Origin of the sequence: Anaerotruncus sp. DFI.9.16, assembly GCF_024461615.1 — a bacterium.
Lineage (GTDB): Bacteria > Bacillota > Clostridia > Oscillospirales > Ruminococcaceae > Anaerotruncus > Anaerotruncus massiliensis.
The window spans coordinates 57,672-107,094 of record NZ_JANFZX010000006.1 but is presented as its reverse complement, the minus strand read 5'-3'; the positions used below and the strand labels follow the sequence as shown (position 1 = coordinate 107,094).

The following is a 49,423-nucleotide window of genomic DNA, read 5'->3' as shown; positions in this document are numbered from 1 at the left end:
GGCCGCCCGATTGGGCGGCCGCTTTGTTGCGTGGTTGGAAGCTTTCAATAGGGGGACGAATGGGCGGGGAGGCTAATAGGCGAGGGCGGGGTCGAGCTTTTCCGCCCACAGCTCGCCGAGCGCGGCGAGGTCGGCGCGGAACTCCTCGGGCGTCTGGGTCTCCTTCTGGGTGAGCTCGTCGAGCACCTCGAACACGAAGGCGTCCCTGCCGCACGCCTTCCAGTCGGCGGAGAGCTTGTGCCAGTTGCAGCAGTCGGTCATTTGGGAAAACTCGAACTTGCCCTTCGAGCCGGAGAGGTTCGTTTCGGCGGCCAGCAGGTAGCGGCCGTTCCGGGTGTTGCGGATGACGTAGACGCCGCCCGAAAGGGGACGGCTCTTGTAGGCGTTCAGCAGCTCCTTTTTATGCGCGTCCATCAGTATCCCATCTCCTTTAAGAGCCGCGCGAGGACGGAAAACCGTTCGCCGAGGCGTTCCCCCTCGTCGGAGAGGGCCTGGCTGAAGAGCTTGATGTCCTCCCCGATCATCGGGTTTTCGGTGCAGACCGAGACGGTCATCGCGTCCCCCTCGAGCCCCACCCGGTCGATGACCGGGTGCTCCGGGTCGTAGAATTCCGGGTGGCGGTAGCTCTCCTCGCGGAAGAACTGGCAGGCGCGGGCGGTGAGGATGGCCAGGTCGAGCACCCGGTGCAGGGGCAGCTCCTCCGACTGGCGGGACCATTTGCCGCCCGTGTGGCGCCACACCTTGGCGGAGATGTCGAGCTTCCCGCGGTCGTTCCACTGGGCAAGCCCGAGGGAGAGGCCCTTGGCGTCGGTTCCGGGGAAGCGGTGCTCATCGATCGCCTCGTAGTCCTCGACCGCGATGACGGGTTTATGTTTTAACGTTGTCGGGATGTTCATGGGGAATCCTCCATTTACTAAATTAGTCATTTACTAATTTAGATTATAGCAGAGGCGCCCTCGCCTGTCAAGCGGCAGGTTGTGGATTGCAACAGACGGGTGGACGTGGTATAATAGTCTATGTATGAGTGGGCCGGCCCCGCTTGGGAAACCGACAACATCGTTACAAACGAGGTTTTGAAGTGAAGAAAAGTAATCATCCGTTCCAATCCTTTTTGCTGATCGCAATCGGGTGCTGCGCGGCCGTCACGGTGGCCACGCTGTTCTTCAATATCCGGCTGTTTTATATCTGCGCGTTCGTCACGGTGGCGTGCGCGGTGCTGCTCGTGTGGCAGGTCCAGCTTGCGAAGCGGCAGATCAGCCGCTTCCTGGTCACGATGGGGCAGACGCTGACCACCGTGCAGCAGGACGCGCTGACGGGGTTCCCCATCCCGGTGTTCGTGTGCAGCGGGGAGGGGGAGATCGTCTGGTGCAACCGACTCGGGCAGAAGGAGATCCTCGGGGAGGAGAACTGCTACGGCAAGAGCATCTACACCATCCTGACCGGCGTGGACATCACCCGGACCTGTCCCGAGGGCGGCTACGACACCGAATACAAGGGGCGGTTTTACGCCGCCTATGTGGCGCGCGCGGTCAGCGAAGAGGAAGAGCTCTATATGGTGTACTTCTTCGAGAACACCGAGCTCAAGCGCTACGCGCGCGAATACTTTGAGACCCGCCCGTCGGTCATGCTGATCCTGGTGGACAACTACGAGGAGCTCCAGCAGAACATGAAGGACAACGAGCGCGCGCGGGTGATGGGCCAGATCGAATACGCGGTGAGCAAGTTCGTCAACGACAGCGGCGGGCTGCTGCTCAAGACCGAGCGCGACCGGTTCACCGCGGTGATGGAGGAGCGAAGCCTGCGCGGCGTCATTTCGGCGCGGTTCACCCTGCTCGAGCAGGTGCGCGCGATCGAGACGGAGACCAAGATGGTCCCGACTCTGTCGGTCGGCGTCGGCCGCGACGCGGCCACCCTGGAGGAGAGCGAACGGTTCGCGCGCCAGGCGCTCGATATGGCGCTCGGGCGCGGCGGAGACCAGGCCGCGGTGCGGAGCGCGTCGGGCTACGAATTCTTCGGCGGCGTCTCGAGCGGCATGGAGAAGCGCACCAAGGTCAAGACGCGCATCGTCGCGACCGCGCTCGCCGAGCTGATCTCCGGCAGCGACAACGTGCTCGTCATGGGCCACCGCGCCGCCGACCTCGACTGCTTCGGCGCGTCGGTGGGCATCATGAAAGCCGCCCGCCTCATGGGCAAGGAGGCCTACGTCGTCATCCGCAGGAACACCAACCTTGTGACGCTCGAATATGAGCGGCTGCTCCAGAACGGGTTCGAGGGGATGTTCCTCGAGCCGGAGGACGCGCTGCCCAGGATCACCCGCAAGACGCTGCTCGTCATCTGTGACACCCACGTCAAGCACATCCTCGAGTCGGAGGCGGTCTTCGACGCCTGTAAGAACGTCGTCGTCGTCGACCACCACCGCAAGATGGTCGGCCACATCGATAAAGCCGTCATCTTCTACCACGAGCCCTACGCGTCGAGCGCGTCGGAGATGGTCACCGAGCTGGTGCAGTATTTCGGCGACAAGCTGCGGCTCGGCCGCCCCGAGGCCGAAGCGCTGCTGGCGGGCATCATGCTCGACACCAAGAACTTCATCATCAAGACGGGGGTGCGCACCTTCGAGGCCGCGGCCTACCTGCGCAAGATCGGCGCGGATACGGTCGAGGTGCGGCGGATGTTCGCCCTGTCGATGGAGAGCTACCAGCGCCGCGCCAAGCTGGTCGCCAACGCGGAGGTCTACCGCGGCTGCGCGATCGCCGTGTCGCCCGACCGTGAAGCGCCCGACATCCAGGTGACGGCGGCGCAGGCCGCGGACGAGCTGCTCGGCATCATCGGCGTGCAGGCGTCCTTCCTCGTCTTTGAGATGAACGGCGGCGTGTCGATCTCGGCGCGCAGCATGGGGCAGCTCAACGTCCAGATCATCATGGAAAAGCTGGGCGGCGGCGGGCACCTCACGATGGCGGGGGCGCAGCTTTCCGGTATGCCGCTCGACGAGGCGTACCGCAGGCTGGTCGCGGCGATCGACCAGTACTTTGAGGAAAACAGCAGAAATTAGTCCCGGAAGGCGCACGCGCCAGACGGAGATCGCATTTGGCAGGCCCCCGGAAGGGGACCGGAAGGGAGACGGAACAATGAAAGTGATTCTGACACAGGACGTCAAGGGAAGCGGCAAGAAGGGGGAGCTCGTCAAGGTTTCCGACGGGTACGCCCGCAATTTCCTGCTGCCCAAGGGGCTGGCGATCGAGGCGAGCGCCCAGGCGCTCGGCGAGATGAAGGCGCGGCAGGCGTCGGTCGAGCACAAGGCCGCGGTGGAAAAGCAGGCAGCTCAGGAGATGGCCGGGAAGATCGGCGGCAAGACGGTGAAGATCGCGGCCAAGGCGGGCGCGAACGGCAAGCTGTTCGGCTCGGTCACGAGCAAGGAGATCTCCGAGGAGCTCTCCCGCCAGTTCGGCGCGCAGATCGACAAGCGCAAGATCGTCATGGACTCCGACATCAAGGCGTTCGGCAGCTACACCGTGCAGGTGAAGCTGCACCCGGGCATCGTGGCGGACGTCTACGTGGTTGTCGGCGAAGCGGAATAACCGGATGCTGTGAGGGAAGGAGGGGCTGCGTTGGCGGAATTTAATCTGGACACGGGGGAATACGGCCGGCAGATGCCCTACAGCCTCGAGGCGGAGCAGAGCGTGCTCGGCGCGGTGCTGATCGATCCCTCCTGCTTCGCGCTGGTGATGGAGAACCTGCGGTCGGCGGCGTTCTACCGCCCCCAGCACCAGCAGATCTTCGACGTGATGACCAACATGTTCAATATGAACCGGACGATGGACTTCATCACGATCCTTGACGCGGTCAAGGGGGAGCAGATCTTCGAGACTGACGAGGACGCCAAAATCTACCTGACCAATCTCGCGCAGGTGGTGCCCTCGTCGGCGAACGTCGAGGCGTATTGCAGGATCGTGCGCGAAAAATATTACGTGCGCCGGCTGATCACCGCCTCGCGGGAGATCATCGACATGGCGCAGGAGTCCCAGGCGGAGTCCGACGTGCTGCTCGACTCGGCCGAGCAGAGCATCTTCGACATCCGCCAGGGGCGCAACACGAGCTCCTTCAAGCATATCCGCACGGCGATCACCGAGACCTACGAGCTGCTCCAGCACCTCTCGGGCGAGGACCGGGACAAGTATAAGGGCATCTCGACCGGCTATCCGGCGCTCGACCGGGTGATCACCGGGCTCAACAAGACCGACCTCATCCTTATCGCGGCCCGCCCCGGTATGGGCAAGACCTCCCTCGCGCTCAACATCGCGGAGAACGTCGCCACCAAGGGGGGGCGCACGGTCGCCGTTTTCTCGCTCGAGATGAGCAGCGAGCAGCTCGCGCAGCGCCTGCTTTCGTCGCAGGCATCGGTCGAGGGGCAGCTGCTGCGCACGGGCGAGCTCACGGGCGACGACTGGGTGCGCATCGCGATGGCGTCGCAGGTGCTCTCCAAGGCGGACGTCTACCTCGACGACACGCCGGGCATCACGGTGGGGGAGATGAAGGCGAAGCTGCGCCGGCTCAAAAAGGTCGACCTCGTCATCATCGACTACCTCCAGCTGATGTCCACCGGGCGGCGCAGCGAAAACCGCGTGCAGGAGGTCTCGGAGATCACCCGAAACCTCAAGATCATGGCCAAGGAGCTAAACGTCCCGGTCATCACCCTTTCCCAGCTCTCCCGCGGACCGGAGAGCCGCACCACCCACAAGCCGATGCTCTCCGACCTGCGCGAATCGGGCTCGATCGAGCAGGACGCCGACATCGTCCTGCTGCTCTACCGCGAGGACTACTACGCGCGCGAGGAGGCGGAGGAGCGCAACATCGCCGAGTGCGACGTGGCCAAGAACCGCCATGGCGAGGTGGGGGTCGTCAAGCTCGGCTGGGACAACCGTTACACGAGATTTACGAATTTGGAGCTGGGGCGCGATGAACCGTAAGGCGAGGGCGACAATTGAAGAGTTTTCCATGCTCCGGCAGGGTGACACGGTCACGGCGGCGGTTTCGGGCGGCGCCGACTCGGTCGCCCTGCTTGATTTTTTGTGCTCGCTCACCGACCTTCGCCTGACGGTGCGCGCCTGCCACCTCAACCACTGCCTGCGCGGGGAGGAGAGCGACCGGGACGAACAGCTCGTGCGCACGATGTGCGAACAGTATGGAATCCCGCTCGACCTGCGCCGGGTCGAGGTCAAGGCGCTCGCGCGGGAGCGGGGCGTGTCGATCGAGGTCGCGGCGAGGGAGGCGCGCTACGCCTTCTTCGACGAGCTCGCGGAAAAATACCGCTGCAGGATCGCGACGGCGCACACCCTCTCGGACGCCGCCGAGACGGTGCTTTTGAATCTCGCGCGCGGCACCGGAATCGCCGGGCTCTGCGGCATCCCGCCGGTGCGCGGGGCGGTCGTGCGGCCGCTCATCGGCTGCACCCGGCGGGAGACGGAGGACTACTGCGCGGCCCACGGTCTCTGCTACGTCACCGACAGCACCAACCTGACCGACCGCTACACCCGCAACCACATCCGCCACAACGTCCTGCCGCAGCTTTTCCGGGTGAATCCCGAGGCGCTCGCGGCCGTCGGGCGGATGACCGACTCTCTGCGGCGGGACGCCGACTGCCTCGCACGGCTCGCGGGGGAGGCGGGGGAGAAGCTCCGCCGGGAGGGCGGCTACGACGCGGCGGGGCTCGCGGCGCTGCATCCGGCGCTCCGCTCCCGCATCATCGCCTCGCTGCTCGAGGCGGGCGGCGTCGAACGCTCGGCCGAGCGGATCGGCGCGGTCGCCGGGATGCTGGTGAACAGCCGCAGGCACACGATGCAGGTCGGGCCGCGCCTCTACGTCACCGTGCGGGGAGGGGTGCTGCGGCTGGAACGTCGCGGGGAGCGCCCCGCGCCGATCGCGCCGCGGCAGCTCGAGAAGGCGCGGCTTGACGGCGCGCGGATTCCGCTGGACGATGGAAAAGCAATAGAATTTTCGGTCATAAACTGTGCAGATTATGAAATTTTTGAGAACATTCCGGATAAGGGATTAAAAAACGCGGCCGACTATGATAAAATAAATGTTGATATTTTTTTACGTTCACGGCAGGCGGGCGACCGGATGAAGCCCGCCGGGCGCGGATGTACGAAAACGCTCAAAAAGCTCTTTTCCGAGCTTGGGCTCGATGGACGCGAGCGGCTGTGCGTGCTGGCCGACAGCGAGGGGGTCTTCTTTGCGGAGGGCGCCGGCGTGGACGAGCGGGTGCGGGTGGGCCGCGGGACGAAAAACATCATGATGATCACCCTCGCGCCGGAGCCCGGGGCGGGGGACAAACGAGCGGAGGATGAATAGGCATGGCGAAAGGGAATATGACGGACGACATCCTGAAGGTACTGATCGAGGAAGATGCGATCGCGGAAAAGGTAAAGGAACTCGGCGCGAAAATCTCCGCGGATTACGCGGGCAAAAAACTGCTGGTGCTCGGCGTGCTCAAGGGATCGTTCGTCTTTATGGCCGATCTCATCCGCGCGATCACCGTCCCCTGCGAGATCGAATTCATGGCTGTTTCGAGCTACCGCTCCGGCGTAAAATCCTCGGGAGTGGTTAAGATAATCAAGGATATCGACATCAACCCCCAGGACTACAACATCCTCATCGTCGAGGACATCCTCGACAGCGGCCTGACCCTCAAATACCTCAAGGAGCTGCTCATGCAGCGGCACGCGTCGGACATCCGCATTGCGACGCTGCTGGATAAGCCCGCCCGCCGCGCCGCGGACATCCAGGCGGACTACACCTGCTTCGAGGTGCCCGACGAGTTCGTGGTCGGCTACGGGCTCGACTTTGCGGAGAAATACCGCAACCTCCCCTATGTGGGCGTGCTCAAGCCGGAGGTCTACGAAAAGTAGTCCCGCGCCGCCGTGCGGCGCGCTTTGGGCGCGCAATGATTTGACAGGAGTGAATCTGATTTGAACAAAAAGTCAAGAGGCATCGGCATCTGGCTTTCGACCTTTCTGCTGCTGATGCTCATGGCCGTGCTGATGTTCTCGTCGATGCGGCAGACCCCCGTCACCGAGAAGTATTCCGACGTGCTCGGGTATTTCCAGCGGCAGGAGGTCAAGGAATACACCCTCGACCTGGGCACCGGCGAACTGAAGATGACCTTCCAGGACGACACGACCAAGGACTACAAGGTCCCCAACGTCGTGCTCTTCCTCGACGATATCAGTTCCGACAAGCCGGACGGCACCAAGAGCTTCGTCCGGCAGTACAACGAGGCGCACCCCGACGCCCCGATGGTCTACGACCACTTCCCGATCAAGCAGACCCCCTGGTGGGTGAGCCTGCTGCCGACCCTCGTGCTCGTGGGCCTGCTCGTCTTCTTCTACTACATGATGATGAAGCAGGCGCGCGGCGGCGGCACGGGCGGCGTGATGAGCTTCGGCAAGGCGAAGCCCCGCGCCCCCGAGGAGGGCCCGAAGGTGACCTTCCAGGACGTCGCGGGCGCGGACGAGGAGAAGGAGGAGCTCGTCGAGATCGTCGAGTTCCTCAAGAACCCCTCCAAATTCAACTCCCTCGGCGCGCGCATCCCCAAGGGCGTGCTGCTTATGGGCCCTCCCGGAACCGGTAAGACGCTGCTTGCCAAGGCGGTCGCCGGAGAGGCGGGCGTGCCCTTCTTCTCGATCTCCGGCTCCGACTTCGTCGAGATGTTCGTCGGCGTCGGCGCGTCGCGTGTGCGCGACCTCTTTGAGCAGGCCAAAAAGAACGCCCCGTCCATCGTCTTCATCGACGAGATCGATGCGGTCGGCCGCCACCGCGGCGCGGGACTCGGCGGCGGGCACGATGAGCGCGAGCAGACCCTCAACCAGCTGCTCGTCGAGATGGACGGCTTCGGCACCAACACGGGCGTCATCATCATCGCGGCGACCAACCGCCGCGACATCCTCGACCCGGCGCTGCTGCGTCCCGGCCGCTTCGACCGCCAGATCGCGGTCGGCTATCCCGACATCAAGGGGCGCGAGGCGATCTTGCGCGTCCACACCAAGAATAAACCGATCGCGCCCGACGTGAACCTGCATACGATCGCCGCGTCGACCGTCGGCTTCACCGGCGCGGACCTCGAAAACCTCGCGAACGAGGCGGCGCTGCTCGCCGCCAAAAAGAACCTCCGGGCGATCACAATGACCGAGATCGAGGAGGCGACCATCAAGGTGATCGCCGGCCCCGAGAAGAAGAGCCGGGTGGTCACCGAGAAGGACAAAAAGCTCACCGCCTACCACGAGGCGGGGCACGCGGTCTGCACCTACTATCTGCCCACGCAGGACCCGGTGCACCAGATATCGATCATCCCGCGCGGCATGGCGGGCGGCTACACCCTTTCGCTGCCGGGCGAGGACAAATCCTACATGACCAAGCGGGAGATGAACGAGGAGATCGTCACCCTGCTCGGCGGGCGCGTGGCGGAGAAGCTCGTGCTCGAGGACATCTCGACTGGCGCCTCCAACGACATCGAGCGCGCCACCAAGGTCGCGCGCAACATGATCATGCGTTACGGCTTCTCGGAGAAGCTGGGGCCCATCGTCTACGGGCACGACGAAAACGAGATCTTCCTCGGCCGCGACTTCTCGAGCACTCCGAGCTACTCGGAAAACGTCGCCGCCGAGATCGACGCGGAGATCCGCGAGATCATCGACACCGCCTTCGAGCGCGCGGTCGAAATCCTCACCGAGCACATGGATCAGCTGCACCAGGTGGCGCAGTACCTCTTCGAGCACGAGAAGATGGAGGAGGACCAGTTCGCCGCGATGATGGAGGGCAGGCCGGTCCCGGAGACCTCCGGGTCCTCCTTCTACCACGCCGCGCCCGGCCGGCAGCCTGAGCCGCCCAAGGACACCGCCCCCAAAGAGGAACCCGCCCCGGGAGGGCAGGCTCCCCCCGCGGAGCACCCGGACAATTCGCCGTTCGGGGAGGAATGGAATCACTTTTAGCGGGAGGTAAGGAAGATGCTCTTCGACAAGATCATCACGCTGTCGCTCAACCCCGTGGCGGACATCACCCTCTATGTGGACGGGTTCATCATGGGCAGCGAGAACAACGTCACCAGCGAACTGTACGATTCGGCGGGCAAGGCGGTCGACGTTTCGCGCGTGCTGCAAAGCTATGAGCTCGCGAACACCGCGCTCATCGTGGCCGGACAGGAGAACAGCAAGCGCTATTTCGAGCGCCTCAACGACGAGCATGTCCGGACGCGGGTCATCCTCGCGCCCGGGCGGATGCGCGAAAACATCAGCATCGTCACCCCGGACGGCACCTTCACCCGGCTGATCCGCAAGAGCCCCAAGATCCGCCAGCGCACGATCGACGAGCTGGAGACGGCGCTGTCGGAGGAGATCCGCCCGGCGACGCTGGTCGTGGTGGCGGGCGCGATGCCCGAAGGGGTCACCGACGACATCTTCTGCGAAATCTGCATGTTCATCAAGGATTGCGGCGGTACGGTCGCGCTGGACACCCGCTCCGCCACGCTGGAAAACGTCGCCAAGATCCAGCCGTGGGTGATCAAGCCCAACTTCGAGGAGTTGTGCATGCTCGTCGGCCGCCCGCTCGAATCGCTCGAGCAGATCAAGGCCGCCGTCAAGCAGCTTGCCGATCTCGGCGTGCGCCACGTGCTCGCGAGCATGGGCGCGGAGGGGATGGTCTACGGGGACGGCAAGGTTACATACAAGGCCGACGTCCCCGAGCTTTCGGAGATCAAATCCACCATCGGCGCAGGCGACGCGGCCCTCGCGGGCTTCATCATCGCCCACGATTACAAGTACGACCCCAAGCGCTCGCTGCAGTTCGCGGCGGCCTTCGGGACGGCCTCCTGCCTCGTGGAGGGCACAAACCCGCCCCGGCGCATCTCGGTCGCGATGGTCAATAACCAGGTATCCGTATACGAAATCTGAAAAAGAGGGCCGGAGGAATCCGGCCCTTTTCAAAGGGGAGGACAAGCAAGTGAGCAAGCTGTTGGTTGTGGTCGACTACCAGAACGATTTTGTAAACGGGAGCCTTGGGTTCCCGGGCGCGGAGGCGCTCGAGGAGCCGATCTGCCGCAAGATTGAGGAGTACAAGGCCCGCGGGGACGACGTGGCGTTCACCTTCGACACCCACGGGGAGGACTACCTGGAGACGCAGGAGGGCAAAAACCTGCCCGTCACCCACTGTGTGCGGGGGATGCCGGGCTGGGAGCTCTACGGGAGGGTGGCCGATTACTGCGACGCGCTGACCCCCTGCTTCCACAAGCCCGCCTTCGGATCGATGGCGCTGGCCTACTACGCCAAGACGCAGGGCTATGAGGAGGTTGAGCTGTGCGGGCTGGTGTCCAACATCTGCGTGATCTCCAACGCGGTGCTCGTTAAGGCCGCGCTGCCCGAGGCGCGGGTGTCGGTCGACGCGCGGTGCACCGCCTGCGCCGACCCGGCGATGAACGATAAGGCGCTCGACGTGATGGAGGGCCTCCAGGTCGCCGTTACCAACCGGTAATCCAGGATAAAAGGGGCGGGCAGCCAGGGGCTGCCCGCCCCTTTGCTTCATTTGAAAGAAAAACGGGTTGATTTCGTTATCGCGTTGTGCTAAGATGGAACAACAAATGAGGTGACGGCAGTGAAACAGCGGGAATACCGGATTTTGGAGCTTTTGACCGAGCGCAAGCGGATCGAAGTGGCCGCGCTGGCGCGGGAGATCGGCGTTTCGCAGGTGACGGTCCGCAAGGACCTCGACGCGCTGGAGGAGAAGGGGGTCATCCACCGGGAGCACGGCTGGGCCGTGCTTTGCAGTCCGGACGACCTCAACGGGCGCATCGCCTACCACTATGAGGCGAAACGCCGCATCGCGGCGCGCGCGGCGGAGCTGGTGCGGGACGGCGAGACGGTCATGATCGAGAGCGGAAGCTGCTGCGCGCTGCTGGCGGACACACTGGCGGGCGCGGGCCGGGATGTGACGATCATCACCAACAGCGCGTTCATCGCCGGGTACGTGCGGGGGAAGCCGGGCGCGAAGGTGATCTTGCTGGGCGGCGTCTACCAGAACGACGCCCAAGTGATGGTGGGGCCGCTAGTGCGGCAGTGCGCGGAAAACTTCTGCGTCGACCGGCTGTTTATCGGCACTGACGGCTACGCGAGCCGCAGCGGCTTCACCAACAGCGACCACCTGCGGGCGCAGGCGGTGCGGGATATGGCCGCACAGGCGGAGGAGGTGGTCGTGCTGATGGAGAGCAGCAAGTTCGGGCGCCACGGCGTGGTGCCGCTCCAGCTCGCGGAGAAGGCGCGGACGGTGATCACCGACGACGGCATCCCGCCCGAAGCGCGCCATGAACTGGAGGCGCGCGCGGTCACGGTGCACACGGTGCCGGCAAACGAATAAGAAAACGCCCCGGACGGCCGCTGGCCGCCCGGGGCGTTTGCGCGTTAGAAGAAGGCGTCGATCCCGCCGTCGAGGAACCGCCGCCGGTAGTCCTCCAAATCCTCCTCGTGCAGCGCGTCCGCACCGGAATAGGCGTAGGCGCGCCCGAGCAGGGCGTATTTTTTCTCGCCGAACTGGTGGAAGGGGAGCAGCTGCACCCGCGAAAGGCCGGCCTCCCGGAGAAGGCGGCGGAAGCCGTCCGCGTCCGCGGGCGCGTCGTTATAGCCGGGGATGACCGGAATCCGGGGGAGCACCTCCCTTCCGGAGACGGCGGCCCGCCGCAGGTTGTCGAGGATCGCGCGGTTGGAGACGCCCGTCCCCGCGACGTGCCGCGCCTCGTCCCAGTGCTTCACGTCGAAGAGCAGCAGGTCCGCGAGCGCCGCCGCCCGGTCGAAGTCGGCGGCGGGCGCGTACCCGGTCGTCTCGATTGCGGTGTGGACCTTCCGTTCCCGCAGCGCCCCGAGCAGCGCGGCGCAGAAATCGGGGTGCATAAGCGGTTCGCCGCCCGAGAGCGTCACCCCGCCGCCGCTCTCCTCGTAGAAGGGCTGGTCCTGCATGCAGACGCGCAGCACCTCCTCCGCGGATTTCCACGTCCCCTCACAGGAGAGCGCCCGCGCCGGGCACTGCCGCACGCAGACCCCGCATCCCACGCAGGCCGCGGGGTCGATCCGCACCCCTTCGGCGCCGAGCGCGGCCGCCCCCCGCGGACAGGCGCGCGCGCATCCACCGCAGCGCAGGCATTGCCCGCCGTCCCACAGAATCTGCATGTCGGGGCTTTGGCTTTCCGGGTTGGCGCACCACGCGCAGCGCAGCGGGCAGCCCTTTAAGAACACGACGGTGCGGATGCCCGGCCCGTCGTGCAGGCTGAACTTCTGGAGATTGTAAATCAGGCACTTCTCGCCCATGGGAACGCCTCCCTCATTTGTCTGGCTCCATTGTAGCACGGGGAAGCCCAAAAGTAAACGAAAACTTACGAATGAAATGTTATAAGATTTTGTACAGAAATATAATTGACATTCCGTGGGGAGATTGCTACAATGAAATTGCAAACGAATGAGTAGATACTTACGAACGAATGCACTTGACAGCAGGGAGGAGCGGCCGCATGGAACAGTATGTGATCGGCGTTGACGTGGGCGGGACCAAGACGGCTTACGGCGTGTTTGACGGCGCGGGACAGATCGTGGCGCGCCGCCGCTGCCGATCGGACGATTCTCTTTCCCCCGAGGCGTTTTTCGACGGTGTCGCCGCCAACGTGCGGGAGCTGATGGAGGAGGCGGGGATCGCCCCGGGAAACCTGCGCGGCGTGGGCATCGGGATGCCCTCCTTCATCCTCTTCGAGGAGGGGCGGATCGTCAAGACCACCAACCTGACGAAGATCCGCGACTTTCCGGCGCGCGCCTACCTGATGGAGAAGCTCGGCGGCGCGCGGGTGCTGCTCGACAACGACTCCCACACCGGCGCGCTGGCGGAATTCCGCCACGGCGCGGGGCGCGGCTTCCAGAACATCGTCTACTGCCCGGTGAGCACCGGCATCTCGTCGGGCATCGTCATCGACGGCAGGCTCTTCCGGGGCCGGTACGGCTGGTCGGGGGAGAGCGGGCACATGATCGTCACGCCCGGCGAGGGGATCGAGTGCGGCTGCGGCAACCGCGGCTGCCTCATGAGCTGGTGCTCCGGCTCGATGATCGTCCGGCACATCCGAAGCTGGATCGCGGCGGGCGAACCGACCGTCATGGCCGAGCTGGCGGGCGGGGCGGAAAAGATCACGGCGGTGCACCTCCGGCAGGCGTGCGGGCTGGGGGACGCGATGGCGCTGCGCGCGCTCGGGCAGATGGCGAAGTTTTTGGGCATCTGGCTCTATAACCTCTATGTGACCCTCAACATCAACTGCTTCATCTTCGGCGGCGGGCTGACCGGCTTTGGGGAACTGCTCTTCGGCCGCGTGCGCGAGGTGTTCGACGGCTATAACCACAACGATATGCCCGTCTACTTCAAGTTGGCGGAGCTTGAACACGATTTCGGCGTCATCGGCGCGGCCGAGCTGTTCTATTGAAAGGAGAACCCGATATGAGTTATTTTGGAGAGCTTACCCCGCGCATGGCGGCCTTCCGCGAGGAGCTGCTGAACGCGAAGCCGCAGGTCTGCGTCGAGCGCGCGGTGATCACCACCCGCGTCTACCGCGAGCGGCAGGACCAGCCGCTCGCCCTCAAGCGCGCGATCATGCTGCGCGAAGTGCTTGCGGGCATGTCGATCTTCATCGAGCCGCAGACGCTGATTGCCGGGAACCAGGCGTCGAGCAACCGCAGCGCGCCGATCTTCCCCGAGTACGCGATGTCGTGGGTGATCGACGAGCTCGACGAGTTCGAGCGCCGGGACGGCGACGTCTTTTACATCACGGAGGAGAATAAGCGGAAGCTGCGGGAGATCGCGCCCTTCTGGGAGCACAACACGGTGCTCGACAGGGGCCTCGCGGCCTTCCCGCCCCACTCGAGGCTCTACTATGACCTCGGCATCATCAAGTCGGAGGGCAACATCACCTCGGGCGACGCGCACTGCGCGGTCAATTACAGCGGCATGCTGCGGGCGGGCCTCGGGGACTATAAGCGCCGCGCGGAGGAAAAGCTCGCCGCGCTCGACCTGACCGATTACCGCAATATCCACAAGAGCTATTTCTACCGCGCGGTCGTCATCGTGGTGGACGCGGTGCGCGCCTTCGCCAGGCGGTACGCCGACCTCGCCTTCCGGACGGCGCGGCAGGAGGCGGACGAAGCCCGCCGGGCGGAGCTCCTGGAGATGAGCCGGATCCTCAGCAAGGTGCCCTACGGGCCGGCGGAGAGCTTCCGGGAGGCCGTGCAGGCCCTCTGGCTCACCCATCTCGTGCTCCAGATCGAATCGAACGGCCACAGCCTCTCCTACGGGCGGATGGACCAGTACCTCGACCCCTACTACGAGGCGGACCTCGCCGCCGGAAGGATCACCGCGGCGCAGGCGGATGAGCTGCTCTGCAACCTCTGGCTCAAGAGCTACACGATCAACAAGATCCGCTCGTGGAGCCACACCCAGTTCAGCGCGGGCAGCCCCCTCTACCAAAACGTGACGATCGCGGGCCAGACCCCCGACGGGCGGGACGCGACCAACCCGATGAGCCGGCTGATCCTCCGGAGCGTGGCGCAGTGCCACCTGACCCAGCCCAACCTGACCGTGCGCTACCACAGGGGGCTTTCCGACGAATTCATGCGCGAATGCGTCGAGGTGGTGCGCTGCGGGTTCGGAATGCCCGCCTTCAACGACGACGAGGTGATCATCCCCTCCTTCATCGCCAAGGGAGTGAAGCCGGAGGACGCCTACAACTATTCGGCGATCGGCTGCGTCGAGACGGCGGTCCCCGGGAAGTGGGGCTACCGCTGCACCGGCATGAGCTTTTTAAACTTCCCCAAGGCGCTGCTCATCGCGATGAACGACGGCGTCGATCCCGCGTCGGGCACCAGACTCTGCGAGGGGACGGGGCATTTCCGCGATATGGAGAGCTTCGACGAAGTGAAAGCCTGCTGGGACAAGGTCATCCGCGAGATGTGCCGCCAGTGCACGATCATCGACGCGACCTGCGACATGGTGCTCGAGGAGAACACCGCCGACATCCTCTGCAGCGCGCTCACCGACGACTGCATCGAGCACGGCCTCAACATGAAGGAGGGCGGCGCGGTCTACGACTTCATCAGCGACCTGCAGGTGGGCATCGCCAACCTGGCCGACAGCCTCGCCGCCGTCAAAAAGGTCGTCTTCGAGGACGGAGCGGTCACCCCGGCGCGCCTGTGGGAGGCGCTGGAACAGAACTTCGAGGGACCGGAAAACGAGCGCATCCGGGCGCTTCTACAGGCCGCGCCCAAGTACGGCAACGACGACGACTATGTTGACAACCTCGTTGTGGACGCCTACAATGTCTACATCGACGAGATGAAGAAATACCACAACACCCGGTACGGGCGCGGCCCGATCGGCGGGATTTACTACGCGGGCACCAGCTCGATCTCGGCCAACGTCCCGCAGGGCGCGGGCACGCTGGCGACCCCCGACGGCCGCAGGGCGGGCGAACCGCTGGCCGAGGGGTGCTCCCCGAGCCACGCGGCCGACAGAAACGGCCCGACGGCGGTCTTCAAGAGCGTCTCCAAGCTGCCCACCGAGGAGATCACGGGCGGCGTGCTCCTGAACCAGAAGGTCACCCCGCAGATGCTCCAAAAGGAGGAGAACCGCGAGAAACTGGTCCTGCTGCTGCGCACCTTCTTCAACCGGCTTCACGGCTACCACGTGCAGTTCAACGTCGTCTCGCGCGACACCCTGCTCGACGCGCAGGCCCACCCCGAAAACCACCGCGACCTCATCGTGCGGGTGGCCGGGTACAGCGCCTTCTTCAACGTCCTCTCGCGCAGGACGCAGGACGACATCATCGAGCGCACCGAGCAGGCCCTGTAACGCCGATCCATTGACCGAAAGGGAGTTTTCAATATGTATGAACTGATGCTTGACACCGCGAATCTGGAAGATTTGAAAGAGGGACTGGACAGCTGGCCGGTCGTCGGCGTGACCTCCAACCCCACGATCCTGAAGGAGGAGGGCGGGATCGACGTCTACGCCCGCCTGCGAGAGATCAAGGCGCTCTGCGGAAAAAAGCGCAGCCTGCACGTGCAGGTCGTCTCCACCGCCACCGACGCGATCCTGGAGGAGGCGCGCCACATCCTCGATCAGCTGGGTAAGGACACCTTCATCAAGGTCCCGGTCAGCGCCGCGGGCCTGCCCGCCATCAAAAAGCTCTCCGCCGGAGGGGTGAACGTCACCGCCACGGCGATCTATTCGACGATGCAGGGGATGCTCGCCGTGCTGGCGGGCGCGAAGTACATCGCGGTCTATTTTAACCGCATGGAGAATAACTGCACCGATCCCACGCGGGTCATTGCGGAAATCCGCTCGTTCATCGACGGCAGCGGCAGCGACGCGAAGATCCTGGCCGCCAGCTTCAAGAACGCCGCGCAGGTCGTCTCCGCCTACGCGAGCGGCGCGCAGGGCGCCACCGTGGGCGCCGACATCATCCGCCTGGGGCTGGGCATGACCAGCATCGACAGCGCGGTGGACGGCTTCCGGAAGGATTTTGAGGCGATCCACGGCGCGGGCAAGACGATGTCGACGATCTGAACCGCACGATCAAAAAAGCCCGGCTGCCAGAGGCAGCCGGGCTTTTTTCCGCCGCGGTCGATTTTTCCAGCCCCGGCGAAGGCGTTTTGGGCGGTGCGGCGGGGAAAAGCAAAACGTCCGCCGGGAAAGGCGGACGCTCTGTGGGGAAACGGTTTATTTGATTGTGCTTTTAGTATACCATAAATTTACAATTCCGTATATAGTCATATTCGTGGAAAATCGGGAGAAAAAATCAAATATATTGTGATATCCAGAAAAATGGAAATTAAAAAAGGGCAAAAAAAGTACCGCCCAAGCGATTGCCCGGACAGCACCCCTGGTGGACGGTAAGGAACTCGAATCCCTGACCCCCTGCACGTCAAGCAGGTGCTCTACCAGCTGAGCTAACCGTCCATATCGTCGTCTCTATCAACGACTTTGTTATTATAATATAATTCTCGGTAAAATGCAAGCGAAAAATTCAAAATTGGCGCAAAAATTTGTAAACCGTGGAAATCGACAAGGAGTGTGGGGGGAATCCGGGGGATTTATTGTGCAGTTCTGTCAAAAATTGCCCCCTTCGCACTGTCAAAACCAACTGAAAAGCACTTGTTCGCCGGTGCGTGGATGTGATATAATAAATTGATTTGGCATGTACAGGAGGGCGTCATGGTAATTCTGGGAATCGACCCCGGCTACGCCACGGTCGGCTTCGGGGTGGTCGATTATGCCTATGGGAAATTCACGCCCATCCGCTTCGGCGCGATCACCACGCCGGCGGGGATGGCGTTTCCGGCGCGCCTGGAAATCATCTACGGCGACCTCTGCCAGGTGCTCGACAAGACCCCGCCCGCGGCGATGTCGGTCGAGCAGCTCTTCTTTACCAACAACAAGACCACCGGCATCGACGTGGCGCAGGCGCGCGGGGTGATCCTGCTCGCGGCGCAGCAGCGCGGCGTGCCGGTATACGAGTATACGCCGATGCAGGTCAAGCAGTCGGTGGTCGGCTACGGGCTGGCCGAAAAGCAGCAGGTGATGGAGATGACCCGCCGGCTGCTCGGGCTGGAAAAGGTCCCGCGGCCGGACGACACCGCCGACGCGCTGGCGCTGGCCATCTGCCACGCGCACTGCGCGGGCTCGCTGCTTGCAAAATACCGATAGGAGGCGCGGGGATGTATTACTGCGTGACCGGAAAGCTGATCCATGTGGAGCCCTATCTCGCGGTGGTGAGCTGCGGCGGGGTGGGCTACAAGTGCATGACGACGATGACGACCCTCTCCTGCCTGCCGCCGGCGGGCGGGGAGGTCACCCTCTATACCCACCTGAACGTAAGGGAGGACGCGCTCGACCTCTACGGGTTCTATACCCAGGCGGAGCGGACCGCCTTCCAGATGCTGATCGGCGTGTCCGGCGTGGGGCCCAAGTCGGCGCTGGCCGTCCTTTCGGACATGACGCCCGACCAGCTCTCGCTGGCGGTCGCGTCGGGCGACGCGAAGAGCCTGCGCAACGCGCCGGGCATCGGTCCGAAGGTCGCCCAGCGGATCATCCTCGAGCTCAAGGACAAGCTCGGGACGGACGGGCTCGCCGAGGGGATGCAGGAGGTCGCCGCGCAGCTCCGCAGCGAGACGACCAATATGAGCGAGGCGGTCAGCGCGCTGTGCGTGCTCGGCTACAGCCAGTCGGAGGCGGCGCGCGCGCTGGCGGGCATGGCCGCCGACACGCCGGTGGACGAGTTGATCAAGCACGGGCTCAAGGCGCTTTCGGGCGGCAGATAACGGGAGGGGGCATCGGGGATGTTCGACAACGAGATGGACTTTGAAAACCGCATCGCCGCGCCGGAGTATACCCCGGCGGACGGCGAGATCGAGCTCTCCCTGCGCCCCCGGACGCTTGGGGAGTACATCGGGCAGGAGAAGGTCAAGGAGAACATGCGGGTCTTCATCCAGGCGGCGAAGGGCCGCGGGGAACCGCTCGACCACGTGCTGCTCTACGGCCCTCCGGGACTGGGCAAGACCACCCTCTCGGGGATCATCGCCAACGAGATGAACGTCAATATTCGCGTCACCAGCGGCCCGGCGATCGAAAAACCGGGCGATTTGGCCGCGTTACTCACCAATCTCGCGCCAAATGATATACTGTTTATAGATGAGATCCATCGGCTGTCCCGCGCGGTGGAAGAGGTGCTCTACCCCGCGATGGAGGACTACGCGCTGGATATCATCATCGGAAAGGGCCCGTCGGCGCGGTCGATCCGCATCGACCTGCCGCACTTCACGCTGATCGGGGCGACGACGCGCGCGGGGCAGCTCACCTCGCCGCTGCGCGACCGGTTCGGCGTGATCCAGCGGCTGGAGCTGTACACCGCCGACGAGCTCTGCACGATCGTGCGGCGCAGCGCGGGGATCCTCGGGGTCGAATGCGACCCCGAAGGGGCGTTTGAGCTGGCGCGCCGCAGCCGCGGCACCCCGCGCGTCGCCAACCGGCTTTTGAAGCGGGTGCGCGATTTCGCCCAGGTGATGGGGGACGGCAGGATCACCAAGGAGATCGCCGCCATCGCGCTCGACCGGCTGGAGATCGACCACCTCGGGCTCGAGACGACCGACCGCCGGATGCTCGAGACGATCATCAGGAACTATGCGGGCGGCCCGGTGGGACTGGACACGCTGGCCGCAGCGGTCGGCGAGGAGGCCATCACGCTCGAGGACGTCTACGAGCCCTACCTCATGCAGCTCGGCTTTCTGGCGCGCACCCCGCGCGGGCGGTGCGCCACTGCGCTGGCATACGGCCATCTCGGGCTCAAAATGCCGGGGGAGGACGCCCCCGGACAGCTCACGCTCGGCTGAGCGGACCGATTACATACGATAGGAGAAAGACCGAATGGGCAGAATTTTTGGAACCGACGGGGTGCGCGGCGTCGCCAACGGCGACCTGACGCCCGAGCTCGCCATGAACCTCGGCCGCGCGGCCGGCATGGTGGTGGAGGAGGCGACCGGACGCCGCCCGACCTTCCTGGTCGGCAAGGATACGCGGATCTCCTCCGACATGCTTGAATCCGCCATGGCGGCGGGGCTGTGCAGCGCGGGGGCGGACGTGGTGCTGCTCGGCGTGGTGCCCACCCCGGCGGTCGCCTTCCTGGTGACCAGGTACGGCGCGGACGCGGGGGTGATGCTCTCGGCGAGCCACAACCCCTATGAATATAACGGCATCAAAATTTTTTCCTCCCGGGGCTACAAGCTGCTTGACGCGCAGGAGGAGGAGATCGAGCGGATCGTGCTCGACCACGAGAAGCCCTATTCGATCAAGGCCCCGGCGGAGATCGGCACGGTGCGCCGCGCGGACAGCGCGGTGGACGACTATGTGGAGTACCTCAAAACCACCGTGGAGTGCGACCTCTCGGGGCTGCGCGTCGCGCTCGACTGCGCCAACGGCAGCGCGAGCGTCACGGCGAAAAAGCTCTTCGAGGGGCTGGGCGCGGACTGCGACATCCTCCACGCCGAGCCGGACGGAAAAAACATCAACGACGGCTGCGGCAGCACCCATATCGGGGAGCTCTGCGCGCGGGTGCGCGCGGGCGGCTTCGACGCGGGGCTCGCCTTCGACGGAGACGCCGACCGCTGCCTCGCGGTGGACGAGAACGGCGGGCTGGTCGACGGCGACCGGCTGATCGCCCTCTTCGCATACCATCTCAAGGAGCAGGGCAAACTGAAAAACAACACCCTTGTGGCCACCGTGATGAGCAACCTCGGCCTCTTTAAGTTCGCCGAAAAGCACGGCATCGCGACCAAGGCCACCAAGGTCGGGGACCGCTACGTGCTCGAAACGATGCTCGCCGAGGACTTCTGCATCGGCGGGGAGCAGTCGGGGCACATCATCTTCCGCGACTTCATGCCCACGGGGGACGGGCAGCTTTCGGGCATCCAGCTGTTGAGCCTCCTGAAGCTCTTCCGCAAGCCTCTCTCCGAGGCGGCGGGGCTCATGAAGACCTATCCGCAGACCCTCTTAAACATCCGCGCGACGCCGGAAATGAAGGCGTCGCTCTCGCAGGACGCGCGGGTGCAGGCGGAGATCGAGCGGCAGAACGGCCGCCTCGGCGGCGACGGGCGGGTGCTCGTGCGCGCGTCGGGGACCGAGCCGCTCATCCGCATCATGGTCGAGGGGCAGGACATCGGAGAGATCGAGGCGATCGCGCGGGAGATCGCGGACGTGATAAAGGGGTAATGACATGCGCGCAGCAACCGGATGGAAGGACTTTGAACTGCTCGACGCGGCGGACGGCGAAAAGCTGGAGCGGTGGGGGGATGTGATCCTCGCCCGCCCCGACCCGCAGGTGATCTGGAAGACGCCGAAGGGTCCGGAGTGGGGCCGCGCCAACGCGCGCTACAACCGCTCGTCGAGCGGCGGCGGCAGCTGGCAGGTGAAACGCCTGCCGCGCGCCGAGTGGGAGATCGGCTACGGACCGCTCCGGTTCTGTATCCGGCCGACCGGCTTCAAGCATACGGGGCTCTTCCCCGAGCAGGCGGTCAACTGGGACCTGATGGACGGCCTTGTCAAAAATGCCGGCCGGGAGCTGAGCGTCCTCAACCTCTTCGCCTACACGGGCGGCGCGACGCTCGCCTGCGCGGCGGCGGGCGCGAAGGTCTGCCACGTCGACGCCTCCAAGGGGATGGTGCAGTGGGCGCGGGACAACGCCGTGCGCTCCGGCCTTTCGGACAGGCCCGTCCGCTGGATCGTCGACGACTGCAAGAAGTTCGTCGAGCGGGAGATCCGCCGCGGCGTCCGGTACGACGGCATCGTCATGGACCCGCCGAGCTACGGGCGCGGCCCGGGCGGCGAGGTGTGGAAGCTGGAGGACAGCGTCTTCGACCTCGTGAGCCTCTGCGCGGGGGCGCTTTCGGACGCGCCGGAATTTTTCCTGCTCAATTCCTATACGACGGGGCTCTCCCCGTCGGTGATGGCGTACATCCTGTCGGTGACGGTGGGGGAACGGTTCGGCGGGCGGGTGTCCGCCGACGAGATCGGCCTGCCGGTCACGCGGACGGGGCTGGTGCTCCCCTGCGGGAGCACCGCCGTCTGGACGCGCGAACCGTGACCGCCGTCCGGACGCGCGGATAACGCATCGCGGGCGCGGCCCGCAGAAACAGACAAGCTCACACGGCCGGTATCCCCCCGGGGAACCGGACCATCTAAGAGGAGACAGCCAAATGGAAGACATCATTTCCGCGGAGCGGGTGGTCTTTGGCTACCCGAAAGAGGACAACCAACTGAATATCGTCCTGCGGGGCGTGAGCCTTACCATCCCGGAGGGGCAGTTTGTGGCGGTGCTCGGCCATAACGGCTCGGGCAAATCCACGCTGGCCAAGCATTTTAACGCGATCCTCGTCCCGAACGAGGGAAAGATGACCGTCTGCGGCATCGACACGACGGACGAGGACAAGCTCTACGACATCCGCCAGCAGGTGGGCATGGTGTTCCAGAACCCGGACAACCAGATCGTCGCGACGATCGTCGAGGAGGACGTGGCGTTCGGGCCGGAGAACATGGGGGTCGACCCGGCGGAAATCCGCCGCCGGGTGGACGAGTCGCTTTCCGACGTGGGGATGACCGAGTACAGGACCCACGCGCCGCACCAGCTTTCGGGCGGGCAGAAGCAGCGGATCGCCATCGCGGGCATCATCGCGATGCGCCCGCGCTGCATCGTGCTCGACGAGCCGACCGCGATGCTCGACCCCAAGGGCCGCCGCGAGGTTTTGAGCGTGATCAAGCGCCTCAACCGCGAAAACGGCATCACCGTCGTGCTGATCACCCACTACATGGAGGAGGCGGCGCAGGCGGAGCGGGTCGTCGTGATGAACGACGGCGAGATCCTCTTCGACGCGCCGCCGCGGGAGGTCTTCTCCCACGTACAGGAGCTGAAAGAGGTCGGGCTCGATGTGCCGCAGGCCACCGAGCTCTGCTGGCAGCTGCGGCAGGCGGGAGTCGATCTGCCGGGCGACATCCTCACCGAGGCGGAGGCCGTCGCGGCCATCTCGGACGCGCTGCGCAAAAAGGGGGTGGGCGCCAGATGATCGCGATCAAAACGGAGGAGCTCACCTACACCTATTCGGCTGGCACCCCCTTCCAAAAGACGGCCATCGACCATGTGAACCTCGAGATCGAGCAGGGGGAGTTCGTCGGCGTCATCGGGCACACCGGCTCGGGAAAGTCGACCCTCATCCAGCACTTCAACGGGCTTTTGAAGCCCACCTCGGGCCGGGTGCTCATCAACGGGACCGACCTGTGGTCCAAGGAGACCAACCTGCGGGAATACCGCTTCAAGGTGGGGCTGGTGTTCCAGTACCCCGAATACCAGCTCTTTGAGGAGACGGTCTACAAGGACATCGCGTTCGGACCGGTCAACATGGGGCTCTCGCCCGCGCAGGTGGACGAGCGGGTGCGCGAGGCCGCCAACTTCGTCGGCCTGCGCGACTACCATTTGCAGAAATCGCCCTTCGAGCTTTCGGGCGGGCAGAAGCGCCGGGTGGCGATCGCGGGGGTGCTCGCGATGAACCCGGACATCCTCGTGCTCGACGAGCCGACCGCGGGGCTTGACCCCAAGGGACGCGACAGCATCCTCGGACAGATCAAGCGCTACCACCGGGAGCGGGGCAACACGGTGCTGCTCGTCTCCCACAGCATGGAGGACATCGCGCGCTACGCGCGCAAGGTGCTCGTGCTCAACCGCTCGGGCGTCGCGATGTACGACGACGTGGCGAAGGTCTTCTCCCGCGCGGAGGAGATCACGAAGATGGGCCTTTCGGTGCCGCAGGTGACCCGCATCTTCATGGGTCTGCGGGAGGAGGGCTTCCCGGTGAGCGAGAGCGTCTACACGATGGACTACGCGCGCGAGGAGCTGCTTTCGCTGCTCGGAAAGGGGGCGGGGAACCATGCTTAAGGATATCACGATCGGCCAGTATTTCCCCGGGACCTCCCCCATCCACAAGCTCGACCCGCGCATGAAGATCGTGCTCACGGTGGCGTACATCATCCTGCTCTTTACCGCGCAGAACGCGGTGGGGCTCGCGGTCGGGGTGCTCTTTCTCGTGCTCGTCTACGGGATCTCCAAAATCCCGCCGGTGATGATCCTGCGGAGCTTAAAGCCCGTGGTGCCGATCATCGTCTTCACCTCGGTCCTCAACATGTTCTTCATCGACGGCAGGGTGCTTTTCCAGTGGTGGATTTTAAAGCTCACAGCGGAGGGGGTCAAGACCGCGATATTCATGAGCGTGCGCATCGTCTGCCTGATCGCGGGCACCAGCCTGCTGACCTACACGACCTCGCCCATCGCGCTCACCGACGGCATCGAGCGGCTCTGCAACCCGCTCAAGCGCTTCAAGCTGCCGGTGCACGAGCTCGCGATGATGATGACGATCGCGCTGCGCTTCATCCCGACCCTCATCGAGGAGACCGACAAGATCATGTCGGCCCAGAAGGCGCGCGGCGCCGACCTCGAGAGCGGCGGGCTCATGCAGCGGGCGCGCGCGCTCATCCCGATCCTGATCCCGCTCTTCGTGTCGGCGTTCCGCCGCGCGGACGAGCTGGCGCTTGCGATGGAGTGCCGCTGCTACCGCGGCGGAGAGGGCCGGACCCGCATGAAGCAGCTCAAAATCCACCCACGCGACGTGTGGAGCGCCGTCTTCGTGGGGGCCTGTCTGGTCTTCATCGTCCTTTCCAATCTTTACGGGGCCCGGGTTTTGGAGCAGCTGAGCCTGCTGCTTCGTTCTGTCTAGCGGGGAGGTGACGGGGTTGCGCCATCTGCTTTTGACCCTGCGCTACCGCGGCACGAATTACCACGGCTTCCAGGTGCAGCAAAACGCGCTTTCCGTGGCACAGGTGGTACAGGACGCGGTGGAGGCGGTGTTCGGCGCGCGGCTCGACGTGAAGGGCTGCTCCCGCACCGACGCGGGGGTGCACGCCAACCGCTTCGCGCTCGCCCTGCGCACCGAGAGCGGCATCCCCTGCGACGCGGTGGTGCGCGCGATGAACGTGCGCCTGCCGGAGGATATCGCCGTGACCGGCTGCCGCGAGGTGCCGGAGGAGTTCCATCCGCGCTACTCCTGCACCGGCAAGCGGTATCTCTACAAGATCTACAATTCCCCGGTGCGCGACCCGTTCCTGAGCGGTCTCGCGCTCCACTGGAAATACCCGCTCGACGAAAATGCGATGGACGCGGCGGCGCGGCAGTTTATCGGGACGCACGACTTCGCGGCGTTTTGCAGCGCGGGCGGCTCGGTGGAGGACACGGTGCGCACCATCACCGCCGCGTCGGTCGCGCGTGAGGGGGCGCTCGTCACCTTCTCGGTCACGGGCAGCGGCTTTCTCTACAACATGGTCCGCATCATGACGGGCACGCTGCTGGAGGTTTCGCGCGGAGCGCTCGCCCCCTCCGACATCCCCCGCATCCTCGCGGGCCGCGACCGCGCCGCGGCCGGTCCGACCGCCCCGCCGCACGGGCTCTACCTCGACGCGGTATTCTACTGATTTCAGCTTCACGGGAGGAAAACCGATGGCACAGTTAACCGATCTTGAAAAGGTGCGCCGCCGCCGCGCACGGCGCCGGATGGTACGGAGCCTCTTCATCCTCGCGCTTTTCGCGGCGGTGGTCTTCCTGTGCGTGACGGTCATCCGCCAGGCGGGCGATCTCGACCTCAAAACCGCCTACAGCGACCTCCGGGCGGGGATGGCGTCGGGCGACGGATATCCCGTCTCTCTGCCGGGCGGGCAGGTGACGGAGCTCGAGAGCGCGGGGGACGCGCTCGTGATGCTCACCGACACCAACCTCTACACCTACAATTCCTCGGGCGGGCAGATGCTGGGTGTGCAGCACGGCATGGCCAGCCAGACCCTCAAGACCGCCCGCGACCGCATCCTGCTCTACGACCCGAGCGCCGAAAAGCTGGCGGTCTACTCCAAGTCGGCGCTGCTCTCGTCGGTCACGACCGACAGCCAGATACATACCGCGGACCTCGCCACCAACGGCAACTTCGCGGTCGTCACCGGCGCGAACGACGCGCTCGCGCGCGTCATCGTCTACAACCGCGGCGCCGAGGAGATCTTCCGCTTCTCGGGGAACACGCCGATCATCAGCATCTCGCTGGCCGACAACCGCGATACGATGGCGGTCGGGTTCGTGGACGCGTCGGACGGCAAATACCTCTCGAGCATCCGGAAATTTCAGTTCAGCTACCAGGAGGGGGACACCGGCCGGGTCGACCTGCCGGGCGAATTGCTCCTGATGGTCGACTACCGCAGCGCGAGCGCGATCCGCGCGCTGACCGACCAGCGGGTCATCCTCTTTGACGGCGACCTGCGGGAGACGGCGTCCTTCGCCTTCGGCGAGACGGTGCTCGACCGCTACGCCGATTCTCCCGACGGCAGGCTGGTGCTCGTGCTCGGCAACTACGACAAGGAGAAGCGCCTCTCGGTGGTGACCCTCGACCGCGATTTCAACGAGGTCGGGCGGTTTACCGTCGACTACAACATCTCGGGCGTCAAGGCGGACAGCGACTACATCTACCTGATGGCCAAGGACCGCCTGCACATCCTCGGCTTCGACGGCGCGATGGCGGCGTCGGTGCAGATCAACAGCTTGAGCCAGATCCAGCCGGTCGGCGGCAAGCTCTACTACACGACCGACACGGCGATCAACGTCATCGACATCGGCGAGATCGCGCCGCCCGCCTCCTCCGGCAAGGAAGCGCCCGCCTCCTCAGGGGAGGAAAGCGCCCCCGCGGACGAGGACGACGGCCCTTCCGGGGAGGTGTCTTTGCAGCCGTCCGGGGAGGAAGCGCCTTCGGAAAGCGGCGGGGACGCGGAAAACCTCCAGCCGGATTCGGAGCCTGAAAGCGCGGCCGAACCGGAATCCGCCCCCGAAAGCGCGGCCCCTTCCGGGGACGCCTCGTCGGGCGACCTTCTCAACTACGACGATCTCGCGCCGGGAGGCTGAACCGATTTGTAAATTTGCGGCAGATTTGGTATAATGGCCGCAGCGGCCATGACGCCTGTGCGGAGCGCTTTTTGCTGCGGCGCTCCCGCCGCGCGTCCCGCGCCGGTGGGCGCACAGCCGCAGGAAAGGGAATCTATGGACATTGCAGCCATTTTATTGGATATCGCCGCCGTCGCCATCGTGGTTTACTGCGCGCACGCGGCGGCGAAAAAGGGCTTTTTGCGCACGGTCATCCAGATGGTCGCCTATGTCGCGATCATTCTCGCGGCCTCCTTCTTCAGCCGCGCGGCCGCCCCGGTCGTCTATGACCGGGTGGTAGAGCCGATGATCACCCACCGCCAGGAGGCGCCGCGCGAACCCGGCGGAGCGGACCTCATCTCCTACGGGCGGGCGGGGATGCTCTCGGCGCTCGACGACGGCCTCGGCGCGCTGGAAAGCGGATTTGACTCGATGAAGGAGATGCTGCCCGACGAGTTCGACCCGCAGGCGCTCGCCGACGGGATCGTGGAAGAGCTGGCGGACGCCACCCTGCGTCCGCTCATGGTCAGCGCGATCGGCATGATCGGGTTCGTGCTGCTCTTCTCCATCCTGTCGATCATCGCGAACATCCTGCTCTCCACGCTGGGGATCGTCAACCACCTGCCGGTGGTCGGCCCGATCAACGCGCTGCTCGGCGGCGCGGTGGGCGTGCTCGAGGGGGTGCTGCTCGTGTGGGTGTTCGCCTTCCTGCTGCGGGGGCTGCTGGGCATCTACCCGGAGGGCTGGTGGATCTTTCGCGCCGACACGATCGGCCACACCTTCCTGTTCCGCTATTTCGCCGATCCCACGCTGCTGGGGCAGCTTGCATAAGCCGTTTGGCCTCCGACGCCAGAGAGAGGGTTGACCGCCATGAAAATGAATGTTCCGAACGCGCTGACCGTCCTGCGGATCGTGCTGATCCCGCTCTTTTTGTGGCGGTTCCTGACCGCGCAGACGCAGCTGCAATTCTACGCGGCGGCGCTGATCCTCGGGGTTTCGGCGCTCAGCGACACGCTCGACGGCTATATCGCGCGGCGCTGCAACCAGATCACCCAGCTCGGCAAAATCCTCGACCCCATCGCGGACAAGCTCACCCTGGCCTCCGTCGTCGCGGCGCTGTGGATTACGAAGCCGCACCTCTGGCCGCTCTACGCGGTCTTCATCCTCAAGGAGTTCCTCATGCTGGTCGGCGGACTGCGCCTGCACCGCAAGCGGGTCACCATCGAGGGGGCCAAGTGGTTCGGCAAGCTCGCGACCGTCATGTTTTACGTCATTATGATCACGATCGTGGCCTTCCCGTCGCTGAGCGACGGGACCATCCTTGTGATGCTCCTGCTGTTGCTCGTTTTCATGCTTTTCTCGCTGCTGCGGTACGGGGTGATGTTCTGGGGGATGCTGCGTTCCGCCAAAAAACGGTAAACTACACCAAAATCGTATGATTATTTATGACGCGTTAATATGTTGTTCACAACGGGCATATACAATATAGTCTGGTAGATTCTATTTCCGTTTGTGAGAAAAGGTGAAAAATCTGATGGATATGATGTGTACAAGATGCAAGAAACGCCTGGCGGTGGTCTTCATGACCCGCCTTGACGGGGATAAAACGGTCAACGAGGGGCTCTGCCTGCGCTGCGCGAAGGAGCTCGGGCTCAAGCCGGTCAGCGACCTGATGGAGAAGATGGGCATCACCGACGACGAGCTGGACAGCGTCTCCGACCAGATGATGGATATGTTCGGCGCGGACGGCGAGAACGGCTTTGAGATGGGCGGCGCGCAGGCGCTGCCGCCCTTTCTGCAAAACATCCTCGGCGGCGGGCTGGTGCCGCAGGAGCCGAAAAAGGAGGAGCTTCCGCAGGAGCCGCCCGCGCGGCTGCGCGAGAAGCCCAAGCCCCCGCGCAATAAGCGCGGCGCCCCCGAAAAAAAATACAAGCACCTCGACGCCTACTGCGACAACCTGTCGCTCAAGGCGGAGCAGGGGAAGATCGACCGGATCATCGGACGAGACCGGGAGATCGGCCGCGTCATCCAGATCCTCAACCGCCGCACCAAGAATAACCCCTGCCTGATCGGCGAACCGGGCGTCGGCAAGACGGCGGTTGCCGAGGGGATCGCGCAGCGGCTGGCGTGCGGCGACGTGCCCTTCCGCCTCGCGGACAAGAAGCTCTACCTGCTCGATCTGACGGCGCTCATCGCGGGCACCCAGTTCCGCGGGCAGTTCGAGAGCCGCGTCAAGGGGCTCGTCGAGGACATCAAGGAGGCGGGCAACGTCATCCTCTTCATCGACGAGGTCCACAACCTCGTCGGCGCGGGCGATTCGGAGGGCTCGATGAACGCCGCGAATATTTTGAAGCCCGCCCTCTCTCGCGGGGAGATCCAGGTGATCGGCGCGACCACCTTCAACGAATACCGCAAGAACATCGAAAAGGACGCCGCGCTCGAGCGCCGCTTCCAGCCGGTGACGATCGAGGAGCCCTCGATCGAGGAGTCGGTCGAGATCATCAAGGGGATCAAGAGCTACTACGAGCAGCACCACCGGGTGGTGGTCAGCGACGAGCTGGCGCGCATGACCGTCGTGCTGTCCGAGCGGTATATCACCGACCGCTTCCTGCCCGACAAGGCAATCGACCTGCTTGACGAGGCCTGCTCGGCCGCCGTGCTGCGTAACGCCGACCTCGCGGAGTACGACCGCCTGATGAAGCAGGACGGTGACGTGACCGAGCAGCTCGAGGAGCTCGAGGCGTCGACCGACGAGCCCGATTACGAGGCGATCGCGCGGCTGCGCGGGGAAAAGATCGTCATCGATGAAAAGCTCAAGGAGGTCGGCCCCAGGGCGCTGGCCCAGCCGGTGACGGGGGACGACCTCGCCAACGTCATCGAACTGTGGACGGGCATCCCCGCCGCCAAGATCCGCGAGACCGAGCTGCGCCGGGTGGCCCGGCTCGAGCCCGCGCTCAAGGAGAAGATCATCGGGCAGGACGAGGCGGTCGAGCTGGTGAGCGCCGCCGTGCGCCGCTCCCGCGTGCAGATTTCCGCCCGCCGCCGCCCGGCCTCCTTCATCTTCGTCGGCCCGACCGGCGTGGGCAAGACCGAGCTGGTCAAGGTGCTCTCCGAGGAGCTCTTCGATTCGGCCGACCCGCTCATCCGGCTGGACATGTCCGAATTCATGGAGAAGCACACGGTCAGCCGGCTGGTCGGCTCGCCCCCGGGATACGTCGGCTACGACGAGGCGGGGCAGCTCACCGAAAAAGTGCGCCGCAAGCCCTATTCGGTCGTCCTCTTCGACGAGATCGAAAAGGCCCATCCCGACGTGCTCAACATCCTGCTGCAAATCCTCGACGAGGGGCGCATCACCGACGCGCACGGCAGGGTCTGCTCGTTCGAGAACACCGTCATCGTCATGACCTCCAACGCGGGCAGCGAGCGGCGCGAAGGCGCGCTCGGCTTCAACCGCACCGAGGGGGAGGCCTCGAAGGAGAAGGCGCTCAAGGCGCTCTCCGAGTTTTTGCGGCCGGAGTTTCTGGCGCGCGTTGACGAGGTGGTCGTTTTCCGCCCGCTCGACGAGGGGGATTTCCGCAGGATCGCCGGGCTGATGCTCGGAGAGCTCAAGGACCCGCTGGCCGAGAAGGGGATCAAGTTCGGCTGGGACGACGAGGCCGCGGCGCTCATCGCCCACAAGGCGTACGGCAAGCGCAGCGGCGCGCGCGACCTGCGCACCGTCATCCGCAAGGAGGTCGAGGACGCCATCAGCCTGCGGCTGGTCGACGACCCCGACCACGTCCCCGCGCTGATGAAGCTGGCCGTCGAGGACGGCAGTCTGAGGCTTATCTACCAGTAAACAAAAGCGGCGCTCACCGGAAGGTGAGCGCCGCTTTTTGACTGCCGTCAGCCGGCCGCATCCTGCCCGGCGGTCACGGCGGGCAGGCTTTGGAGCAAATCAAAGAGCGCGAGCGCGTCGATGTTGCGCGCCATAACGCGGATCGTGACGCCGCCTTTGCAGAGCACCGAGAAATCGGCGGCCACGTGTTCGTCCCCCAGCTCCCGGTGGTCGTACACCCGCCGCGCGAGCACCTGCGGGGAGAGATCCTCCGCGCGAAAGAGGGGGTGGTCGAAGGTTTCCATATATTTTTCGGGCACGCTGTCCGCCCAGGGGATTTCGTAGAGGTGCACGTCGTAGCTCTCGACCGCGTCGACGTCGACGGTGCGTTCCCCGTCGCCCGGCTCCGCGCGGGAGGCCGAAAGGACGAGCTCGCGGTAATCGGCGTTACCGACCGCCTGCTCAAAGCTGATGAAGAGGGAGTCCGCGCCGCGGTGGGCCTCACGCACGGCAAACCCCTCGACAAGCTCCCGCGGGACGCAGCCGCCGAAATCGGGGTCGGCGAGCGCCTCTGCGTAGGTGAGGTCCCGGATGCCGGAGGGGAGGACGTCCACGTCGGCCACCGCCGCCGGCGCGGAGGTCTCCGCCTCCGACGACGCGCCGTCCGTCCCGGAGCCGGCTTCGGGCGCCTCCGGCTCTGGCGGCGCGGAGGGAGCGTCAAATGCGGCGGACTCCGGCGCGGAGGATGCGGCCGGCGTGGATGCGGGATGGGCGCAGCCGGTCAAAAAAAGCGTCAATGCGAGCAGTACAGCAACGGTCCGGTTCATCGAATCAGCCCCTTTTCATCTTTCTGACATAGAAGTGCCGGAAAAGGCCGGTTTTTCTGCGCCCCGCCGGGAATTTCCCCGCGCGGGCGCGGCGCGTATAAAATCCGCCGTCTCCCGCCAACAATAGAGGTAACGAAAAGGCAAAGGAGACGGCTTATGGGAAGAAGGGCGGTCGGCGTCTACGCGGCGCTGGTGCTGATATTTACGGGGATGATCTGCCGCGTGTACGCGCTTTCGATGGGGGGCGCGCTCGCTTCGGCGGCGAACACCCAGAGCGCGTTCGTGCTCGATGTGGACAACACGCGCGGCGTCATTTACGACTGCAACCTCAAGCCCCTTGTGGGCACGGAGGTGCGCAAGCTGGCGGCGGTGCAGCCCTCGCCCGAGGCCTTCACCGCGCTTGCCGAGGCGGGGGAGCAGGTGCCCGCGGGCGCCTCGCAGACGAAGCCCTACCTGCTCCCGGTGGAGGAGGAGGTCTACGCCAAGGGGGTCGAGATGATCGACGCGGTGGAACGCTACGGGGACGAACAGCTCGCGCCCCACATCGTCGGCTACCTCAACCCGGAAAAGACGAACGGCGCGGCGGGCATCGAGATGGCGTACGACGACCTGCTCAAGCAGTATGACGGTAGCCTCAAGCTGCGCTACACCCTCGACGCGGCGGGACACACCCTCACCCTCAACCCGCCCGAGGTGCTGCGGGACAACTACAAGAGCGAGGGGGGCGTCGCGCTCACCCTCGACGCGGACTTCCAGCGGATCGCCCAGCGGGCGATGAAGGGGGTCGAAAAGGGCGCGGCGGTGGTGATGGACGTCGCCACGGGCGACATCAAGGCGTCCGTCTCGGTGCCGGCCTACGACGCGAACGACCTCGCGGCAAGCCTACAGGACCCCGACAGCCCGTTCGTCAACCGCGCCTTCTCGCAGTATAACGTGGGTTCGACCTTCAAGCTGGTGGTGGCGGCCGCCGCGCTCGAAAGCGGCGTGAGCCGCTACGAGCGGTACACCTGCGAGGGGTACGCGGACGTCGGCGGGCATATCTTCTACTGCCACTGGCGCAACGGGCACGGCAACATCGACCTCAAGAAGGCGATCGAGATCTCCTGCAACCCCTTCTTCATCCATCTCGGGCTCGAGACGGGGGGCAAGAACATCGTCTCGATGGCGCGGGAGATCGGCTTCACCCGCGCCGCCCAGTTCACCGACGACATCCGCACCCAGAGCGGGACCCTGCCCTCCGACGCGGAGCTCGAGAGCGACGCGGCCGTCGCAAACCTCTCCTTCGGGCAGGGCTCCCTCACGGCCACCCCCATCCAGATCGCGCAGATGGTGTCCACCACGGCCAACGGCGGCTTCGCGGTGACGCCCAGGCTCGTCGAGGGCTTCACCGACGACGGGAAGACCTACTATGAGCATACGGCGGCCTATGCCCCCAGCCGCGTCTTTTCCAAGCGCACCTCCGACATCCTGCGGGAGACGCTGGTCAACAACGTCGAGGTGGGTAGCGGCGTCAAGGCCAAGCCGACGGTCGCCGGCGTGGGCGCGGGCGGCAAGACGGCCTCCGCCCAGACGGGCATCTACCTGGAGCCGGGCGTGGAGGAGAGCGAAGTCGTACACGCGTGGTTTGCGGGCTACTTCCCGGCGGACACCCCGAAATACGCGGTGGTTGTGCTCGTGGAGGACGGCAAATCGGGCGAGGACACCGCCGCTCCCATCTTCCGCAAGATCGCGGACGGCATACTGGTCACCGAGCTGCAGCGGAAGGGAAAATAGACGGGAAATCCCCTCCGCCCTGAAAGAAAATCGCCGGGGAAGGGCATTTTCGTATGGAACCGGGGCGGGAACTGTGGTATAATGGGGGAAAATTGGCAATTCCTGTTGGGAGGGTACACACATGAATCCTTACGTCATCGTTACCGACTCCTGCGCGGATATGGTCCCGGGGTTTGCGGCCGAGAACCACATCGTGGAGCTGGAACTGACTTACACGATCGGCGGCGTCACCAGGCCCTGCAACGATCCGTCGCTTTCCCGCCCCGCCTTCTACGACATGGTGCGGGCGGGCGAGATGCCGATCACCGCGCAGGTGAACATCGAGGACGCCGTTCGCGCGCTGACCCCGCTGCTCGACGCGGGCAGCGACCTGCTCTGCATCATGTTTTCCTCCGCGCTCTCCGGCACCTACAACAGCGTCCGCCTCGCCGCTGAGGAGCTCGCGCCCCAGTACCCCACCCAGCGGATCATCGTGCTCGATTCCCTCGCCGCGTCGGCGGGGCAGGGGATGCTTGTGGCGCGCGCCGTCATGTACAGGGAGCAGGGCCTCAGCCTCGACGAGAACGCCGAGCGGATCAAGGAGGACATCCCCCGCCAGGCGCATCTCTTCACCGTGGACGACCTCAACCACCTCCACCGCGGCGGGCGCGTCTCCAAGACGGCCGCCGTGTTCGGGACGATGCTCGGCATCAAGCCGCTCCTCCACGTCGACGACGCGGGCAGGCTCATCCCCACCGGCAAGGTGCGCGGCCGCCGCAACTCCCTGCTGGGGCTGGTGGAGGGCATGGCGCGCCAGATGGACCCGGAGAAATGCGACCGGTTCGCCATCAGCCACGGAGACTGCATCGACGACGCTCAGTTCGTGGCCGACGAGGTGTGCCGGCGGTTCGGGCTCAAGGACTATACGATCAGCTATGTCGGCCCGGTCATCGGCGCCCACTCGGGCCCCGGGACGGTCGCGCTCTTCTTCTACGCCAAGCACAAATGACGGAGCCTGAGAAGCGGAAAACCAGTGGGATTTACCGAAAGGAAGGGAAACCCCGTGTCAACGATTACGCTCTATAAAAAACCGTTTGAACGGGACCACATCAGGCACGATCTCCTGTTTCTATTCAGATTTGCGCTTCTGGGAGATATTGCGCCCCCGGACGACCTCCTGTATGAACTGGAACTCGGGGATGGGACGCTTTCGATTACGGCACATGCGGTCACCGCGATGGGAAGCGGTTATATAGACGGCCTGGAGGTGGTAGGCCTGGACGAAATCCGCTTCTGCTCACTCGACCGAAAGCGGAAGGAATTGACGATTGAGTCGGCGGAGCGCGGCACGATGCGTTTCTGGTATCGAAAGCATGCGGATCAGGTGGAAGCCTTCTATAACGATCTGATGGAAGGCGTCAATGAAGCGGGTAAAATCCAATCTTGAAATTTCCCCAATACCGTGCTATAATATTATAGTTCAACATACGCAAGACATTGTGTGCCCAGACATGCGGGTATGCGGGTCCTGTGCGACAGAGCGCCGTGAACCATGTCAGGCGGGGAACCGAGCAGCATTAAGCGGTTGTGATGTGTGCCGCAGGTAATCTGCATGTCCGCATATGTGGGCACACAGTTTTGCGCTTTTTTCTTCTTACGGAAAGGTGGTGGGAATCGATGTACCAGGCGCTCTACCGCAAATGGCGGCCGAAGACCTTCGACGAGGTGGTCGGGCAGGAGCACATTACCGCGACCCTCAAGAACGAGGTCGCCGCGGGCAAATTTTCCCACGCCTACCTCTTTACCGGCTCGCGCGGGACGGGCAAGACCACCTGTTCCAAGATCGTGGCCAAGGCGGTCAACTGCGAGCGCCCGGTGGACGGCAACCCCTGCAACGAATGCGCCGCCTGCCGGGGGATCGACGACGGCTCGGTGCTCGACGTGGTCGAGATCGACGCGGCCAGCAACAACGGCGTGGACAACATCCGCCAGCTCCGGGAGGAGGCGTATTTCCTCCCGGCCTCGGTCAAATACCGCGTCTACATCCTCGACGAGTGCCACATGCTCTCGCCCGGCGCGGTCAACGCCCTGCTCAAAATCCTCGAGGAGCCGCCCGCGCACGTCATCTTTATCCTCGCCACCACCGAAATCCACAAGGTGCTGCCGACCATCCTCTCCCGCTGCCAGCGGTTCGATTTCAAGCGCATCAAATCCCGCACGATCGCCGACCGTCTGCTCCATGTGGCGGGCGAAGAGGCGCTCTCCCTCGCGGACGACGCGGCGCTGCTCATCGCGCGGCTTTCGGACGGAGGGATGCGCGACGCGCTGTCGCTGCTCGACCTGTGCGCCTCCTACGGGAAGGAGATCACCCTCTCCACCGTCACCGAGGCCGCCGGGCTTGCCGGGCAGTCCCACCTCTTCGACCTCGCCGACGCGGTGAACGGGCGAGACCCCTCCGGGGCGCTCGCCGTCATCGGCAGGCTCAGCGAGAATTCCATCGACTTTTCCCGCCTCTGCGAACAGCTTGTCGGCCACTACCGCGACCTGATGATCGTCAAGACCGTCCGCGAACCGGACGACCTTGTGCAGGGCACGCCGGAGGACCTTGAACGGCTGCGCGCCCAGGCGAAGGACCTGCCGCTCACGCGGATTCTCTATTCCCTCGACCTGCTTGGCGACACGCTGGGCAGGCTCTCCCGCACCGCCTTCAAACGCACCGAGCTCGAAATGGCCGTCGTAAGGCTGTGCGACGAGCAGATGGGCGGCGGCCTGGAAGCGCTGGGCGAACGCCTCGAGAAGCTCGAACGGGCGGTAAGGACCGGGGTCCCGGCGCGCGCGCCGGAACCGGACGCGCCGCGCGGGACGGCGCCGGAGCTGCCCGCGGCGGCAGCGGCGCCCACGGCCGGGGCACGCCCCGCGCCCGAACAGCGCGCCGAAAAGGCGGAGGGAAAGAGCGAGGTCTCGCCTTTCAGAGATTGGGCGAAGGTGCTTTCGGAGCTGGGCAGGCACAACGGCGCGCTCTGCGGCGCGATGACCGGGTCGCGCGCTTTCACGAGCGGCGACCTCATGCTGATCGACTGCGAAAGCGACTTCTTCCGCACGCTGCTGCGCACGAGCCCCGCCGCAAAGGAGAGCCTGCGCGACGCGATCTTCGCGGTGACGGGGCAGAAGTTCAGCCTCGGGCCCTACAACGCCAAAAAACACGCGGTTGCCGAAGTCTCCGCCGACCCGCTTGACGGGCTTCTCAAAAAGGCGAGCGACCTGGGCGTGCCGGTGGAACTGAAATAAAAAGGAAACAACAGGTTGGAGGAATCGGAACCATGAAAGCAAGACTGCCACAGGGTATGGGCGGCGGCCCGCAGAATATGAACGCCATGATCCGCCAGGCGCAGAAGATGCAGGAGGACATGAAGAAAAAGCAGGCCGAGCTCGAGGAGATGGAGTTCAAGACCACCGCGGGCGGCGGCATGGTCGAGGTGACGATGACGGGCAAAAAGGAGCTGCGCGAGCTGGTCCTCAAGCCGGAGGTCGTCGACCCCGAGGATATCGAGATGCTGCAGGATCTGATCGTGGCCGCGGTCAACGAGGCCATCCGCACGGTGGAGGACACCTCGGCCGCCGAGATGGAGAAGATCACCGGCAGCCTGCAGGTCCCGGGCATGTTCTGAGCAGGTCATGGCATATAACGTAATACCGCTCACCAAGCTGATCGAGCAGTTTGAGCGGCTGCCCGGCATCGGGCGCAAGACGGCGCAGCGGCTGGCGTTTTACGTGCTGAACCTGCCGCGCGAAAAGGCGCAGCAGTTCGCCGACGCGATCACCGAGGCGCACGACAAGATCAAGAAATGCCGCGTCTGCCAGAGCCTCACCGAAGGGGAGCTCTGCCCGATCTGCGCCGACTCGTCGCGGGACGGCAGCGTCATCTGCGTGGTCGAGGATTCGCAGGACGTGCTGGCGTTCGAGCGCACGCGGGAATACCACGGGCTCTACCATGTGCTGCACGGGCTGATCTCGCCGATGGACGGGATCGGCCCCGATCAGCTCCACATCAAGGAGCTGCTCGCGCGCATCGGTTCGGGCGAGGTGAAGGAGGTCATCATGGCCACCAATCCCACCGTCGAGGGGGAGGCCACGGCGATGTACCTCGCGCGGCTGCTAAAGCCGATGGGCGTCAGGGTGACGCGGCTCGCCTACGGCATCCCGGTCGGCGGCAACCTCGAATACGCCGATGAGGTGACCCTCTACCGCGCGCTCGAGGGGCGCAGCGAAATCTGACGGCTACATAGACTATTTCCCGGTTTGCGGACCATACTAAAAGAGCGGCTGTCCCGCCGCCGGGGGAGATGGATCGGAGATGCGGCTTGACCGCGAGGAATTTAAAAAGATTATCAAATTCGGGGTCACCGGCGCGGCGAACACGCTGATCGATTTCGGCGTCTATACGCTGCTGGCGGTCGCGCTCGGATTGAGCGTGCCCTTTTCACAGGTGTGTGGCTATTCGGCGGGGATGCTCAACAGCTACCTTGTCAACCGCAGCTGGACCTTCCGGACGGGGGAGCGCTTTTTCAGCCTCCAGCTCGTGCGGTTCATCGTGGGGAACCTGGCGGTGCTGCTGCTCAGCGTACTGCTCATCAACCTGTGCACCGTGCAGCTGGGGCTTGGCAAGCTGACGGCCAAACTGGTCGTCACCTGCTTTACGCTGGCGGTGAATTTCCTCATCAGCCGGCTGTGGATCTTCAAAGGACAGAAGTAACCGGACAAAAGGGGGTGCGGGCGTGGAAAAAGCGTCCACCAAAACCATCACGCTCAACCGCAAGGCGCGGCACGACTACTTTGTGGAGGACAGCTTCGAGGCGGGGATCGAACTCTTCGGCACCGAGGTCAAATCCCTGCGCAAGGGCGCCTGCAACCTTAAGGACAGCTGGTGCGACGTCGTGGACGGGGAGCTCTATATCAAGCAGATGCACATCTCCCCCTACGAGCAGGGCAACATCTTTAATAAGGACCCCTACCGCCCGCGCCGCCTGCTTATGCACCGGCGGGAGATTCACCGGCTGGCCGGGCTTGTCGCGCAGCAGGGCTATACGCTCATCCCGCTTTCCCTCTATTTCAAGGGATCGCGTGTGAAAGTGCAGCTGGGGCTCTGCAAGGGTAAGCAATTGCACGATAAACGCGCCGATATGGCCAAGAAAGCCGCTCAGCGGGATATTGACCGCGCCCTGCGCGATAGACAAAAGGCGTAAACTCTGGTATAATAGGCACAATCCCATAGGGATCGTGACAAAATGGCCATGGGGAAGGCTTTCCCCACCGATACGGGGCCGTAAAGGTTTCGACGGGGGTCATGAAGTACGGGTAGCGAGTAGAGGAGCATGCACCTCTATAAAAGTATGACGTTTTTAAATTAGACGACAACAATAATTTAGCTTTTGCGGCTTAATTAAGCCGTCGTTCTGCCGCGGAGTACCACGGCCGCGGACAGAGCGTCGATTAGTGGTGAACGATCCGCCCGAGCGCCTCGTAGGGCTGGATTGTATTCGGGGCTACCAAGCTGCGCAGCCTGCCGGACGGCGGCGCGGCAAGGGAATTTAAAAAGACCGGCTGCACTCGGAGAAGCCTGTATGGACTGGTTTTCGGACAGGGGTTCGATTCCCCTCGGCTCCACCATACGAAGAACCGCATGAACAAGTACGTTTCATGCGGTTCTTTCGTTTTGAATAACCCACGTTTTGCCCCGCATTTTTGAAACGGCGGCGAAGAGGGAAGCGGCGGGCGGGATGCTCCCTACAACTCCACGTAGTGCATCCGGAACTCGGTGCTGCCGAGGGATTCGGCACGCTCCTTCCCGACCATGACGGGATATTCCAGACGCATGCCGCCCACGCCCGGCTGGTAGAGATGCGCCCCCAGGGCGAACACCATGCCGGGGAGGAACTCCGCCTTGCAGTAGGATTTGATCGCGGGCGCGGTGCGTGCACAGACGCCGAGACCGTGCCCGAACCCGTTTACCCCGTATTCCGCGAGCCCGAAGCGCTCATAGACGGCAACGCCCTTCCGCACCACGTCGGCGATGGCGACACCGGGACGGATGGCATCGAAGACGGTCGCCACGGCGGTCTCCCAGCATTCGATCAGGTGCTTCTGCTTGTCGTTTGGCCTGCCGATGAACGCCGGGACGGAGATGTCGGCGTAATAGAGGTCGACCGCTGGGTGAAGGTCCAGAATGACAAATTCATTTTTGCGGATCTTCCGCTCGGTGGAGATGTTGGTCACGCCGCCCAGATAGGCGGTGCGCTCGCCCGAACCGACTTCCGTCCCCGCGGTGACCGACCAGGACCAGTAGCTGCCCTTATCGCGGATCGCCTTTTCGATGACGCCCGCGATGTGGTTTTCCGTGACGCCGGGTTTGATGGCGGCAAGCCCGCAGGCGTAGCCGTAGTCGCCCGCAGCGGTGGCCAGTCGGAGGCGTTCGATTTCCGCCTCGTCCTTTAGGAGGATCACGTCGTCGAGCAGCGCCACGCCGTTTTGGATGTCCGCCCCGGGCAGGGCCCTGCACAGGGCGAGGTATTCGGATGCGGTGAGCATGCCGGGGGCGAGTTGGGCGTTGCCGAACAGTTCCAGGTCGACGCCGATCTTACCGTCGGCCACGCCGAGGTCGACCAGTTCCCCCACGGCCACGTCGATCATGTTGCTGACGCCGTAGGTGGCCAGCTTCATCGGGGGGCCCTCCAGCCGCACACGTTCCGAGTCGCCCTTCCAGTAGACGAACCGGCAGTCCCCGTGTTTGGTCACGATTACGATGCCGCGCCACGGCATGAAGACGCCGCCCAGATAGTGCAGCGCGGCGGTGCGGGTGCCGAGGTAGGCGTCGAAACCGGCTTCCTCAACCTTCCGCGCCACCGCGGCGCGCCGTTTTTCAAAATTGATTGGGATCATAGGACACACTCCTTCTTTATCGCAAAATCATAGGTTGAGGACCTAAAATATATTTTCCGATAAAAAACAAAGGAATGCCGCGCCTCTACTATAGCATGTGCGGAACGGGAAAAGCAACCGGATTTCCATCCGCATTCAAAAGTTTAGCGATATCATACAACAAAGGCAGGCGATTTTTGCCTTTGTTTCCGGCCGCGAGCGTTGAAAAGAAGGGAAGCGATTCTTTTTTGGTTTTTTTGAAATTCATTTGCCAATAATGGGAATTTTTGATATAGTTAGAATGGGCCTGAACAAATATATATTTTGATGGAGGTCCGAATGCCTGCCGAATCCGAATGATCTGAAAAATCACAGTCGGGAGATGCGTGTCTATGACCAAGCCGTATAAAACCAAAAAGGAAAAAGTCTACTATCAGCTGCGGGAAGAGATCATCCAGGGCGAAATCCCGCCGGGAGAACGTCTCACCATCGCCGGCATCGCGGAGAAATGCGGCGTCAGCGAGATCCCCGTGCGGGAGGCGGTGCAGCAGCTGCTTCAGGAGTCCTACCTGATCAGCGCGCCGCGCGCGGGGCTTACGGTCAGCGTCGTCAGCGAGGAGGACGTGCGCAAGACCTTCGAGCTGCGCGCCGCGCTGGAGAGCCTCGCGGCCCGCCTGTCGGTGCGGCGCATGGAGGAGGAGCAGATCTTCGAGCTCTACAAGATGATCAAGGATTCCAGGAAATACTATGAGGAACTGGATTACCACGCGTATTGGCTCTGCAACCAGGCGTTCCACCGCTATATCTACCAGTTCTGCGGGAACGAACGCCTGCTCGGGATCATCGACGGCCTGATGCAATACTCCCACCGCTACCCGCAGTACTATACGAATGCGAAGCAGATTTCGCGGTCGATCGACCGGCATTTGGAAATCGCGCACGCGATTTCCGACCGGGATGAACGGCTGACGGAGGACCTCGTCCGCGCACATATGGTGATGGGGTGCAAGACGGTGCAGGAGCGGGTGCGGGAGGCGCGCCGGAAGCTGATGGGGGAGGAGGCCCCCGGAGAGAAGGAGTAGCGAAAATTTTACAGAAGAAGCCGCGCCGTGCGGCCCATATCGGAGAAGCAGCCGTCAGGGACGGCTGCTTTTTTATGTCTGCAAACGCGCTCAAAAGTTCACAAATATATATTATTGTAAAGAAAAATATATATTTTTACAAATGAGAGCTTGAATATTTGCGACTTACCAGAAGCAAAAGGAAGGCAAAAAAATCAATATAAACAAAAAGTGATGGAAAATATAGTGGTAATTATGCATAATATTTGCATTAGCCACAAGATTGTACGGTAATAAATGCACAAAACGCCTATTTTTTACGCGGTAAGAAAATAATGCTTGCTTTTGCGGAGCGCCTTTGCTATATTGATGATAAAGTATATTATATTTTTAAAAAATATATTTTCAGGAAGAACATTGTATGAAAAAATACCGGACGAAAAAAGAGAAGGTCTATTACGAACTGCGCGATGAAATCGTTCAGGGCAGCGTCGCCCCCGGCAGCCGCCTGACCATCACGAGCCTCGCGGAGAAATTCGAGGTGAGCGAAATCCCGGTGCGGGAGGCGGTCCAGCAGCTTGTGCAGGAACGGTACCTCGTGACGGCCCCGCACATGGGGATCACCGTCAGCATCATCAGCGACGAGGACGTGTGCAAGACGTTTGAGATCCGCGCGGCACTGGAAAGCCTGGCGGCCAGGCTGTCCACCCGGCGCGTCACGGAAAAGGACATCGGCGAGCTCTACCGGATGATCGATGACAGCAGGCAATACCGCGAATCGGCAGATTTTTACGCCTACTGGCTCTGCAACCAGGCGTTCCACAGCTACATCTACCGGCTGTGCGGCAACGAACGCCTGATCTGCATCATCTCCGACCTGATGCACTATTCCCACCGCTACCCGCAGTACTACACCAGCGTGGAACAGATCGACGGTTCGATCCGGAGGCATCTGGAAATCATGCAGGCCCTGAGCGACAGGGATGAGAAGTTGGTTGAGGACCTAATCAGGATCCATATGATATACGGCTGCCGCACCGTACGGCAACGGGTCCGCGAGGCGAACGAACGCCTGAAGCGGGAGTCGGGCGGGCTGCCCGGCGCGTAGCCGGAAAACAAATGAATGTGCGGAAAGGGGATGTGCCTGAAAGGAAGGATTCGAACTGCAATCGAGGGAACGGAGAAAAGGAGTGTGTGACATGAAAAAAAGCATACGTATTTTAGTTGCGGTCCTGTTGACATTGACCTTGATCATCGGCACGGCGGGGTGCGGCCAGAAGGCGGAGCCCCAGACGCCCGCCCCCGACGCGGCCCCGGGCGCTTCCCAGGAAGCGCCGGCTCCCGCGGGGACCCAGCTGCTTACCATCGGGACTTCGACGGTGGGCGGAGCCTGGTACCCGATGGGCGGCGCGCTGGCCAACGTGATTTCAAGCTATGTTCCCAATGCAAAGGCAAGCGCGACTCCTTCGGCGGCCACCATTGAAAACCTGACCCTCGTGCGCAGCGGAAAGATGGAGATCGGCATGGCGACCGCGGACATCCCCTACCAGCAGTACCACGGCCTGGCCGGTCTGGAAAAGGATGAGAGCCTGCGCACCCTCACCATGTTCAGCAACAACATCATCTGCATCCTCGTCAAGGACAGCTCCCCGATTCACAGCATCGAGGACCTGAAGGGGAAAAAGCTCGGGGTCGGCGTGCAGGGGAGCAGCGCCTACACGATCGCGGTCGCGATCCTCAAGGCGCACGGCATCGACATTGAGAAGGACGTCGACCAGTACCAGGGCGGCATCTCCCAGCAGACGGAGGCGCTCAAGGACGGCAACATCGACGCGTTCATGATGACCTTCCCGCAGGGCGGCGCGGCCCCCGGCCTGATCGAATTGGACACGACCGAAAAGATCCGGTTCATCGACATGGACATGGAGAAGCTCAAGGAGGTCAACGCGGAGAGCCCCTGCTACACGATCGGCCAGATTCCGGCGGGCTATGTGGACAGCCTGAAGGAACCGGTCAACACCCTGGTCATCGGCTGCGTCTTCATGGTAAAGGATACGATGGACGAGGAGCTCGTCTACAATATCACCAAATCCATGTTCGAGCATAAGGACGAACTGGACGCGATCCACGCGGCCTGGAAGGACACCAACGAAAAGACCGCCGCGGTCAACTGCCCGTTCCCGCTGCACCCGGGCGCCGAGCGCTACTACAAGGAGGCCGGGTTCGATATCAGCATCTTGCCATAAACGCTGGTCGTCAGCGGGGACCGTAAGAGGCCCCGTCTCCGCCGGCCGGCAATCCTCCGCCGGCCGGCGGCGGGTAACCCGGAGACTGAATAGAAAGGGATGAGTATGCTGAACTGGCTGACAGAAGTACTGGAGGAGCAAAAGCTCAAAGGGACCAGGGGGAAGATCATTGCGGTCATCGCGTTTTGCTGTTCCTGTTTCTTCCTTTACACCGCGTTTTCGGGGTCGCTGCCCAACATTGCCCAGCGGGCGACCCTGATGGCGTTCGCGCTGCCGATGATCTTTTTGATCAAGCCCTCCAGCCAAAAGCACCCGCGGCTTTCCCTTGTTTTGGACGCGGGGTTCGCGATCCTCGCGGTCGTAGTCTTTGTTTACGTCATCAAGGTCCAGAAGGCGATCGCCTGGCGCGTCGGCAATCCCAACGCGGTCGATATGGTGATGGGCGTCTGCGCGGCCCTGCTGGTCATCGAGGCGGCCCGCCGGAAGGTCGGCTGGACGCTGCCGATCCTGGTGGGCGTCCTGGTGGTCTACGGCTTTGCGGGCCCCTATATGCCGGGGGTGCTCATGCACCGCGGGCTGGACCCGGGCGCGTTCATTTCGAGCATCTACCTCTCTGAAGAGGGCATCTTCGGCACGCCCCTGCAGGTCGCGGCCGACTTTATCATGGTGTTCGTCCTCTTCGGCGCCTTCCTGCGCGTATCCGGCGCGGGAGAATTCTTTATCGACATCGCCGACGCGGCCTTCGGAGGCATGCGCGGCGGCCCCGCCAAGGCGGCGGTCATCTCCAGCGGCCTCATGGGCTGCGTCAGCGGCAGCGCGGTCGCCAACGTGGTCACCACCGGGACCTTTACGATCCCGATGATGAAAAAGACCGGCTACCGGCCCGAGGTAGCGGGCGCGGTGGAGGCGGTCTCCTCCACCGGCGGGCAGATCATGCCGCCGATCATGGGGGCGGCCGCGTTCATCATGGCGGATTTCCTGCGGATCCCCTATTGGGACGTCGTCAAGGCGGCGATCATCCCGGCCGTGCTCTATTACGCGGCGGTCTTCTTCATGGTCGACCTGGAAGCCGCCAAGACGGGGCTCAAGGGCATGCCGAAGAGCGAACTGCCCAAGGCGGGCGAGATCATGAAGCGCAGCGGGCACCTCGTGATTCCGGTCATCGTGCTCATCTACCTGCTCGGCGTGGTCGGCTACTCGGCGCAGAAATCCGCCTTCTTCACCATCGTGCTGGTCGTGCTGGTGGCGGCGCTGCGCAAGCACACCCGCATCAACCTGCGCAAATTTGTCTCCGCGATGATCGAGGGCGCGATCGGCGGGCTCGAGGTCGCGGCGGTCTGCGCCTGCGCGGGCATCGTCATCGGCATCCTTATGCGCACCGGGCTCGGCATGATGCTTACGGGCATGCTGGTCGAGCTGTCGCACGGCAGTCTGCCGATCCTGATGGTCCTCACCATGATCGCCTCGATTATCATGGGCATGGGCCTGCCGACCTCCGCCTGCTATATCATCGTGGTGGTCCTCATCGCGCCCGCCATGGTTCAAATGGGCGTGCCGGCCATCGCGGCGCACATGTTCGCCTTTTACTTCGCCTGCCTCTCCAACATCACCCCGCCGGTCGCGATGGCGGCCTACGCGGGCGCGAGCATCGCGGGCTCCGACCCGATGCGCACCGGCTTTCAGGCCACGCGGGTGGGGGCGTGCGGCTTCATCGTGCCCTTTATGTTCGTCTACGGCACGCCGCTTTTGATGATCGGCTCGGCGGGAGAGATCCTGCTGGCGTTCGTCACCGCCATGCTCGGGACCTTCGCGCTTTCGGCCGGGCTGGCCGGCTATCAATTCGGGAAGCTCAACTGGTTCCTGCGGGCGATGTCGCTCGTCGCCGCGCTGGTGCTCATCAAGCCCGGCATCGGCAGCGACCTGGTCGGGCTGGCGATCATCGCCGTGATCTCCGCGATCAACTGGTCGCAGTACAAACGAAAACCAAAGGTGCCCGCCGCGTAGCGCGGCGGGGAAGATAGGAGTGAGTCTATTGCTGCCATTGGAAGGCGTCCGCGTAGTGGATTTGACCAACTTCCTGCCCGGGCCGTTCTGCTCAATGATCCTTTCGGACTTCGGCGCGGAGGTGATCAAGGTGGAACGCCCGCCCAAGGGGGACCCCGCGCGGTACCAGGGCGGGATGTTCACCTCGGCGGGGCGCAATAAAAAGAGCGTCGCGCTGGACCTCAAGAGCGACGAGGGGAAGGAGGCGCTCAGGAAGCTGGTTCTGAACTGCGACGTGCTGATGGAGGGCTTCCGCCCGGGCGTGCTCGACCGGCTCGGCTTCGGCTGGGAGGCGGTGCGGGCGCTCAACGACCGCGCCGTCTACTGCTCGATCTCCGGCTTCGGCCAGACCGGCCCTAACCGCGACCTGGCGGGACACGACGTCAACTACCTCTCGATCGCCGGGGCGCTGAGCATCTCCGGGGACCCGGACGGGCCGCCGGTCGCCGGCGGCGGCGTGCAGGTGGCGGATTTGACCTCCGCCATGTACGCGGCGGTCTCGGTCCTCGCGGCCATCATCAACCGCGGCCGCACGGGGAAGGGGGCCTACCTTGACGTGTCGATGACCGACTGCGTGCTGGCGTTCATGGGGCCGCGCATCCTGGAGTATTTCGACCGGGGGATGCCGCCCAAGGGCACCATGATGGGGCGCAGCGGCTTTGGCGCCTACCGGACCCGGGACGGGAAATACGTCTCGGTCGGCTGCCTGGAGCTCAACTTCTGGCAGCGGCTGTGCGACGCGCTCGGCGACCCGGAGCTCGGAAGGGACCCGAAATACCTCGGCTGGTTCGACCGGATGAAATACCGCGCGGAGATCAACCCGCGCCTCGACGAAAAGTTCCTGCTCAGGGACCGGGACGAATGGATGAAGATCCTGCGGAAGGCGGACGTGCCGGTCACGCCCGTCAACAGGATCGAGGAATTGGAAAACGACCCGCAGTTCGTCAGCCGCGGGATGATAAAACGGGTGAACGGGCAGCCGCTCGTCGCGTTCCCGGTGAAGTTCGAGGGACTCGAGCTCAGGGAGCCGGGCCCCGCGCCCGAACTCGGCGCGGACAACGGCGGGATCCTCGGCGGGCCCGGCCTGTGATCGGAGGGATATGAGGGAGATGCAAAGCAACCTGCCACCCAGAGTGGAAAACAAGAAGGCCCGGGACAAGGTGATGACCGCCAAGGAGGCGGTCAGCCGGTTCGTGCGGGACGGGGACATGATGCTCAGCGGCCTGCAGCACAGCTCGGTCGCGCTCGTGCACGAGATCGCGCGGCAGGGGATGACCGACCTGACCCTGCTGCTCGACAGCGACAGCGGCCTCACCGCCCCGCTGCTCGGGCTCGGGCGGGTCAAAAAGATCATCACCGCCTACTGCGGAGGCGGCAACGCGGGGAACAACTATGTCTTCCGCCGCGCTGCGGAGCAGAAGATTCCACGCGAGGTCGAGATGGAATTCTACAGCAACTACGGCATCGCGCTGATGGCGCTGGCCGGTTCGATGAACGTACCCTTCCTGCCGACCCGTTCGATGATCGGCTCGAGCATCGCGGAGCAGAACCCCCGCATCAGGGTGATCGACGACCCCTACGGCGGCGGAACCCCCGTCGCGCTGGTCCCGGCCGCCCGGCCGGACGTGTGCATCATCCATGTGCACCGGGCCGACAAACTGGGGAATTTACAGTTCTTCGGGCATTTCGGGAACACGGACATCTTCGTGCGCAGCGCGAAATATGTGATCGCGAGCTGCGAGGAGCTGGTCACCACGGATGAGATCCGGCGCACCCCCAACCAGACGATCATCCCGCAGTACAACGTGGACGCGGTCGTCGAGGCGCCCTTCGGCGCGCACTGGTTCGCCTCCAACTACTATTACCACAACGATTTCCCCTTCGGCGCCTACACGCTGGAAAAATGGCGGACGGAGGAGGGCTTCCGGGAGTGGTGCGACAAGTACATCTTCAGCGTGGAGGACTGGGACGGCTACTGCCGGACGGTCGGATACGAGCGGCTGTGGAAGCTCTACCACGCCGAAAAGCGGTTTTTGGCATATGGGGAGGTGCGGTAGCGTGAAAAAGTACGCGAAGGATTATACCCTCAACGAGCTGCTCGTCGTCACCACCGCAAAGGTAATCCACGACTATGAGACCCTGATCGCCGGGGTCGGCATCCCGACGCTGGCGGCGAGCCTCGCGGGGATCACCCACGCCCAAAACATCGTCGTCACCACCGAGTGGGGCACCGTGAACCCCAACCCCCGCCGCCTGATGTTCAGCGTGACCGACACCACGGTCAACGAGCGCGCGGTGGCGCTGCCCGGCTCGCAGGTGATCATGAACGACATGCAGAACGGCCGCCTCGACCTTGGGGTGATCGGCGGCGCGCAGGTGGACCGGTACGGCAACGTGAACTCCACGATGATCCTCGACCGTGAGACGGGCGGCCTCAAAACCATGCTGCCCGGCTCGGGCGGGGCGAACGACATCGCCACCAGCGCGAAACGCACGATCATCATCATGCGCAGCACCAGGCGCTGCTTTGTGGAGAAGGTCGATTACATCACCTCGCCGGGCTACCTTGACGGGCCGGGGTGCCGGGAAAAATACGGGATGCCCGGCGGCGGGCCGGAGATCGTCATCTCCGCCGAGGGGACCTTCCGTTTCGACCCGGAGGCGAAGGAGATGTACCTCGCCACCTATCATCCCGGCGTGTCGGTGGAGGAGATCCGGGAGATGGTGCCCTGGGACCTGAAGGTTTCCCCGGACGTCCGCGAGACCGAGCCGCCCACCGAGGAGGAGATTGAGATTCTGCGCCTGCTCGACCCCTCGGGCATGTATGTCGGCAGCGGCAAGAAGATCCTCAAGGAGGGGGAGCAGGGGAATTTCGGGGTGTTCTTACAGAATATGCTTGACTCGTTTGAGCCGATGGGACGGTTTGTCAAGCGGTACGACTGAAACGGATTGGAAAAGGAGCTGTAACAGCATGATGAATTACTCGTTCTTCCGGCGGAATGCCGAGAAGGTGCGCGCGGAGCTGCGCAAACGCGGCATCGACGTGATGATCCTCACCCACCAGCAGAAGTACTCCTATGTGTCGGGCAACTTCCACAACGACTTCAACCTCGGGAACTGCATCTTCGTCTGGGCCGACCAGGAGCCCACCCTGCTGGTGGCGATCGCGGAGTGGCGCAGGCTCAAATATGAGGGCTACATCAAGGACATCCGCTTCTGGAAATCGCCCTATTCGGGCATGGAGCCGGTCTCCTTCCTCGAGGTCGCCAACCAGATTCTCCACGAGCACGACTGCGAGCAGGCCACCATCGCCGTCGAGCTGCCCTCCATCCCCTACCGCCTCTACCACGACCTCGAGACGGAGTTCCCCAGAGCCACCATTGTCGACGGGGAAAAGATGATCAACGACATCATGATGATCAAGGACGAGGAGGAGCTGGAGATCACCCGCCGGGTTTGCGCGATGGGCGACGCCGCGCAGCAGAAGATCATTGAGTACGCGCGCGTCGGCATCACCGAGGCGGAGCTGATGGGGCACTGCGAGCAGGAGATGCGCCGCCTGGGCGCCACCTGGTATTACACCCCCAACCAGTGCAACTTCGGCGCCCGCATCGGCGGCGGCGACCACCTGCCCTCGGGAAAGATCCTGCGCCGGAACGACGTTTTCTACACCGACTTCCATCCCGTCTGGCACGAGTATCGCACCGACACCTTCCGCACCTGGTGCTTCGGCGAGCCGAGCAGGGAGTTCCGCAAGATGACCGACACCATCGAGGGGATCATCCCAGAGTTGAACGCCAAGCTGGTGCCGGGGGCCTCCACCAAGGAGATCGAGCACTGGTACCATGACCGGCTGGCGCAGGCGGGATACCCGGACAACGGTTCGGTGCCCCTCGGACACGGCATCGGCACGGGCCACCTGCCGCCCTATTTCATGGACGACGAGGACGTGACCCTGAAGCCCAACACGCTTATCTCCGTCAACTCCCACATCTACGACCTCAACGAGGACTTCGCCTTTACGCTCGAGTATATCGTCTGCGTCAAGGAGAGGAAGCTCGAGCTGCTCACCAAATTCCCGCTGGGACTCGTTTGCATCCCGATCAAATAAGAAAAAAGAGCCGGTTTCCACCGGCTCTTTTTTATTTGCGTCG

The 49,423-nt window shown here is 63.8% G+C and carries 46 protein-coding genes, 1 tRNA gene and 2 other RNA genes; 43 read left to right on the top strand and 6 right to left on the bottom strand.

The annotated features are described in order from the left end of the window. Positions 1 to 72: 72 nt before the first annotated feature. Both NE609_RS04830 and NE609_RS04825 read right to left on the bottom strand, forming a co-directional pair. Positions 73 to 414, bottom strand: a complete 342-nt coding sequence (locus NE609_RS04830; RefSeq protein WP_256151915.1) for a GIY-YIG nuclease family protein — start codon at positions 412 to 414, stop codon at positions 73 to 75. Further along, complete coding sequence (locus tag NE609_RS04825; protein ID WP_101550226.1) at positions 414 to 896, bottom strand: DUF6530 family protein; 483 nt, start codon at positions 894 to 896, stop codon at positions 414 to 416. Before NE609_RS04825 ends, NE609_RS04830 begins: the two co-directional genes overlap by 1 nt. A 182-nt stretch (positions 897 to 1,078) precedes the next feature. Here NE609_RS04825 and NE609_RS17755 point away from each other — a divergent pair, with 182 nt between their 5' ends. The 9 genes from NE609_RS17755 to NE609_RS04780 all read left to right on the top strand — a co-directional run bounded on the left by NE609_RS17755 (position 1,079) and on the right by NE609_RS04780 (position 11,400). Continuing rightward, complete coding sequence (locus NE609_RS17755) at positions 1,079 to 3,052, top strand: DHH family phosphoesterase (RefSeq protein ID WP_256151914.1); 1,974 nt, start codon at positions 1,079 to 1,081, stop codon at positions 3,050 to 3,052. 76 nt (positions 3,053 to 3,128) lie between these two features. Next, entirely contained in the window at positions 3,129 to 3,578 is a 450-nt protein-coding gene (gene rplI, locus NE609_RS04815) for a 50S ribosomal protein L9 (RefSeq protein ID WP_256151913.1), read from the top strand. Positions 3,579 to 3,650: 72 nt separating this feature from the next. Next, a complete protein-coding gene (gene dnaB, locus NE609_RS04810) occupies positions 3,651 to 4,967 on the top strand; it encodes a replicative DNA helicase (protein WP_101553199.1) in 1,317 nt (438 codons plus the stop codon). After that, positions 4,957 to 6,351, top strand: a complete 1,395-nt coding sequence (gene tilS / locus NE609_RS04805; RefSeq protein WP_256151912.1) for a tRNA lysidine(34) synthetase TilS — start codon at positions 4,957 to 4,959, stop codon at positions 6,349 to 6,351. Before dnaB ends, tilS begins: the two co-directional genes overlap by 11 nt. Before the next feature lie 2 nt (positions 6,352 to 6,353). Further along, complete coding sequence (gene hpt / locus NE609_RS04800; RefSeq protein ID WP_242970823.1) at positions 6,354 to 6,908, top strand: hypoxanthine phosphoribosyltransferase; 555 nt, start codon at positions 6,354 to 6,356, stop codon at positions 6,906 to 6,908. Between the two features lie 114 nt (positions 6,909 to 7,022). Further along, a complete protein-coding gene (gene ftsH, locus NE609_RS04795) occupies positions 7,023 to 8,987 on the top strand; it encodes an ATP-dependent zinc metalloprotease FtsH (protein ID WP_121586253.1) in 1,965 nt (654 codons plus the stop codon). A 15-nt stretch (positions 8,988 to 9,002) separates the two neighbouring features. Continuing rightward, entirely contained in the window at positions 9,003 to 9,944 is a 942-nt protein-coding gene (locus NE609_RS04790) for a 1-phosphofructokinase family hexose kinase (protein WP_121586172.1), read from the top strand. 49 nt (positions 9,945 to 9,993) lie between these two features. Then, positions 9,994 to 10,521, top strand: coding sequence for an isochorismatase family cysteine hydrolase (locus NE609_RS04785; protein WP_256151911.1), 528 nt, complete (start codon positions 9,994 to 9,996; stop codon positions 10,519 to 10,521). 120 nt (positions 10,522 to 10,641) lie between these two features. After that, positions 10,642 to 11,400 carry a DeoR/GlpR family DNA-binding transcription regulator gene (locus NE609_RS04780; protein ID WP_256151910.1) on the top strand — a complete coding sequence of 253 codons (759 nt, stop codon included), beginning with the start codon at positions 10,642 to 10,644 and terminating at the stop codon, positions 11,398 to 11,400. Between the two features lie 44 nt (positions 11,401 to 11,444). Here NE609_RS04780 and NE609_RS04775 read toward each other — a convergent pair whose 3' ends face one another. Further along, entirely contained in the window at positions 11,445 to 12,344 is a 900-nt protein-coding gene (locus NE609_RS04775; protein ID WP_256151909.1) for a glycyl-radical enzyme activating protein, read from the bottom strand. A gap of 200 nt (positions 12,345 to 12,544) precedes the next feature. Between NE609_RS04775 and NE609_RS04770 the strand changes: the two genes are divergently transcribed. Genes NE609_RS04770 through NE609_RS04760 form a run of 3 tightly spaced genes read left to right on the top strand, consistent with a single transcriptional unit; the run spans position 12,545 to position 16,629 of the window. Then, positions 12,545 to 13,495 carry an ROK family protein gene (locus tag NE609_RS04770; protein WP_256151908.1) on the top strand — a complete coding sequence of 317 codons (951 nt, stop codon included), beginning with the start codon at positions 12,545 to 12,547 and terminating at the stop codon, positions 13,493 to 13,495. 14 nt (positions 13,496 to 13,509) lie between these two features. Further along, positions 13,510 to 15,912, top strand: coding sequence for a glycyl radical protein (locus tag NE609_RS04765; RefSeq protein WP_256151907.1), 2,403 nt, complete (start codon positions 13,510 to 13,512; stop codon positions 15,910 to 15,912). A gap of 33 nt (positions 15,913 to 15,945) precedes the next feature. Next, complete coding sequence (locus NE609_RS04760; protein ID WP_121586177.1) at positions 15,946 to 16,629, top strand: fructose-6-phosphate aldolase; 684 nt, start codon at positions 15,946 to 15,948, stop codon at positions 16,627 to 16,629. Between the two features lie 317 nt (positions 16,630 to 16,946). Here the strand turns inward: NE609_RS04760 and NE609_RS04755 are convergent. Then, positions 16,947 to 17,022, bottom strand: a tRNA-Val gene (locus tag NE609_RS04755). 255 nt (positions 17,023 to 17,277) lie between these two features. Between NE609_RS04755 and ruvC the strand changes: the two genes are divergently transcribed. The 13 genes from ruvC (at position 17,278) to NE609_RS04690 (ending at position 30,446) form a co-directional block, all read left to right on the top strand. After that, positions 17,278 to 17,769 carry a crossover junction endodeoxyribonuclease RuvC gene (ruvC, locus tag NE609_RS04750; protein ID WP_101550249.1) on the top strand — a complete coding sequence of 164 codons (492 nt, stop codon included), beginning with the start codon at positions 17,278 to 17,280 and terminating at the stop codon, positions 17,767 to 17,769. Between the two features lie 11 nt (positions 17,770 to 17,780). Beyond that, positions 17,781 to 18,383, top strand: coding sequence for a Holliday junction branch migration protein RuvA (ruvA, locus tag NE609_RS04745; RefSeq protein ID WP_101550251.1), 603 nt, complete (start codon positions 17,781 to 17,783; stop codon positions 18,381 to 18,383). Between the two features lie 18 nt (positions 18,384 to 18,401). Then, the gene (ruvB, locus tag NE609_RS04740) at positions 18,402 to 19,451 is read left to right on the top strand and encodes a Holliday junction branch migration DNA helicase RuvB (protein ID WP_101550253.1); all 1,050 of its coding nucleotides are present in this window, start codon (positions 18,402 to 18,404) and stop codon (positions 19,449 to 19,451) included. 34 nt (positions 19,452 to 19,485) lie between these two features. After that, the gene (gene glmM, locus NE609_RS04735; protein WP_256151906.1) at positions 19,486 to 20,826 is read left to right on the top strand and encodes a phosphoglucosamine mutase; all 1,341 of its coding nucleotides are present in this window, start codon (positions 19,486 to 19,488) and stop codon (positions 20,824 to 20,826) included. A 4-nt stretch (positions 20,827 to 20,830) separates the two neighbouring features. Beyond that, complete coding sequence (locus tag NE609_RS04730) at positions 20,831 to 21,697, top strand: class I SAM-dependent methyltransferase (RefSeq protein ID WP_256151905.1); 867 nt, start codon at positions 20,831 to 20,833, stop codon at positions 21,695 to 21,697. Positions 21,698 to 21,809: 112 nt separating this feature from the next. After that, positions 21,810 to 22,673: an energy-coupling factor transporter ATPase gene (locus tag NE609_RS04725; RefSeq protein WP_256151904.1), complete on the top strand. Its 864-nt coding sequence runs from the start codon at positions 21,810 to 21,812 to the stop codon at positions 22,671 to 22,673. Beyond that, the gene (locus NE609_RS04720; RefSeq protein ID WP_256151903.1) at positions 22,670 to 23,539 is read left to right on the top strand and encodes an energy-coupling factor transporter ATPase; all 870 of its coding nucleotides are present in this window, start codon (positions 22,670 to 22,672) and stop codon (positions 23,537 to 23,539) included. Before NE609_RS04725 ends, NE609_RS04720 begins: the two co-directional genes overlap by 4 nt. Further along, positions 23,532 to 24,374, top strand: a complete 843-nt coding sequence (locus NE609_RS04715; RefSeq protein WP_256151902.1) for an energy-coupling factor transporter transmembrane protein EcfT — start codon at positions 23,532 to 23,534, stop codon at positions 24,372 to 24,374. The genes NE609_RS04720 and NE609_RS04715 overlap by 8 nt, the downstream gene beginning before the upstream one ends. A gap of 16 nt (positions 24,375 to 24,390) precedes the next feature. Further along, entirely contained in the window at positions 24,391 to 25,125 is a 735-nt protein-coding gene (truA, locus tag NE609_RS04710; RefSeq protein WP_121586184.1) for a tRNA pseudouridine(38-40) synthase TruA, read from the top strand. Between the two features lie 25 nt (positions 25,126 to 25,150). Further along, positions 25,151 to 26,590 carry a DUF5711 family protein gene (locus tag NE609_RS04705; RefSeq protein WP_256151901.1) on the top strand — a complete coding sequence of 480 codons (1,440 nt, stop codon included), beginning with the start codon at positions 25,151 to 25,153 and terminating at the stop codon, positions 26,588 to 26,590. Positions 26,591 to 26,725: 135 nt separating this feature from the next. Continuing rightward, positions 26,726 to 27,439 carry a CvpA family protein gene (locus NE609_RS04700; protein ID WP_101550270.1) on the top strand — a complete coding sequence of 238 codons (714 nt, stop codon included), beginning with the start codon at positions 26,726 to 26,728 and terminating at the stop codon, positions 27,437 to 27,439. Between the two features lie 39 nt (positions 27,440 to 27,478). Beyond that, positions 27,479 to 28,027: a CDP-alcohol phosphatidyltransferase family protein gene (locus NE609_RS04695; RefSeq protein WP_121586187.1), complete on the top strand. Its 549-nt coding sequence runs from the start codon at positions 27,479 to 27,481 to the stop codon at positions 28,025 to 28,027. A gap of 121 nt (positions 28,028 to 28,148) precedes the next feature. Beyond that, the gene (locus NE609_RS04690) at positions 28,149 to 30,446 is read left to right on the top strand and encodes an ATP-dependent Clp protease ATP-binding subunit (protein WP_256151917.1); all 2,298 of its coding nucleotides are present in this window, start codon (positions 28,149 to 28,151) and stop codon (positions 30,444 to 30,446) included. A gap of 47 nt (positions 30,447 to 30,493) precedes the next feature. Here the strand turns inward: NE609_RS04690 and NE609_RS04685 are convergent, their stop codons facing one another. Continuing rightward, complete coding sequence (locus NE609_RS04685) at positions 30,494 to 31,252, bottom strand: hypothetical protein (protein WP_256151900.1); 759 nt, start codon at positions 31,250 to 31,252, stop codon at positions 30,494 to 30,496. Positions 31,253 to 31,408: 156 nt separating this feature from the next. Here NE609_RS04685 and NE609_RS04680 point away from each other — a divergent pair, with 156 nt between their 5' ends. The 10 genes from NE609_RS04680 to ssrA all read left to right on the top strand — a co-directional run bounded on the left by NE609_RS04680 (position 31,409) and on the right by ssrA (position 38,671). Further along, positions 31,409 to 33,025: a penicillin-binding protein 2 gene (locus NE609_RS04680; RefSeq protein ID WP_256151899.1), complete on the top strand. Its 1,617-nt coding sequence runs from the start codon at positions 31,409 to 31,411 to the stop codon at positions 33,023 to 33,025. A gap of 121 nt (positions 33,026 to 33,146) precedes the next feature. Next, a complete protein-coding gene (locus tag NE609_RS04675) occupies positions 33,147 to 34,013 on the top strand; it encodes a DegV family protein (protein ID WP_256151898.1) in 867 nt (288 codons plus the stop codon). 54 nt (positions 34,014 to 34,067) lie between these two features. Next, positions 34,068 to 34,451 carry a hypothetical protein gene (locus NE609_RS04670; RefSeq protein WP_121586191.1) on the top strand — a complete coding sequence of 128 codons (384 nt, stop codon included), beginning with the start codon at positions 34,068 to 34,070 and terminating at the stop codon, positions 34,449 to 34,451. A gap of 72 nt (positions 34,452 to 34,523) precedes the next feature. Beyond that, an RNA gene (gene ffs / locus NE609_RS04665) (signal recognition particle sRNA small type) lies at positions 34,524 to 34,621 on the top strand. 60 nt (positions 34,622 to 34,681) lie between these two features. Continuing rightward, entirely contained in the window at positions 34,682 to 36,292 is a 1,611-nt protein-coding gene (gene dnaX, locus NE609_RS04660) for a DNA polymerase III subunit gamma/tau (protein WP_256151897.1), read from the top strand. Between the two features lie 32 nt (positions 36,293 to 36,324). Further along, positions 36,325 to 36,672, top strand: a complete 348-nt coding sequence (locus NE609_RS04655; RefSeq protein WP_101550282.1) for a YbaB/EbfC family nucleoid-associated protein — start codon at positions 36,325 to 36,327, stop codon at positions 36,670 to 36,672. A 7-nt stretch (positions 36,673 to 36,679) separates the two neighbouring features. Continuing rightward, entirely contained in the window at positions 36,680 to 37,279 is a 600-nt protein-coding gene (gene recR, locus NE609_RS04650; RefSeq protein ID WP_121586193.1) for a recombination mediator RecR, read from the top strand. Between the two features lie 79 nt (positions 37,280 to 37,358). Continuing rightward, the gene (locus NE609_RS04645; protein ID WP_256151896.1) at positions 37,359 to 37,757 is read left to right on the top strand and encodes a GtrA family protein; all 399 of its coding nucleotides are present in this window, start codon (positions 37,359 to 37,361) and stop codon (positions 37,755 to 37,757) included. A gap of 22 nt (positions 37,758 to 37,779) precedes the next feature. Next, a complete protein-coding gene (gene smpB / locus NE609_RS04640) occupies positions 37,780 to 38,247 on the top strand; it encodes an SsrA-binding protein SmpB (RefSeq protein WP_101550288.1) in 468 nt (155 codons plus the stop codon). A 74-nt stretch (positions 38,248 to 38,321) separates the two neighbouring features. After that, positions 38,322 to 38,671, top strand: a transfer-messenger RNA (tmRNA) gene (gene ssrA / locus NE609_RS04635). Between the two features lie 117 nt (positions 38,672 to 38,788). On the opposite strand, the gene NE609_RS04630 is transcribed toward ssrA, so the two are convergent. Next, positions 38,789 to 39,940: a Xaa-Pro peptidase family protein gene (locus NE609_RS04630; RefSeq protein ID WP_256151895.1), complete on the bottom strand. Its 1,152-nt coding sequence runs from the start codon at positions 39,938 to 39,940 to the stop codon at positions 38,789 to 38,791. Between the two features lie 371 nt (positions 39,941 to 40,311). On the opposite strand from NE609_RS04630, the gene NE609_RS04625 reads away from it, so the two are divergent. The 8 genes from NE609_RS04625 to NE609_RS04590 all read left to right on the top strand — a co-directional run bounded on the left by NE609_RS04625 (position 40,312) and on the right by NE609_RS04590 (position 49,380). After that, positions 40,312 to 41,001: a GntR family transcriptional regulator gene (locus NE609_RS04625; RefSeq protein WP_256151894.1), complete on the top strand. Its 690-nt coding sequence runs from the start codon at positions 40,312 to 40,314 to the stop codon at positions 40,999 to 41,001. A 400-nt stretch (positions 41,002 to 41,401) separates the two neighbouring features. Continuing rightward, entirely contained in the window at positions 41,402 to 42,088 is a 687-nt protein-coding gene (locus tag NE609_RS04620; protein ID WP_256151893.1) for a GntR family transcriptional regulator, read from the top strand. Positions 42,089 to 42,179: 91 nt separating this feature from the next. Then, positions 42,180 to 43,226, top strand: coding sequence for a TAXI family TRAP transporter solute-binding subunit (locus NE609_RS04615; protein ID WP_256151892.1), 1,047 nt, complete (start codon positions 42,180 to 42,182; stop codon positions 43,224 to 43,226). A gap of 105 nt (positions 43,227 to 43,331) precedes the next feature. Continuing rightward, positions 43,332 to 45,230 carry a TRAP transporter permease gene (locus tag NE609_RS04610; RefSeq protein WP_256151891.1) on the top strand — a complete coding sequence of 633 codons (1,899 nt, stop codon included), beginning with the start codon at positions 43,332 to 43,334 and terminating at the stop codon, positions 45,228 to 45,230. A gap of 28 nt (positions 45,231 to 45,258) precedes the next feature. After that, positions 45,259 to 46,359 carry a CaiB/BaiF CoA-transferase family protein gene (locus NE609_RS04605; RefSeq protein ID WP_256151890.1) on the top strand — a complete coding sequence of 367 codons (1,101 nt, stop codon included), beginning with the start codon at positions 45,259 to 45,261 and terminating at the stop codon, positions 46,357 to 46,359. A gap of 10 nt (positions 46,360 to 46,369) precedes the next feature. After that, on the top strand, positions 46,370 to 47,326 hold the full coding sequence (locus NE609_RS04600; RefSeq protein ID WP_256151889.1) for a CoA transferase subunit A: 957 nt from the start codon (positions 46,370 to 46,372) through the stop codon (positions 47,324 to 47,326). A 1-nt stretch (position 47,327) separates the two neighbouring features. Next, positions 47,328 to 48,212 (top strand): CoA-transferase, encoded by an 885-nt coding sequence (locus tag NE609_RS04595; RefSeq protein WP_256151888.1) that lies wholly within the window; start codon positions 47,328 to 47,330, stop codon positions 48,210 to 48,212. 28 nt (positions 48,213 to 48,240) lie between these two features. Then, complete coding sequence (locus NE609_RS04590) at positions 48,241 to 49,380, top strand: Xaa-Pro peptidase family protein (protein ID WP_186895812.1); 1,140 nt, start codon at positions 48,241 to 48,243, stop codon at positions 49,378 to 49,380. Positions 49,381 to 49,423 lie beyond the last annotated feature (43 nt).

What these genes read in the sequence shown, in the direction of transcription:
- tilS (WP_256151912.1), top strand. Translation starts at nt 4,957, where the DNA reads ATGAACCGTAAGGCGAGGGCGACAATTGAAGAGTTTTCCATGCTCCGG.
- ruvA (WP_101550251.1), top strand. Translation starts at nt 17,781, where the DNA reads ATGTATTACTGCGTGACCGGAAAGCTGATCCATGTGGAGCCCTATCTC.
- NE609_RS04600 (WP_256151889.1), top strand. Translation starts at nt 46,370, where the DNA reads ATGAGGGAGATGCAAAGCAACCTGCCACCCAGAGTGGAAAACAAGAAG.
- NE609_RS04610 (WP_256151891.1), top strand. Translation starts at nt 43,332, where the DNA reads ATGCTGAACTGGCTGACAGAAGTACTGGAGGAGCAAAAGCTCAAAGGG.
- hpt (WP_242970823.1), top strand. Translation starts at nt 6,354, where the DNA reads ATGGCGAAAGGGAATATGACGGACGACATCCTGAAGGTACTGATCGAG.
- NE609_RS04695 (WP_121586187.1), top strand. Translation starts at nt 27,479, where the DNA reads ATGAAAATGAATGTTCCGAACGCGCTGACCGTCCTGCGGATCGTGCTG.
- NE609_RS04770 (WP_256151908.1), top strand. Translation starts at nt 12,545, where the DNA reads ATGGAACAGTATGTGATCGGCGTTGACGTGGGCGGGACCAAGACGGCT.
- NE609_RS04765 (WP_256151907.1), top strand. Translation starts at nt 13,510, where the DNA reads ATGAGTTATTTTGGAGAGCTTACCCCGCGCATGGCGGCCTTCCGCGAG.
- NE609_RS04625 (WP_256151894.1), top strand. Translation starts at nt 40,312, where the DNA reads ATGACCAAGCCGTATAAAACCAAAAAGGAAAAAGTCTACTATCAGCTG.
- dnaB (WP_101553199.1), top strand. Translation starts at nt 3,651, where the DNA reads ATGCCCTACAGCCTCGAGGCGGAGCAGAGCGTGCTCGGCGCGGTGCTG.
- dnaX (WP_256151897.1), top strand. Translation starts at nt 34,682, where the DNA reads ATGTACCAGGCGCTCTACCGCAAATGGCGGCCGAAGACCTTCGACGAG.
- NE609_RS04685 (WP_256151900.1), bottom strand. Translation starts at nt 31,252, where the DNA reads ATGAACCGGACCGTTGCTGTACTGCTCGCATTGACGCTTTTTTTGACC.
- recR (WP_121586193.1), top strand. Translation starts at nt 36,680, where the DNA reads ATGGCATATAACGTAATACCGCTCACCAAGCTGATCGAGCAGTTTGAG.
- NE609_RS04615 (WP_256151892.1), top strand. Translation starts at nt 42,180, where the DNA reads ATGAAAAAAAGCATACGTATTTTAGTTGCGGTCCTGTTGACATTGACC.
- ruvC (WP_101550249.1), top strand. Translation starts at nt 17,278, where the DNA reads ATGGTAATTCTGGGAATCGACCCCGGCTACGCCACGGTCGGCTTCGGG.
- NE609_RS04680 (WP_256151899.1), top strand. Translation starts at nt 31,409, where the DNA reads ATGGGAAGAAGGGCGGTCGGCGTCTACGCGGCGCTGGTGCTGATATTT.
- NE609_RS04630 (WP_256151895.1), bottom strand. Translation starts at nt 39,940, where the DNA reads ATGATCCCAATCAATTTTGAAAAACGGCGCGCCGCGGTGGCGCGGAAG.
- rplI (WP_256151913.1), top strand. Translation starts at nt 3,129, where the DNA reads ATGAAAGTGATTCTGACACAGGACGTCAAGGGAAGCGGCAAGAAGGGG.
- NE609_RS04830 (WP_256151915.1), bottom strand. Translation starts at nt 414, where the DNA reads ATGGACGCGCATAAAAAGGAGCTGCTGAACGCCTACAAGAGCCGTCCC.
- glmM (WP_256151906.1), top strand. Translation starts at nt 19,486, where the DNA reads ATGGGCAGAATTTTTGGAACCGACGGGGTGCGCGGCGTCGCCAACGGC.
- NE609_RS04775 (WP_256151909.1), bottom strand. Translation starts at nt 12,344, where the DNA reads ATGGGCGAGAAGTGCCTGATTTACAATCTCCAGAAGTTCAGCCTGCAC.
- NE609_RS04590 (WP_186895812.1), top strand. Translation starts at nt 48,241, where the DNA reads ATGATGAATTACTCGTTCTTCCGGCGGAATGCCGAGAAGGTGCGCGCG.
- NE609_RS04715 (WP_256151902.1), top strand. Translation starts at nt 23,532, where the DNA reads ATGCTTAAGGATATCACGATCGGCCAGTATTTCCCCGGGACCTCCCCC.
- NE609_RS04690 (WP_256151917.1), top strand. Translation starts at nt 28,149, where the DNA reads ATGATGTGTACAAGATGCAAGAAACGCCTGGCGGTGGTCTTCATGACC.
- NE609_RS04760 (WP_121586177.1), top strand. Translation starts at nt 15,946, where the DNA reads ATGTATGAACTGATGCTTGACACCGCGAATCTGGAAGATTTGAAAGAG.
- NE609_RS04720 (WP_256151903.1), top strand. Translation starts at nt 22,670, where the DNA reads ATGATCGCGATCAAAACGGAGGAGCTCACCTACACCTATTCGGCTGGC.
- NE609_RS04675 (WP_256151898.1), top strand. Translation starts at nt 33,147, where the DNA reads ATGAATCCTTACGTCATCGTTACCGACTCCTGCGCGGATATGGTCCCG.
- NE609_RS04730 (WP_256151905.1), top strand. Translation starts at nt 20,831, where the DNA reads ATGCGCGCAGCAACCGGATGGAAGGACTTTGAACTGCTCGACGCGGCG.
- NE609_RS04620 (WP_256151893.1), top strand. Translation starts at nt 41,402, where the DNA reads ATGAAAAAATACCGGACGAAAAAAGAGAAGGTCTATTACGAACTGCGC.
- NE609_RS04790 (WP_121586172.1), top strand. Translation starts at nt 9,003, where the DNA reads ATGCTCTTCGACAAGATCATCACGCTGTCGCTCAACCCCGTGGCGGAC.
- NE609_RS04725 (WP_256151904.1), top strand. Translation starts at nt 21,810, where the DNA reads ATGGAAGACATCATTTCCGCGGAGCGGGTGGTCTTTGGCTACCCGAAA.
- ftsH (WP_121586253.1), top strand. Translation starts at nt 7,023, where the DNA reads ATGCTCATGGCCGTGCTGATGTTCTCGTCGATGCGGCAGACCCCCGTC.
- NE609_RS04825 (WP_101550226.1), bottom strand. Translation starts at nt 896, where the DNA reads ATGAACATCCCGACAACGTTAAAACATAAACCCGTCATCGCGGTCGAG.
- NE609_RS04700 (WP_101550270.1), top strand. Translation starts at nt 26,726, where the DNA reads ATGGACATTGCAGCCATTTTATTGGATATCGCCGCCGTCGCCATCGTG.
- NE609_RS04705 (WP_256151901.1), top strand. Translation starts at nt 25,151, where the DNA reads ATGGCACAGTTAACCGATCTTGAAAAGGTGCGCCGCCGCCGCGCACGG.
- NE609_RS04645 (WP_256151896.1), top strand. Translation starts at nt 37,359, where the DNA reads ATGCGGCTTGACCGCGAGGAATTTAAAAAGATTATCAAATTCGGGGTC.
- ruvB (WP_101550253.1), top strand. Translation starts at nt 18,402, where the DNA reads ATGTTCGACAACGAGATGGACTTTGAAAACCGCATCGCCGCGCCGGAG.
- NE609_RS04655 (WP_101550282.1), top strand. Translation starts at nt 36,325, where the DNA reads ATGAAAGCAAGACTGCCACAGGGTATGGGCGGCGGCCCGCAGAATATG.